The following is a 57218-nucleotide window of genomic DNA, read 5'->3' as shown; positions in this document are numbered from 1 at the left end:
CCAACCCGTAGGGAAGGGCGCCAGGGGGCCGCCGGGCTATGGAGCTAGCTGATCTCCACGGACTTGAGGACATCTTCTGGAAGTCCGCCGAGGAGGCTCTTGAGCCAGTCGACGTCGGAGCTCACTCCGGAGGACCCGACGCCGAAGATGCTCGAAGGCAACACGATCTTGATCGGCAGCGTCACGCCGGCGGGTAGCGAGCCCTCCGGAATCGGCAGCTTCGGAATCGTCAGCGTGAGTGGCTTATCGCCCGAATCGGCGCCTGAGCCGGATCCGCTTTCCTCGGTGCCCGACTCGTCGCTCGTGGTCTCGTCGGTTCCGGTTTCGGAATCGCCGGACTCGGACTCGGACTCCGACTCGCCGGGCGTGTCCCCACCGGACGGCGCCGGGGTGTCCTGGGCGCCGGAACCCACGGATCCGACCATCTTGTCGAGCTCGGACTTCGAACCGTTGAAGACGTTGAGGTCGACCGGGGTCGGGAAGCCGTCGGCCTGGCCGTCGTTGCCGGCGTACTGCCAGAACGTGAACGAGTCCCAGCCGCCGATCTGCGGTGAGGTCGGCTCCTGCTGACGGTATTCGGCGAGCCACAGCGGGTATTCGGAGAACTTCTTCGTATTCGCCATCTGCACCAGCCAGAAGGACTTATAGGTGTACATGATCGGCGTGCGGCCGGTCTTGTCCTCGAGGCGGTCCATGAACTCCTGGACCCACGCCGCGAGCTGCTCGGCGTTCTTGCCCTCGTCGAGCTCGAAGTCGAGCACGGGCGGAAGCTGCTCCCCGCCGACCTCGAGCACCGACTCGGCGAACGCGTCGGCTTGTGCCGTGGCGTCCATCGCGGGCCGCGCCTTGTGATAAAGCCCGATGTGCAAGCCGGCCGCGCGAGCACCCTTGACGTCGCTGTCGAGGTTGTCGTTGCCGGGCTCGGTGCCCTCGGTGGACTTGATGAAGGCGAATTCCTTACCGCCTGCGGCGGCGGCCTTCCAATCGATCGAGTTCGGGCTCGGATGCTGCCATTTGGAGACGTCCACGCCCTGCGGCTTCGAAGCGAGGTCGGAATTGATGTAGTCGCTGGGCTCCGCGACGTTCCGTACCTGCTGACCTTGGGTGGTGACGGCGAGGAACGCGGCCACCAGGACGGCGACGGCGGCGAGAACACCTAGGGACACGAGGGTGAGCGGCCGTCGGCCGTCACGCTGGCGATAAACATACATGCACACCAGTATGCAGTAATTCAATTACGTCACACAAGACACAATTCACAACGTTCTTCACAAACATCCCAATCGAAACAAGCTGGCATTGCATAGCGGAAACCTAGAGAAAATTTAGATTTGGAATGTAAGGTTGGTTTTATCTTGCTCGGAACAATCAGGGAAGGCGCGCCGTCCACAGCTATGTCGAACAGGTCGTATCGCCGCACCGGCCGATGCTGCGCGCATGCGAACCCGCCGTCCGTAGGGTGGGATGCATGACCGAAAACTCACGCACCACCCAGCTCCGTTCCGGGCTCGACCTGGACAATGTTCACGAGTCCGTCCGTCCCCAGGACGATTTCTATAGGCACATCAACGGCCGGTGGCTCGATACCCACACCATTGCCGCGGACCGCGGCCAGGACGGCGCGTTCATCGTGTTGCGCGACCGCGCCGAGGAGCAGGTCCGCGAGATCATCACCGAGGCGCCGGAGGATTCGGCTATCGGTGCCCTGTACCACTCCTTCATGGACACCGACACCGTCGACAAGGTCGGTATCTCCGCGCTGGACGCGGACCTCGAACTCATCGATGCCGCAAAGGACAAGGACGAGCTCGCCGTGGCGTTGGCCGCGCTCGAGCGCTCGGGCGTAGGAGGCCTCGTCGGCTCCTTCATCTCCAACGACGCCGGCGATTCGAGCAAGTACGTCGTCTACATGGTGCAGTTCGGCCTCGGATTGCCCGACGAGTCCTACTATCGCGACCCCGCACACGCGGACACCCTGGCCGGCTACCGCGAGCATGTCGCTCGCATGGTGGGGTTGACGTCGGTGTTCGGCGATCGCGACGCGGCCGCTCGCGCCGAAGCCGTGGTCGATCTCGAAACAAAGATCGCCGCCACCCACTGGGACGTCGTGGAAAGTCGGGACGCGGTCAAGACGTATAACCCGGTCTCCTGGGACGAACTCGAGCAGAAGGCCCCGGGCTTCCCCTGGCAGCGGTGGATCGAAGCTCTCGGCGGTTCGTCCGAGACGTTCTCGACGGTCATCTTGTCGCAGCCCTCCTTCTTCACGTCCGTCGCGCTGTTGTGGGACGAGCTCGAATTGGACCGCTGGAAGGACTGGGCCCGTTGGCGCGTCGTCTCCGAGCGCGTGGCCTGCCTGCCGGAGGAGCTCGTCGAGGCGAACTTCGAGTTCATGGGCAAGGCGATGTCGGGCGCCGAGAGCATGCGCGACCGCTGGAAGCGCGGCGTATCGCTCGTCGAGGGCGCCGTCGGCGAGGAGGTCGGGCGGGTCTACGTCGAACGCCATTTCCCGCCGGAATACAAGGCGCGGATGTCGGCGCTGGTCGATAACCTGCTCGCCGCATACCGTGAATCGATCGAGACTCTCGATTGGATGACCCCCGAGACCCGCGAGCGCGCCCTGGACAAGCTCGCCAAGTTCACCCCGAAGATCGGCTACCCGGACAAGTGGCGCGACTACTCGCAGCTCGAGATGCGCCCGGGCGATCTCATCGGCAACGTGCGCCGCGCCGCCGAGTTTCACCACGACTTCGAACTCGGCAAGCTCGGTGGGCCGGTCGACCGGGACGAGTGGCACATGACCCCGCAGACGGTCAACGCCTACTACAACCCGGTGATGAACGAGATCGTCTTCCCCGCGGCAATCCTGCAGCCGCCGTTCTTCGACGCCGAAGCCGACGATGCGATGAACTACGGTGGCATCGGCGCGGTGATCGGACACGAGATCGGCCACGGCTTCGACGACCAGGGTTCGCTGTATGACGGCGACGGAAACCTCAATAACTGGTGGACCGATGCCGACCGCGAGGAGTTCTCCGCGCAGACCCAGGCGCTCATCGACCAGTACGAGTCACTCACCCCCGAGGGGCTCGACCCGGACAAGCACCACGTCAACGGCGCCTTCACGATCGGTGAGAACATCGGCGACCTCGGTGGGCTCGGCATCGCCGTGCAGGCATACCGGATCAGCCTCGGCGGATCGCTGGACGATGCGCCGGAAATCGATGGACTCACCGGCGCGCAGCGACTGTTCGCGAGCTGGGCGGTGGTGTGGCGCGCCAAGACCCGCAACGCAGAGGCGATCCGTCGCCTGGCAATCGACCCTCACTCGCCGCCGGAATTCCGGTGCAACCAGGTCGTGCGCAACATCGGTGCATTCTACGAAGCCTTCGACGTCACAGCCGAAGACCAGATGTGGCTCGACGAGTCACAACGCGTAAGTATCTGGACGTAATCCGTCCAGCGCAACAAAGGATGGTGGAACACAATGGAAACCCAAATCAGACCGGACTCCGCCGAGGTGGACACGAACTCGGATCTCATCGATTCGTTCCTGCGCGCCTCGCGTCTACTCGTGGCGCTCTCGGCTCGTAGCCTCGACGAAGCCTCGTCGCCGATCACCTTCGCCCAGTTCCGGGCGCTGTTGGTGATTTCCCGTGGTTCCGCCAACAACCAGACCCAGCTCGCCGAGGAGCTGGACGTCGCCCCGAGTTCTGTGACCCGCATGGTCGACCGCCTCGAGTCGGCGTTCCTCGTCGAGCGGACCCGCGCGGGCAGCGGAACGCGCGGCCTGGCCCTTCGGGTCACCGAGAAGGGGCAGCAGGTCGTCCAGGAGGTCACCGATCGTCGCCGCGCGCTCATCGCGGAGGTCGTGGCGAACATGCCCACCGACCGCGTCGACGCACTTGTAGAGGCGCTCGACGCCTTCGCCGATGCCGGCGACGAGCCTAAGCTCTCCGGCGCATCGGTGCCCGGATCGAGCGCCGATTTCGATTCGGGGCTGGAAGTCTAGACCGGGCCCCACCCATCCGACGACGAATCGGGTGCGTCCCCGCTGGGGCGCACCCGATTTCGCTATGTGGCGGGCTCCCGGTGTGCGGTGGGCAGCCTAGTTCTTGACGATGCGCTCGCCGGATTGGGCGTCGAAGAACAGCCGCGAGCCGTGCTCTTCGAGGGGAGCGATACGTACGACGTCATCCAGCGAAGGGGCTTTGGAGCGGACGGTGCGCACGACGAGGTCCTTGCCCTCGAGGGTGGCGGTGCCGTCGGTGGCCTGGCCGTGGACGAAGACCTCGAGGCCGAGCTCCTCGACGAGGGTGACCTTGATATCGAGCCCCGGGGCGTCGCGTCCGACGATCTGCAGGGACTCCGGTCGCACGCCGAGCACGACCTCCTTGCGGGCGCCGACGTTGAACGAGGGTCGGACCGGTTCCCCGCCGAAGGTGGGATCGCCCGCCGAATCCACGGGCACGGTGATGAGGTTCATGCCGGGTGTGCCGATGAACCCGGCGACGAACGTGTTGACCGGGGCGTCGTACATTTCCCGCGGCGTCGCGACCTGTTGGAGGAGTCCGTCCTTGAGCACCGCGACTCGGTGGCCCATCGTCATCGCCTCGGTCTGGTCGTGGGTGACGTAGACGGTCGTGATGCCCAGGCGGCGCTGCAGCCCGGCGATCTCCGAACGCGTCGACACGCGCAGCTTCGCGTCGAGATTGGAAAGCGGCTCATCCATGCAGAAGACCTGAGGTCGGCGCACGATCGCTCGACCCATCGCCACGCGCTGGCGCTGGCCGCCGGAGAGCTGGCCCGGCTTACGGCCGAGGTATTCCTCCAGCTGCAGGATTCGTGCGGCCTCGAGGACGAGTGATTTGGTGTCCTTCTTGGACGTGCCCATGTTGCGCAGTGCGAAGCCCATGTTCTCCTCGACCGTCATGGTCGGGTAGAGGGCATAGCTCTGGAATACCATCGCGACGTCGCGGTCGCGCGCCTGGATTCCGGTGACATCCTCGCCGCCGATGTGGATGCTGCCCGAGGTGACTTCCTCCAGACCGGCGAGCATCCGCAGACTCGTCGACTTCCCGCATCCCGACGGGCCGACGAGGACGAGGAACTCGCCGTCATCAACGTGCAGATCGAGGGAATCGACGGCCGGGCGATCGGCCTTCGGGAACAGGCGTGAGGCCTTGTCGTAGGTGACGGAAGCCATGGGGCGAAATCCTTCTTCACGGGCTGGGAAGCGAACGGGATCAAGCTATCGCCGGGGTGCGGCCGCGATGGGCGGGCGCACCCCGGGGAGTCGATCAATTACCGAGCAACGGCTCGATCTGGGTGTCGATGATGTTCTGCGTTTCGTCCTGCAGCGCCTCCATCGTCGAGGTGATATCGGAGCCGGCAAGGATCTTGTCGAGAGCTCCGCCGATGCGCGTGCCCGGGTTCGGTACGAATACGCGCGCGTAGTCCTGTGGGCGGGTGTGCGGAAGCTGGTCGATAGCGGTCTTGGCCTGTGGAGTCTCTTCCAGGTACGCCTTGACTTCCGCCGACTCGGTCGCGGACTTGCGCACCGGCATGTAGCCCGTGCCCTGCGCGAACTTCGCGGTGTTCTCGGGGTTGGTGAGGAACGCGATGAAGTTCATCGCGTTGGCCTTGCGCTCGTCGGAGATGCCGGCAGGGATAGCGACGCCGGCACCGCCGGTCGGGCAGGAGTCATTCTCCGCGGCACCCGGCAGGAACGCGGTGCCCCACTCGAAGCCCGCCTGCTCCTTGACAGAGGAGATCGAGCCGGTCGACGCCACTGCGCAGGCGGCGATTCCCGCCGAGAACTCGACGATCGAGTCGTCGGAGAGGATGAGGTGGTCGTCGTCGTTGAGCTTGACGAGGTATTCGAGGCCGGAGATCGTCTCGGGCTTGGTGAAGGTGAGATCCCATTCCTCGGAGAAGCCGCCGTCGTTCTCCCACAGCAGGTTCTGGATCGTCCAGTCGAGGTAGTTCGCGCCGTTGTACATCGCGATCGGACGCGCGTCGCCTTCGAGCACATCACGCAGGCGCGGTGCCCATTCGGCGAACTCGTCCCAGGTTTCGGGGCCGCGGTCGGGAAGACCGGCCTGCTCCCACAGTTCCTTGTTGTAGTAGAAGATCACGGTCGAGCGGGCGAACGGGATGCCATAATTGTCGCCGTCGAGCTCGTAGTCGCCGAGCAGCGACTCGACGTAGTCGTCCTTGTCGAACTCCTCGGCGGCGTCCCACAGCTCGTTGACTTTTGCGAACTGCCCGTTGAGGGCGAAGTTGAACCAGTTGACGTCGGAGCCGACGATCACGTCGGGGAGGCCGCCGCCGGACAGAGCCGCATTGAACTTCTGGGCGACCTCTTCGTAGTCTTTGCCCGCGTCGATGAGCTCGACGGTGATGTCCGGTGCTACCTCCTTGTATGCCTCGATGATCTCGAGTTCGAGATCCTTCGAGGTGCCGGGGTGGTTGGACCAGAAGATGACGCGGTTCGCGTCGCCCTCTTCGCCTCCCCCGCCGCCATTACCGCCGCCTCCGGATCCGGCGCATGCAGACAGGCCGACTGCGGCCCCCGTAGCGCCCACGAGGCCGATGAACGAGCGTCGAGTGAACTGACTCATGTGTGATTCCTTTCGGGTGAAACCTGGCGGATCTGGATCGGTCGGACGGGAAATTCTCGAGTGGCGCGCTCAGCCCTTGACGGCGCCGGAAGTCAATCCCTTGATCATGTATCGCTGGAGGAACAGGAAGACCACGAGGATCGGGATGACGGTGAGGACGGTGGCCGCCATCACCAGCGGCCAATCCGTGAAGCCGGAATCTGTGTTGACCAGGCGCGTCAGCCCCACCTGGATCGGCGCGACCGAATCATCGGAAGCGACGAGGAAGGGCCACAGGTATTCGTTCCACTCGTTGACCACCGTGATGAGCGCGAAAGCGACGAGGGTTGGCCAGCTCATCGGCAAGATGATGCGGAACAGCAGGCGCATGTGGCTCGCGCCGTCCATGCGAGCTGCCTCGATGATCTCGTAGGGCAAAGACATGAAGTGGTTCCTCATGAGGAACGTGCCGAAGGCGACGCCGGCCAGCGGGATGATGATGCCCTGAAATGTGTTGATCCAGCCGAGCTGGGACACGAGCGCATAGTTCGAGATCACGGTGATCTGGTTCGGCACCATCAGCGCGGCCAGTACGAGCATGAACACCGCGCCTCTGCCGGGGAACCGCAGGTAGGCGAAGGCGTAGGCGCTGATCACACCGAGCACGATCTTGATCGCCGCGAGGATCGAGGTGATGATGACCGAGTTGAGCATGTACTGCCCGAATGGCGACTCGGAGAACACCCTCGGGTAGTTGCTGGCCGTGAACGATTCCGGCCACCACAGAGGCGGAACGCGGAACACCTGATCGGGCGTCTTGAAGGAGTTCGACAGCACCCAGTACAGAGGAATCCCGACGATGAGCAGGGTGAGAACCATGGCGCCGTAGCCGAGGATCTTCCCGCCGAGGGAGGTCTTCTTCTTCACTTCGTATTCCCCCGATCCATCGAGCGCACCTGCAGCACGGTGATGACCAGCAAGATGAGGAACATGATCGTGGCCACGGTGGCGCCGTAGCCGGCGCGGTAGTTGACGAAGGTCTCCTGGTACACCTGGAACACCATCGTCGTCGTGCCGTTGCCCTGCGGTCCGCCGCGGGTCATCACGTAGATGATGTCGAAGACCTGCAGCGAATTGAGCATCACCGTGATCGACAGAAAGAACGTCGTGGGCCGCAGCATCGGCAGTGTGACCCTACGAAACACCGTCCAGCCACTCGCCCGGTCGATCTCGGCGGCCTCATAGAGCTCGGCAGGCTTGGCCTGCAACGCAGCAAGATAGATGACGAAGGCGTAGCCGAGGTTTTTCCACAAGAACGTCATCGTCACCATGAAAAGCGCCCAGTTCGGATCCTGGTAGAAGTCCGGGGACTTGATACCGAGGGACCCGAGCATTCCCGAGATCAGCCCGAATCGGGGATCGAAGATGAACTGGAAGGCGATGCCGATCGCGGCGCCGGCGATGACATAGGGGGCGAACACCGCGGACCGCACGAGGCCGCGCCCCTTGATCTGCTGGTCGAGGAGCATCGCGAGCGCGAGCCCGAGCACCATCGAGCCGATAACGGTCGTTGCGGTGAAGATGATCGTGTTGGATACGACCGTCCACGAATGCCCACCGTTGACGAGCCCATCGAACCATTCGGTGTAGTTGTCGAACCCGACGAACTTGGGTGGGTTCGGGGACGAGATGTTCCAACTGAAGAACGACAGCCGGATGTTATCCAGCAGGGGACGATAGGTGAAGATGCCCAACAGCACGAGGTTGGGGAGGACGAGCGCGGCGAAGAGTAAATACTCCTGGGTACGTCCTGCTTTTCTGCTGCGCCGGCGACGGGTTGTACCCGGCGCCGTCGAATCCGCCTCGGCGCCCGCCGCGGGAGCGTCCTCGGTTGAACCTGACTTCACGATTCCTATCGAAGTCCATGCGAGTGACCAGCGAGGGCAGTTCGGGAAACTCCGCGATTGCAAAAGGGTTACGAACAGCTGAACTTTTACATGGACGTATCCTTATGTAGCTGCCAGAATTACCGAATTTCCCAGTAAAAAATATAGAAAGAGCCTTACCCCGCGCTGTGGGGTGAGGCTCTTTCTGTGTCTGGGTAGGGCGTAGTGGCTGCCGGCGATGCGCCCCGTCCTAGTAGTTCCAGTCGCCCTGGCCGTCGAACGCCCCGAACTGGCGCCCCACGGAGTTCTTCACGATGAAAGGGTCGCCGTTCTTCGAATTGTTGTAGTACCAGGCCGCGTCCTCCGGGCTGACGTTGATGCAGCCATGGGTCGCGTTACGGACGCCCTGATCCGCGATCGACCACGGGGCGGAATGGATGTAGATGCCGTCGTAGGACAGGCGCACGGCGTCGTTGACGATCGAGTCGTAGCCCCCGTCCTCGACGCGCAGGCCGAAGAGCGCGGAGTTCATGCGCACCGCCCGGCCGCGCTGGCCCGTGTAGTAGATACCGTTGTACGTCGACCAGCGGGGAGCTTCGCCGGATGAGGCGCGCATTTCGCGCACGACCTGTCCGCTCCGCGTTACGGTGACCTTCTTGGTGTGGTCGTCGTAGGTGGCGATGAGGGCATCGCCGGTGCGGAAAGTGTGCTGGCGACCGGCGGCCCATACCGTTACCGCCGAGCGCTCCGGCCAGAAGTTCAATGGACGCCACCGCAGCTCTCGGTCGTTGATCCAGTAGAACTTGCCCGCCACGTTGGGTTCGGTGCGAATGCCAATGGTCTGCTCGGCGAGTCGGCGATCGGTGATGGGGCGGTCGAAGAAGAAATGGATCGGCGAAGCGACGCCGACAACCTCGTTCTCCGACGGGAACACACCCACATTCCCGTAATTGGGCACCGGTCGTGTCGGGCCGAGAACCGGGTACGTGGGCACGAACGGAAGGATTCCCGCTCCCGGGACGGGGGCGGTCTCGACCGAGGGTAGGTTCATCTCGGCGGAGGCCGTGGCGGGGTCGGGCACCTGCAGTTGTGCTGATGCGGCAGGTGCGAGGCCGAGTCCGAGGGCGGACACCGCGACCAGGAGGATGGCGCGGCGCAGGAAGCCGGAACGCGAGGACATTGAACTCCTTGATGGGTAACTAGTAATTCCAGTCGCCTTGACCATCAAAAGAGCCGAGCTGACGGCCTAGCGTGTTCTTGACGATCACGGGATCGCCATTGCGGGTGTTTTCGTAGAACCAGCGCGCATCCTCGGGGCTCAGATTGATGCAGCCATGAGAGACGTTTCGCACGCCTTGGTCGGCAACGGACCACGGTGCGGAATGGACGAAAATGCCGTCGTAGGACAGGCGGACGCCGTCGTTGACCGCCACGTCGTAGCCGCCTGCATCGCGCGCGAGCCCCCACGTGGAGGAATCCATCTGCACCTCGCGCGCACGCCACCCCGTGTAGTACGTGCCGTTGTGAGTAGCGTACTGCGGTTGGCCCGCTGATGCGCGCATCTCTCGAACCACTTCACCATTGCGGGTGGTCGTCATCATCTTGGTGTTGTCGTCATAGGTGGTGACGACGGCGTCGCCAGTTCTGAAGGACTGCTGGCGCCCTCCCGCGTAGACGGTGACGGTGGTGTTCGGTGGGTAGAACTCGAGGGGCCGCCAGCGCACCTCGGTGTCACTGATCCAGTAGAACTTCCCGGCGATCGCCGGGGCGGTCCGCACCCCGAGCGTCGCCTCCGCCTTCGCGCGGTCGGTGATCGGCTTGTCGAAGGTGAACATCACCGGCTGTGCAACGCCAACGGTCTCGCCGTCGGTCGGGAAGATGCCCACCTTGCCGTATTCAGGCGCGGGGCGAGCGGGCGCGACGATCGGCACCGTGAAAATCGGCAGGTCGAGCCCTGCAACCTGCGGGGTGGGCAGGGGTGCGGACTCGATGCCGGGCAGGCTCACCGGGGTCGACTCGAGCGAACCGGCGTTGAAACCGGGGAGTTGGGCCGTGCTCTGCGCTCCTGCGATAGGCGCAAGCGCCACCGAGGAAAGAACGGCGGCAACCAGGGTCGCCGAGGTCGTTGCGCGCGCGAATAGGGGACGGCGAAGCATCGCACTCCTAGATGAATTGCTGGGGGCCGAGGGTCGAACTGAACGAAACCTATGCGGAACACAAGCCTCAATAATCACATTCGTCACTTTAGTAACAATAATGCACGGTGTGCGCCGGAAATGCCAGTGCCGAGTCGATACATGCGCGTGCGGAAGAGATGAAGATTCGCCCACGGATCGCCCCGGGTGTGCGTAAGCGGCGCAAATGACGGGCCGGGTGTTGACGCCGAGTCAACGCCCGTGGTTATCGCGCGAGGCAATTCGGGGCCGCGGCTTGCGTAGATCAGTCGACCCGACGTGACGCGAGAAGCGTTTCCTGGGGAAATAAGTGAATGCTGGCCACGAGGGGGGTGGCCAGCATTCGGGGCACGTGCGGAGCGAGAAGGCGGGGGGAGCCGCTCGATCCATCGCTCGACGCCACAAGGGGGATGCAGCGGAGCTAACGTGCTGCGCTCGAGGTTATAGAACAAGCAAAACTAAATCAAGAGGAAATTGTTATTTTCAGATACTAGATTTGTCCCGAATGGGTCCGCCGCGCGCATACCTGCGGCAACGCTTTCTCGAGCTGCTTCCGGTGCGCGGTCGGCACACCTAGGTGGTCACACGTTTTCGGAAATGTACGCGGCGAGCGCGAACAGGCCCTCTGCTTCTTGATCAGTAGTCAGATCGTCCGCATCCTCGTCCGACACGGTCATACTGACCTGCCAGAGTTGAGAATCGGTGACGAAGAACGCCTGAACGTGCGGCACATGACCGGTGGGGTCGTTATCGCAGCGCAGGATCTCCAGGTCCACGGTTTCCTCGGACTCCCGGTCCTCGCGGGCTCTCTCGCCCGCTGCGCCGGCCCCGCGGGACGGGCGCGCTGACGAGGTCGCTGTTGTCGACGCCGTGGATTGGGTGCTCGTTGCGTCGCCGAATTCCGTCGCCATCCCGTATCCGCTCACTGGCCCCAGGGCCGATACGCCGTCGCCTTCACCGGAGGTCTCGAGCGATGCGTATCCGGAGGTGTCGAGTTCGGGAAGTGCGACGTCATGGGTGTCGAGTGCGCACTCGTATATGGGTCCGGCGATCTCGGGAATGGACTCGAGTAGCTCTTCGGGGGAGTCGTCGTCGTGTAACTCTCGCGCCGAGACGAACACGGAGTTTTCGGCTGTCAGCCGATCGTCCTCTTCGTCGGACTCCTCCGTGCCGGCATCGGAGTCGCCGCCATCCGCGGCCGTGGACGTCGCGGTGGCCGAAGTGGTCGCCGACGTGCTCGGTGCGTCCTTATTGCCCTCGAGCGACAGGAACAGCGAGGCCGGGTCGTCCCACGAGCTGCCATAGGCGCACATCTCGGGACGTCCTCCGGGCGGTGCCGGCTCCGAGGAGGGGAGGGACAGTCCCGTGATCTGCGAAACCTCCGCGACCGACAACGCGACCTCGTCGCACACGTTGGGCAGGGGGCCGCGATCGGTCGGGGCGAGTTCGGAGTCGGCGACCGGCGCCGGCTCGATCGACGTGAGCCTCGTGTTCTCCACCGGTTCCTGGGGCGAACCGCTGTCCGTGCGCGGTGCACATGCACCCAACGCCAGCGCCGGGACCAGGGCGAATGCCGCTCCGAGACGCGCGAGGGGCGGCACGCGGCGAGCGGAGGGCGATTCTGTCATGCGCACGATCCTACCGCGCCCCCTCCCGCCCGGGTCCAACCGATAGGCTGGCCGCATGCGTATCCACTCGGGACATCGCCCCGCCCGCTCATTCGCAGTTGCCTCGGTGGCTCTCGTCGCAGGCGCGCTGCTCGCCGGTTGTAATGACGGCGGAGGTGCCGATTCGCAGGCCTCCGACGATGCCGAGTACGGCGAGATCGTTACCGCGGCTCCGGAGGCTCCGGATTCGGAAGAGGGGTTTCGCCAGCCGGCGCCCACCGAGGATGCGGACTGTCCCTACCTGTCGGCGGAGGAAGCCGCGGAGCTCACAGGGGAGATGGTCGACAAGACTCAGATCGACCCTGCCTACGATCCGCCGGCGTGCTTCTTCGGCACGCAAGACGGGGCGGTGTCGCTCATGGTGTCGGTCGAGACCGTCGAATCCGCGGACGAGGCGGTGCGCCTCGTGGACGAGGTCGTGCCCCCGGACTCGACCGAACGCGCCGACGTCGAGGGCGGTTGGACCGGCGGGAAGAACGCCTCGGAAGCCGGGGCGACGCTCGCGGTGTACCGCGAGGATCAGGTCTTCACCGTGCAGGCGACGCAGGGACGTTCGGAGGCCGTGCAGTCCGTCGCCGATACCGTGATTCCGCGCCTGTAGGCGCTCGCGCTGCTCAGCTCACCGAGACGTCGGAGAACGGCATCGCCTGCTCGACGAGCGGGTAGACGACCTCCATCAGCAGGAAGAACAGCGCGACAACGGTGGCGAGAACCACGAGCACGCGCATGGGAGTCGGACCCGGAATGTGCCGCCACAGCCAGCCGTACATCTACCTGCCCTCCAGCGCGGGCGGAGGTCCGCCGTCAGACTTGTCTGTGGTGTCCACCAGCACCGCATGGACGATGAGGCGCTCGGCGGCGGAGAACTGCGGGTGGCAGGTGGTCAGCGTGAGCAGCGGCAGCTGTCGCGATTCCTGCGTTGCCTCGCGGCCGGGGATCGGGTCGAGGACATCGGTGTGCGAGGGGGCGACGATCTGCCGGCCGGGCACGTTCACGTACTCGGTGCTCAGGCGGTCGATGATGTCGCGGGGCATGCACGCGGACGCGGCATCCTTCGCGGCGGCAGGGTCCGGTGCGTCGCCGAACTCCCCGCCGATGGTGGGGAGTACGCGGTAGTCGAGCCAGGTGTCGGCGGTCTCGATGATGATCGCGTCGCACACGGCGAGCCGGCCGAGGGCATTGAACGGTGCCCCGCGTCCGACCCTGTGCCCGGCGAGCGCGAAGTTCCCGGCCTCGCCGGGCCCCTGGGACTCCGGATAGTGGCCCGGCCCGGCGTCGAGATCGGCGTCGGTGACACCGGAGACGACGGCGTAGTCGAAATCGCCGCCGAACTCCGGTATCCGGATACGCACGAAGGGCACGGGCTCGTCGCCGTCATCGGCGAGGGAGACCGCGCGCGGATTCTCGGGTGCTCGCCACGCCTCCTCCAGCCGCTCGGAGGCGGCGGACTGCAGCGTTGCCGAGGCGCGGTTTGTCCAGACGACCTGGTAGAACACGTAACCGGCGAGCACGACGCCGAGCGTGATGAGCACCTCGCCGACGAGGACCAGGCGGCGACCTGGGTGCACTAGTCGACCAATCGGAGGGTCATTTCGGCCATGGCGCGCGCGGTCATCGTCGACGACACGCGGTCGAGCATGCGCGCGGCCGTCACCGCGCCATCGAGCAGCACGACCAGTCGCAGCGCCATCTCCTCGATGTTGTCCGGATCCTGCAGGCCCATGAGCCGCAGCTGCTCGGTGATCGTGTCGAGCACCCATTGACGGTGCGTATCGACGGCGGCGCGGATCGCGCGCTCGCCGGCGGTGGTGGGCTCCGGGAATTCGAGGGCCGCGGCGATGAACGGCGAACCCATGGGGATCGACCCGGAAGCGAGGACGAGATCGAAGAACGCAAGGATGCGGTCGCGCGGCCTGTCCATCGGCGCCGTGCGCTTGGACCAGGCCTCCTCGTCCGCAGTGTGCATGTGCTCGAGGTAGGCGACGACGAGCGCATCCTTGGAGCCGTAGGAATTGTAGAGCGACGCCTTGGCGACACGAGAGTCCTTGAGAATCCGGTCGATCCCCACCGCGCGGATCCCCTGGGTGGTGAACAGCTCCGTGGCAGTGGAGAGCAGCCGCTCGCGCGGGCTGGCTTTTACGGCACCTTGGGAACTCACGGGACCAGATTATCGCTTCGGCGCAAAAAGAATCGGCGATGGGATCACCTAGCGTGTCCCACCGCCGATTCGCGGCCCGAGCGCAGTGGCGCGGGCGTGCGGGGAATTACTGACCCGGCTGGCCACCCTGGCCCGGCTGGCCGCCCTGGCCCGGCTCGCCGCCCTGGCCCGGCTCGCCGCCCTGCGGCTGGCCGCCCTGGTCTCCGCCCTTGTCGCCGAGCGCGCCGTCGACCTTTTCCTTGGCGGCATCGATCTTGTCGGAGTACTTGCCACCGGTCTTGTCGTTGATTGCGTCGCCGGCCTTGTTGACGGCGTCGTTGACCTTGTCGGGGTTGCCCTGAACGAAGTCCTTGGCCTTATCGAAAATGCCCATGGTGTCTATCCTCCATCGATATAGCGTTGTTGTTTACGCCTGACAAAATCGACCCTAACGAAGCTCACCGGTTCCTGCAGGGAAAGGCAGTCTGACGTCGGACTTCAGATGCCTTCGGGGCGAGCGTGTAGCGGCGATAATTCCCCGCTCGACCTGCACACTTGCAGTCTTCCGGAAGGGCGCCTCGGGCCCCGGAATCGACGAGAGCGAAATTCTTTTTCTCAGCTATCTGTGACTGGATCTATGCCCGCAGGTCGGCGTACTCGGGGTTCTTCGTCATGAATGCATCGACGAACGAACAGTGCGGGGCGACCGTGAAACCGGCCGCGCGGGTGTCGTCGAGCGCGAAGCGCACGAGCGTTCCGCCGAGGCCACGTCCTCCGTACGCGGGATCGATGACCGTGTGGGGCATGATCCGTACTCCGCCGTCATCGTGAAAGTCGGCGAAGCCGGCCACGTCCCCATCGACCGTGATCTCGTAGCGGCCCGCCTCGTCGTTGCGCTGCACCTCGATGCGTTCCGCGGTCTGTTCTGGCATATCCGACATAGAAATCCAGCCTACTCACTCGAGCACGCCTGCGGGCGCACGACCATGACCGGGCAATACGAGGCCTGGAGTAGCGAGCGACTGGTCGAGCCGAGCAGCATGCCGGTGAACGTGCCGCGGCCGTGGGAGCCGACGACCACGAGTTGGGCATCGCGCGATTTCTCCACGAGCACGCGGGTCGCGCGATCCTCGGTGACGAGGGTTTCCACCTCGACATCCGGGTACTGCTCGCGCAGGTTCCCGAGGGCGTCGTCGAGCATTGTGCGCTGCTCGCCCGAGAGTCGTTCGAGGTCGTCCTCGGAGAGGATCACTCCCGCGGCAGCGGCCTGGACCTCCGGGTCCATCCAGGTGTGGACCGCGAGAACGGAGGTGCCCCGCGCCTTTGCTGCGGAAAACGCCCATTCGGTGGCGCGGATCGAGTTGTCCGAGCCGTCGACGCCGACTACGACCGGGCCGGACTCGTTGATGTTGGCGACGGTGTCGGCCTTCGTCACGATGACCGGGCAGAACGCGTTGGTCGCGACGTGCGCGGACACGGAGCCGAGTACGACGCCCTTGAGTGCGCCGAGCCCACGGGAGCCGAGCACGATCATCTTCGCCTCGCGTGAGTATTCGATGAAGAGCTGCGCCGGGTTGCCCTCTGCGACGGCGCCGGTGATCTCGAGTTCGGGAGCGGCGTCGCGGGCGATCTGCATCGCTTCCTGCACGGCCGGTTCGGCTTCCTTCTCGAAATGGTCCACGAGCTGCTGCGGCGGGGCCATGCCCTCCGCGAACATGGTCGAAGGGATCGAATAGGCCATCACCACGTGGAGCTTGATCCCCCTGCCCGCGGCGGTCTTCGCGGCGTACGCCACGGCCCCCTTGGACACGTCCGAACCATCGACACCAACAACTGCAGCACCTTGGTATGTACTCATACCCCGAGCTTACTCCCGTTTATGACGTCGGAGAGCCGATTTTCGGGATCGGCGCAGCGCCCCGCCTACCGCTACGCCGCGATGCCTGCGACCTGGCCGACGCCCTCCGGGAATCCCTCGTTCGAGGGGTAGGCGAGATTGAAGCTGCCCTGGATCAGCGGCAGTACCGCCTGGCCGGGACCGGTGAGGAAGAACTGGATGATTCCGTCCACGAGAGACTCCTTGAAATAGCTGGAAATAGCGGGTCGGAGCACCGAGACCGGCGCCCGTAACTGCGTTACAGACGATACCCAATTTAAGAGATGGGGCAAATGAACGTTTAAGTTTCTCGGGAGCTGTGAGTGGCGGTTTAGCATGGTCGGCATGCCCCGACCGAAGCCTCTGCCGCCGCGTGCCGGGATCGACGCGGTCCGGTTTCGGCTGCCCGATCCGCCGGCGCGGGACGCGATCGAGACCGAGCTCATCCGTGCGTTCCCTGAACGCGCCGAGGAGATCCGTCGCGGACTCGCAGCGGGCGAGGTCGTCGATCGCCACGGAAATCCGGTCGGTGAATACGCGCGTCCGGTCAAGGGGGAGGACGTGTGGTTGCACCTCGCGCCTCCCCCGGAACCCGAGGTACCCGGAACGCTGGAGGTGGTCTACCGAGATGGGGATATGGTCGTCGTCGACAAACCGCATTTCCTCGCGACCACCCCTCGCGCCGGGCACATCCGGCAGACGGCGCTCGTGTGGGCGCGCGTGGCGACCGGGGAGGACGAGCTCGTGCCGGCGCATCGCCTGGACCGCGGCACGGCGGGTCTCGTGGTCATGGCTGTGCATCCGCGCGTGCGCGGCGCGCTGGCGGGGCAATTCCAGCGGCGCGCCGTCAACAAGCGGTATTTGGCTGTTACCAAGCTTCCGGAGGGTGCTCCGCGCGCTTTCGAGAGGCGATCGCGGATCTTCAAACAACACGGGATCCTGCAGGGGGCCGAAGTCGCGGGTGAGCCCAACGCGCACACCCGTGGGCGCTTACTCTCCGAGGCCGAGGGGCCGGAGGGGCGGCTCGGGCTGTGGCTGCTCGAGCCGACCACGGGGCAGACACACCAGCTGCGCATCCACCTGCACGCCCTCGGAATGCCCATCGTCGGCGACGACCTCTACCCCTGTATACGAGGCGTAGAGCACGAGGATTTCTCCGCCCCGCTGCAGCTACTCGCAGCGGGCCTGGAGTGCTCGCACCCGGTCGGCGGGCAGCGCATGCGCTTCACCTCCGCACGCCGATTGAGTGCCTGGACCGGTCGCTGGGCCACCGAAGCTGAGATCTGGGTAGGGACGGTCTCAGGGGAGATTTAGGGGTTGACCCCGATGTGTCGGGCGCGGCCGGGCGCAAGAATGACTTCTGTCACCATTTCCGGCCTCGACCGTGCGCCGGTTCGACACGACGAACCACCAAGGACCAGAAGATGAGCCATTCCCTTTCCGAAAAGACGCAGGCCGGCGCCGGCGGAACCCCGGCCGCCAGCGCCCGAGAACTGTACAAGGTATACGGCACAGGCGATACCGAGGTCCGCGCGCTCGACGGCATCAGCGTCGATTTCTCGAGCGGACAGTTCACGGCGATCATGGGGCCCTCCGGGTCCGGAAAATCCACTCTCATGCATTGCCTGGCGGGCCTCGACCGCCCGTCGGCGGGCTCGGTGCGCATCGGCGAGACCGAGCTGACCGGCATGAAGGACAAGAAGCTCACCGAGATCCGTCGCGACGAGATCGGCTTCGTGTTCCAGAGCTTCAATCTCGTCCCGACCCTGACGGCGCGCGAGAACATCACGCTGCCCGCCGGCATCGCCGGCCGCAAGGTCGACCAGCAGTGGTTCGACCAAGTGATCGACCGACTCGGCCTCGCCGGACGTCTCGACCACCGCCCGGCGGAAATGTCCGGTGGGCAGCAGCAGCGCGTCGCCTGTGCCCGCGCGCTCGTCGGCCGCCCTCGCATCCTCTTCGGGGACGAGCCGACCGGCAACCTCGACTCGAACAGCTCGGCCGAGGTGCTCTCGATCCTGCGCTCGGCGGTGGATGATTATTCGCAGACCGTCGTAATCGTCACCCACGACCCTCGCGCGGCCTCCTACGCCGATCGCGTGCTGTTCCTTGCGGACGGCAAGCTTCGCCACGAACTCGCCTCGCCGACGTCCGACGCCATCCTCGACGCGATGCGTGCGCTGGAGGAGATCTAAACCATGGCCTCGACCACGAAATCGAAGGCGACGCCGAAAGGCATGCGGACCGTCGCCACGCGAAATATCTCCGCACACAAACTCCGAATGGTGTTGTCGGTCCTCGCGGTCGTCCTCGGCACCGCGTTCATCTCGGGCTCCTTTACCTTCACCTCGACGCTGCAGAGCTCGTTCGACAACATCCTCGGCTCGCAGGCCGAGGGGCTCGACACCATCGTCGAACCGGCCGAATCCAATGCCTCCGGCGTGCCGCTCAGCGAGGTCGAGAAGATTGAGCAGGTTGACGGCGTCGGGTATGTCCAGCCCGACTTCAATGGCACCCTCGTGCTGCTCAAGCCGGACGGCACGGCCTATCAGACCGGTGGCGCGCCCACGATGGGAGAGGCCTGGCACGATCCCGGCCGAGTGATCGGCGACGACTACTCGCTAGTCGACGGGCGCGCGCCGGAAGCTCCCGGTGAGATCGCGCTCGACTCCGAGATCGTGGACAAGCTCGGGTTCACCGTCGGCGGCCCGGTGCAGGCGTACAGCCCCACCCAGGGCACCGTCGACGCAGCACTCGTCGGCACCTACGAGCGCGAGGGCAATGTCGGTGGCTTCGTCGGCATCTTCTTCTCGCCCGAGCAGGCCGGGCAGCTCTTCTCCGACGGCGAATTCGTTCCGGCGATCCGCGTGGCGGGCGACGGTTCGGTCGACCAGAACACACTCACCGAACGCATCGCGCAGGCGCTGCCCGGGCAGGAGGTGACCTCGGGGGCCGACTGGGCGCAGGAACAGACCGACATGCTCGCCGAGGGCTTTTCGTTCCTCAACTACTTCTTCCTCGCCTTCGGCGGGATCGCCCTCCTGGTGGGCACATTCATCATCTTCAACACGTTCTCGATGCTCGTCGCACAGCGCCTACGCGAGCTCGCTCTGCTCCGCGCGATCGGCGCATCCAAGGGGCAGGTGATCCGATCGGTCATCGTCGAAGCGCTCGTCACCGGCGTCATCGGCTCGGTGCTCGGCGTCGCCGCCGGCTTCGCGCTGGCCTTCGGCTTGTTCGCGCTCCTCGAGGCCCTCGACCTTGGGCTGCCCTCCTCCGGTCTCGAGTTCACCGCCGCCGCGGTCTACGTGCCGCTGATCGTCGGCATCGTCATCACCGTGCTCTCCGCTCTCGTACCCGCATGGCGCGCGGGCAAGGTCCCGCCGGTCGCGGCCATGCGTTCGGGGTTGACGTCGGCGAACAGCAAGGTCATGACGATCCTCTCCGGCGTCGTTGGCGGACTGGGTCTGCTCATCGGCGTGGTGCTCGCCTTCTTCGGCTCCAGACAGGACGAGACCGTGGTCGGCGCCTCGCTCGTGGGGCTCGGCGGACTCCTCATCGTCATCTGCACCTTCCTCGTCATGCCGTTGCTCGCGACGATCATCGCCGGCGGGATCGGGCGCATCATCGGCGCGCCGTTCGGTGCGATTGGCAAGCTCGCCTCGACGAACTCGGGCCGCAACTCGTGGCGGACGGCGGCCACCGCCTTCTCCCTCACGCTCGGTCTCGCGCTCGTGGCGACCTTCGGTACTTTCGGCTCCTCGACGAAGGCGAGCATCGACGACGCCTTCAGCAATGGCATCAACGCGGACCTCGTCGTGCAGGGCGCGGGCGCCGAGAGTGGGATGCCCATGGCGCTGCCCAAGGAGATCTACGCCGACGTCGACGACGTCGAAGGTGTGGGAGCGGCGACCGCGCTGAGCTACGGTTCGGCGATCGGGGAGGACGGGACCCCGTCCTTCATCGCCGGGGTCGAAGGGCCGATCGATACCGCGATTGATGCGTCGGCGGTGGAAGGCGAAGTCCAGCCCGAACCCGGTTCGGCCGTCGTCAACGAGACGATGGCGACCACCCAAGGCTGGTCCGTGGGTGATGAGATCCCGATGCACGACGCACAGGGCAATCTCATCACGATCCCGCTGACCGGCATCTACGAGAACACCGACACGATGCAGGGGCTAGTACTGGGCACGGAGGCTTTCTCGCGAGTGGTTCCCGTGCAGCAGCAGTCGATCCAGATGATCTTCATCGACGCCGCCGAGGGCGAAGACGTCGGTGCGCTGCAGGACACTCTCATCGATGCGGTGTCGGACAACCCGGTGGCCATCGTGCAGACGATGGATGAGATGGTCGAGCAACAGGCCGGGCTCATCGACCAGCTACTCAACATGATCTACGCGCTGCTCGGCCTCGCGCTGATCATCGCGGTGCTCGGCATCGTCAACACGCTGGCGCTGTCGGTCATCGAGCGAAAGACCGAGCTCGGCATGCTGCGGGCCATCGGCACCCAGAGACGGCAGGTGCGCACCGCAATCACCCTCGAGTCGACTCAGATCGCCATCTTCGGCGCACTCATCGGTGCGGTGATGGGCACCTATATCGGCTGGGCGTTCGTGTCCTCGCTGTCGGGTGAGGGGATCTCCCGTGTCGCGATTCCCTGGGGAACGATAGCGGTCGTCCTCATCGCGGCCGCGGTCGTCGGCGTCGTCGCCGCATTGTGGCCCGCCTACCGCGCGGCGAAGACCTCGCCGTTGGAGGCCATCGCCGAGGGCTGACCACACGCCGTTCGACATTCGTCGAGGGTAATGGAAACACGCAGTCCGCCCACCGGAACACCGGTGGGCGGACTGCTCTACGTCTGTCGGGTGCCGGCGCGGGGCGCCGCGGGAGTGGGGTGCTAGCGGCGGAGGCCGAAGAGCCCGCGGCCACCGGAATGGTGGTGCGAGGACAGAACGGACTCGAGTAGGAAGGCATCTGTTCCGCTCTTGGTGGCCCCGAGCTGGCGGCCAGCCGAGTGCTCCCACAGGCAGCCCTCGAGAGCCGCCAGAAGGGCGGGCCCGGTGTCGGAATCGATGCCCGCGGACTTGAGCGGTCCGGCGAGATCCTCCGCGGAGACAAGCGCCTCGCGCAGGAGGTCCGCGTCCGCTCCCTCGGATTGCTCGAGTTCGAGGATCAGCGCGGCGCGCGAACGCAGCTCGCCTTGATAGTCGGCGTAGAGCCCCTCGAGCCAGTCTCGCAGGGTCTTGACCAGCTCTCCGCCGTCATTCGGGGATGCCGAGGCTAGGGCCGTGTGCTCGGTGTAGCCGCGCAGAAGCGATGCGAGTCGCTCGACGGTGAGCGAGACGAGCTGCGCCTTCGACCGCGCGTAATACGACGTGGAACCCGTCGCGAGGTTCGCAGCGGCGTCGACTGCGCGGTGGGTGAGCCCGCGGACGCCGACATCGGCAATCACCGCAATGGCGGTGTCGGCGATCAAAATCCGGCGGTCTTCCATGAAGTCCTCCTCTGGGCGTGCCGGCGGGCGCAGCGCGGGGCCGGGCTGCCGGTGTGGGCACGCGGAATGCGGGTTAGCTCCTTGGGGAAAGACTAGAGTGACTGCGCACCGCGTGTGACGGTTTTACGGTTTAGTAGTGATTTGCTTCATAGTTTTTGTCCAAATCGCCTGCATCGGCATGTGTTCGAGGATAAGTTGTCGGAAGCAATGTCACATTCGAGTAACAACTTGGCGTCTAAATGCGACATACTGAGCAAGTCGCGCGTCAAAAAGTTCGGTTGACGCCAATTGAAAGGGAATCACTGATGAACTCCAACGACATGTTCCTCCAGGCCATGCAGCCCGTCGTCGACATCTTCTGGACTCTCGTGTGGAGCGCCACCGGTTCGACGCTGTCCGTTCCGCGCCCGAGCGCGCCCGAGGCCGTCAACGCAGCCGCCATCTAGGGCACTGGCATAACGGGGGCCTCGCCGGGCCCCGCCCTCGCGTCGGGTTCGCTCCGCCTGGGGCGCCCGCGCAGACACCATTTTCGCCGTCGGTAGAACTTTCGCGATGAGATATCGCGGGGGTGATCCGGCGGCGTTTGTGCATTTTCGCAGCCGAATTGGTGCGGACAGTCGTGCGACGCGTCGGGATGCGACGCTGTGCTGGGGCTTTGTCCGGGCGAAGAATTTCGCGTCGCGCCATCGGTGACCAGCGGTTGGTTGTTCGGGCAAGCGCGAGTGACCAAAAACGGGCATGCTGGGAGGTACGGATATTAGAGATATTTAGCGACATGTAGGAACAGGTGGATGGAGCAGTGCTTGAGCGAACGACGGTATATGTTGATACGTCATATTTACTAGCCAGTTTTTATAACTCGTGGGAAGAGGGCGCGCGCGAGCAGCTCGAGGTCTCGCTGTCGAACGTAGTCCACACCCTCGACCGGATCTCGAAGTCGCAGTCCCGCCAGCCGGTGCATCGCCAGTTCTGGTACGACGGCGTCCCCGATAGTGGTCCCCACCGTTACCAGCGCACCCTTCGGGTTATCGACGGAGTCATCCTGCGCACGGGGCAGCTCATCGAATGGGGTAACCGGCGCTCGCAGAAGGCCGTGGATACCCGGTTGGTCGCGGATATGGTCATCGCGGCGCACCGTCGGCAGTGCACGGACATGGTGCTCGTCTCGGGCGACGCGGACATGATCCCCGGGGTCGAGGCGGCCGTCGAAGCCGGAGTGCGCGTGCACCTCGTCGGCTTCGGCTGGGATTCGGTGTCCTCGGCCCTGCGCAATGCGTGCGACACCTCGCTCATGCTCGATCCGCGCTCGGATTTCGCCGACTCGATGCAAATTCGCGTCCTCGAAGGGCCGCTCCCGCCGCAGGTCAAGCATCCTCGGCCGAACCCCAATGGCGAACCGGGCCACGAGGGCGGCGGCGAAGAGGAATTCAAGGAGTCGGTCGATATCGAGGACGTCGACTTCCAGCCCGAGCGCGCGAGGGACGAATCCGTCGCCGGCGCGCACGGTAAGGGTAAGGCTCCGGCCCCCGAGGACACCGTCCCGGTGGCTCCCGCCGAGGGGACTGGAGGTGCCGGCGCGGCCGAGCCCGATGCCGGCGACGGCGACTCCACAGAGAACCCCGAGGGCGGCTCAGATGGTGAGGGCGCCCGTAGCGCGCCGTCATCGGCTGGGGCGGCTCCGTCTCAGCCCGGGTCCGCGCACTGGACCGGAGGTTCGGAGCGCGATGGTGCCGGCGCGTCCCAGCCCGCACACGACCGGGACAGCGCCCCGGGAGTGCCGGACCGCATCGATGACGCCGACGTGGCCGAGGACGACGATCCCGCCGCCACCGGCTCGGGAGACATCGTCGAGCCCGCCTACGCGGGCGGCCCCTCGGGCGCTTCCGAGCGGCCCGAACGAGTCACCGAGACCGCCGACGCGTCCGAGGTCTCCGACGTCCGGCAGTCCGAATACGCCGGGCAGGACGGTTCCCATCGTGGCCGCACGACCGTCACGGTCACCCGCCGTTCGGTGACCGTGACCGCGCGCGCCGAGCGGGCGCGGATGTCCGCGGACGACGAGCACGACGGAACGGGCGACGAGGATTCGCCGCGCCCCAATCCGGGCATGATGGCGGCCCGCCGCCGCCCGATGCGTTCGCGGTACGTGCCGCTCACCGAGGAGGTGTGGAGCTCATCCGGCGAGGCCTCTCCGTATGACGTCGGACAGCAGTACGCGACGTGGTGGTACCAGCACGCTGCGGACGACGAGCAGCGGCAGAAGGCGCACACGCTCACCGGCGGGGCGCTGCCCCCGGAGATCGACCGCCCGTTGTTGCAGTTCGCGTGCCAGATGCTGCACGAGTTCACGCTCAACGAATTTCAGCGCGTCGCTCTTCGCGACGGCTTCCACGAGGGCATCCGCGGCATCGTCATGCAGCGATAGTCGTCCGGGCACAGCGATGGCCGGCGTCCTTTTCGGGCGCCGGCCATTTTCGGACTCGGAGCCGGGTTTGTTTCCTCGGCGCCGGCCGGGCGGCTACGAGCGGGTGTCCCGAGGGAAGCCCGGGGCATCATCGTCCGACTCGGACGACGGTCCCTCATCCACCGCGGAATCGGTGACATCGATGTCCCCATTGCTGGAAGGGTTCGCGGCCGAAGCTGGAGCGGGGCGGGCCGCACCGCTCCCACCGAGCTCGGCGCGGATCTGTTCCAGTCGCGCCTTGCCCTCGCCCTCGCGCTGCAGAGCCTGGGCGTCGGCGAGCGCGGCGGACTGTCCCGAGCTCGCCTCCGCGAGCTCGGCGTGGCCGACGGCCGTATTGTAGCGGCCCTCGATCTTGTCGCGGATCTGCTCGAACGTCGGGTTGGAGCCGGTCGAGACCTCGCCGGTGATCGAGTTGACCGAGGTCTGCTGCTGCTCGGCCATTTTTGCCTGCTGCGCCTGCAGGAGCAGCTGGTCTTCCTGCGCCAGGGTCTCCTGGAGCCTCGCCTCGCTCTCCCGTACCGCCTGCTTGGCCGACTGCGCGTCGACCTTCGCCTGCTCGGCGAGGGTCCTCGTGTTCTCGAGATCCTGCTCTGAGCTGACGAGCTGCGCGGCGAGCTGCTCGGCGCTCCGCTCCCACTCGGACGCCTTGTCGAGATCGCCGTTCGCGCGGGCATCGTCGGCGAGCTGTACCGACTGGCGGACCTGGCCCTGCAGCTTGTCGAGTTCGCGTTCCTTTGTCGTGATGGACTCCTCGGTGCGCTTGGCATTACCGATGACCGCCGCCGCTTGGTCGGCGATCTGCCGGTGCTGCGCGCGGGCCTGTTCCATCGCCTGGCGGACCTGGACCTTGGGGTCCGCGTTGTCCTCAATCGATTTATCCAGGGAGGCCTTGAGATAGTTCCAGCCCTTGGAGAACGGGTTCGACATGAGTAGTCCCTTGTGTTGTCGGCGCGTGCGAAAAGCTAAAGGCACGAAGACGGGTGGCACGCCTCGTGCCCGCGTACCACCCAAGCCTAATGAAATGTGCGCCGCCGATGGGGTGCGCCCGCGGCAAACCTACTTGCCTCGCAGCGCCATCCCGATCGCCGCCGCGGCGGGAAGCGCACTGCGCGGAATGTAGGGCTGGCGCCACAGTCCGCCCGAGCTCGCGCCGTCGGCCTCGTGTTCCCAGAGGAAATCGCGGGTGGGCTGCTCGGTCGACAGGTCGTGCACGAGCAGCGCGGCGAGCATCGCCTGCGAGGTTTCAGGGTCGAAGATCTCGATTCCGAAGTGGTGCGCGCCCTTGTACACCGCGGCCAGCGCCTTGTTCTTGAGCACCGAATGCGTACGTGTCGCAGGTGCGACGTTGATGGACACTCGGCGTCCCTTCGCCAGTTCCTCGGTGGCGCGCCACCGTTGCACGCGCTTTGCGAGGGTGTAGTTCGGCCCCTGCTGGGTGACGAGCGCATCGTGCACCGCGGGCCCCGAACCGACCGGGTAGTTGCGCGCGAAACCCCTGCCCATGGACAGTCGACCGAGAGCGCCTCGCACCGAGGTCACCTTGCTCGCCTTCTCGAAGGCCTCGTTGGATTCGGCGTGCACATCTCCCGGCACGACGAACGTGTCCATCGGTGTCGCCAGGTACGCGAGGGCGTCGACCGTGCCGTCATCGAACAGTGCCGCGGCGAGCGCATCCGAGGCAGAGGACAACTTCACGTGGGTTCCGCCGTCGGCGTACAGGTACGTCCCGAGCGCGACAGGCGCCTGGGCGGCCGCTCCGATCCAGGCACGGGTCTCCGGAAGCTGGGTCAGGAGATCGATACCCGCCTCGCCGTCATACGTGGGCACGCGCACGGTGCCGGCGATCGTGCCGGCCTGCTCGCGCATCCGCGCCCACACTCTCGACGAGGGCAGGTCGACGGCGAGCACCGTCGCGCCCCAGGAGAGCAGCACGTTGCCCGGGCCCATTTCCGAACCCATGCCGAGCACCGCGACCTCGCGGCCGGGGAGCGAGAGCCACTCGGGATGCTGCTGTACCTCGAGGAGCTTGTCCGCGGTCGACGGTTCGATGACCCCGTCGGCGCGCCACTTCTCGATCTGCCCCGAGAGCGCGGCCCCGCGCAGCACGCTGCCGCGGTAGGGGATCGCCAGCTCGGTGGCGGCTTCGCCGGTGCCCTCGATGGTCTCGGTGTCCGGCACGCCTGCGGCGTCGACTCGAACCTCGGAGAGATAGTCCTTCATCGGGATCTCGCCGCGACCGGTGATGCCCACCATTCGCGACTGCAGTGTGTGCAGCGCGGTCGAGGAGACCGTGCGGTAGGCGGAGTCGTTGTTCACGCCGCACGCCACCATCTCTACAAATGGCGAGACGTAGTCCTTGCGCCAGTTCTTCGAGGCGTCCATACGTCGGCGCGCGCTCGGGTCGATCGACGACAGTGCCTCGGCGACGACGTCTCTCGCGAGCGATCCCGTCGATCGCCTGCCGGAGGCGTCGGCGGGGAACTCCACGCCGCGCGCGGCCGTCGTCGCGTCCGCTTTACCTTGGATGCTCGGTGCTGCCATGATCGTTGCTCCCTTGTGGGGTGGTCTACTTCACGTCAAATATGATGATTCCATCATGTTAGTGAAAAAGTCGCCCGCGTGCGGAGGCTCGCTGCCGAATCGGAACGAAAGATCTCCGTATGACGTCGGACGTGGCATTAGCCTGGAGGTCATGTCCACCCCCGAATTCATCCGTCGCCTGCGGCGACATATCGGCCACGAACCGCTCTGGCTAGCGGGCGCGACCGCGGTGATTCGTGATCGCTCCGCCGGTGCCGTGCTCCTGGTGCGCCGCGCGGATTCGGGTGCCTGGACCCCGGTCACCGGGATTATCGACCCGGGCGAGAAACCTTCGGAGGCTGCGGTGCGCGAGGCCGCGGAGGAGGCGGGTGTCCACATCGAGGTGCGCCGCCTCGCGCAGGTCGGCGTCACGCAGCTCATCACTTACGGCAACGGCGACCAGGCGCAGTACATCGACCACACCTTCGAGTGCGAGTGGATTTCCGGCGAGGCGCACCCGGCGGACGGGGAGAACACCGAGGTGCGGTGGGTGTCGGAGGCCGAACTTTCCACCTTCGAAGGCATTCCGGCGCATATGCAGGACCGTATGGACTCCGCGCTCTCGGGCGAGGAGCGTGCCCGCTTCTAGGCGCGGGCCAGTGAGACCGCCGAGTCGACGATCCACGTACACGAGAGCTCCTGCCACAACGACGGTTGGCGGAACATGAAATGGCCGGCGGACGGCACCGCGAACCATTCGGCATCGAGACCTGCCTCGGCGAGGTGCTCGGTTTGGCGGCGTGAATCCCGCGCGCTCGTGATCGGGTCGACAGATCCGTGGAGGACGCGCAACGTGGGTGCGGCGGCTTTCATGCGCAGGCCGTCGAGGTCCGGCCACCACGGGGCGAGCGCGAAGAATGAGCGCACATTATCGGGTCGCTGTTCGACGAGATGAGCCCCGGCGCGCCCGCCCATCGAGTGTCCGAGGATCGCGATCGGGATGTCCTTGCCGTGGCGCTCGCGGATTTCGTCGACCGCCCACACCGCGTCCTTCGCGCTGTCCCGGCGCGGTTCGTTCCAGCCTCGGTAGCGATACTGCAGGAGCTGCGTGCCGATGCTCAGCCCCCGCGCGCCGGGATGCTCGCGGATGCGATCCCGTATCTCGCGGTCGAACGGCAGCATCCGAAGAAGCGAGGCGTTGGCGAGCGGCAGATAGGTGCGCTCTGACCTGGGCTTTCCGCCGTGCAGAATCAGGACGTATGCGTCGGCCCGCCCTTCGGGTTCGGCGCCGAGGAGGTGGGGTGTGGGCGCGGGGTTGCCGGCGCGAGTGTTCACATCGACAGCGTACGTCTGTAGCGTTGCACCGCGAACATCCTCAGCCCGCCGTCAGCGAGTGCTTACGTTTTCGCCTCGGGAAACGATAAAGCTGTCGAAAAACAATCGTTTGTGTTGCTCTAGATAATTAGAGTGATCTGTGTGATTATTGGGACGCTCATAAAGTGCAGTAATCGCGTGTCTTCAGGAGTCCAGAATGCGCAAGACCGGCCGTAGCCCACGAAACTCGAACGCAACGAACACCACGAACGGCCCGGTCAGGCGCCTCGCCGCCGTTTCCGCCGCAGTCGCCATCGGCGCCACGATGTTCGTGCCCGCCGCGAATGCCCAGAGCGCGGGCATCCCGCCCGAGGTCGCTCAGGCCGCGGTCACCGCGACCGGCTCGGGCGCCAGCGAGCCCCAGCAGAACGCCCCGGAGGGCGGCGCGCGTATGGTCACCCTCGGTGACTCGGTCATGGCCGGAACCACGTTGCCACTGGTCGATGGCGGGCAGGAATGCTTCCGCTCCTCCGACCGCTACGTGTCCCAGGTCGCACGCTCGATCGGCGTGTACAACACCCCAGACTTCCAGGACACCTCGTGCTTCGGCGCGACGCTGGACTCCCCACCGATCCTCACTCTCGTCGACCAGGCCGCACACCACCGCGACCGCGGCTCCTTCGGCCCGCGCACCGAGCACGTGCTCATCCAAGCCGGCCTCAACGACAAGTGGGGCAACCCGGACGTCGACCTGCTCGATACCGCGCTCAACTGCGCGATCAACCTCGTCCAGGGCTGCGACATGAATGCCGTCGGCGAGGGCCGCGCGCAGGACCCGGATGCCGTCACCGCGCAGGCCTACGCCGACCGCGCCCGTGTCGCTGTGGACTACATCAAGCACTACGCGCCGAACGCGAAGGTCTCGTTCGTCGGCTACCCGACCTACGCGACGAACGACCGGACGTGCATCTCCATCGGCGGCCTCCCCGCCGAGCAGCCGCGCGACGAGGCCATCACCCGCCTGTTCAACAACATGCAGGAGGCCCAGCGCGGCGCGGCCGAGCAGCTCGGCGTCAACTTCATCGACCTGAAGACCCCGAGCGCGGCGCACGGCGGCTGCACCGGCGAGCCGTGGGTCTCGGGCATCCTCGACCCAGCCTCGGGGCACCAGGGCGTGCCCGTGCACCTCAACCCCGCCGGCGATCACGCGGTCGCAGGAATCGTCCAGTCCCAGATGTAAGCTCAGGGAAATCGCCCGGCCCGTCTTTCGCGGGTCGGGCTTTTCCACTTTTGTGCCCGGCTCGAGGGCCCGAACTAGGAGGACCAGTTGGCGCAGCCGACGATTCGCCCCGATGCGTTCGACTCCGCGGGGAGACTGCGCGCGCTACCCTCGCTCACCAGCGCCCGCTGGTACGCGGCCCTGCTCGTGTTCGTCATCCACGCGCTGGTGTTCATGCCGGTGTACCCGTTCCAGAAGTCCGAGCTGTTCGAGACCATCCACGGCGTGCTCCCGATGCAGGTCGGTTCGGCCGCCGTCACCTTCTTCTTCCTGTTATCGGGCTTCATCATCTTCTGGTCCAACCACCAGATGCGCGAGCCGGTCTACTACGTGCTGCGCCGCCTGCTCAAGCTGTATCCGACGCACCTGATCACCGCGATCATGTTCGTCGCCGTCGTGTGGCAGTTCCCATGGGAGCGCACCGCGGCGTGGCTGCCGAACTTCCTGCTCATCCACACGTGGGTGCCGGGTTGGTCCCAGCTCGGCGGGCTCAACGTGCCCTCGTGGTCTCTCGCGGCCGAGCTGCTGTTCTACGTCTCGTTCCCCTTCTTCCTTCCGCTGGTGCGCAGGATCCCCACCCATCGCCTCATGGCGTGGATCGGCGCGCTGTTTGCGGCGATCGTCGTGCTCCACCTCGCCTACTACTTGTTCACCCCCGGCTACAAGGGGATCGACAACACCTTCGTCCCGCTGCTATTCGACATGGACGCCTCCCCGCCGTACGACGTCCACGCGGCGCCGGCGTGGTTCCTGCTGCCCGAGCACGGCGTCGACATCGGCTACTACCTCTCCTACACGTTCCCGCTGTCGCGACTGCCGGAGTTCATCCTCGGGGTGCTCGGCGCGCGCGCCGTCATCGAAGGGGTGTGGCGCAATACGAAGACGTGGTGGCCGATGCTCGCGCTGGTCGCCTCTGTCGCGCTCACCTGGGTGTTGCCGGTCAACTTCAAGATGTCCGTGCCCATGCTGCTGCCGGTGCTCGCGGTGGTGTGCACGCTCGCCGTCCGGGACATGGAGGGTCGCTCCGGCCCATTTATGACGTCGAAGGTGACGATTTGGGGCGGCAACACCTCCTTTGCGCTGTATCTCGTGCAATTCCCGGTCATGGCGGCCCTGCAGAAATGGGTCATCGCCGACGGTGAATACGGGTTTGCCGGGTGGCTCGGATTCGCGGTGCTCGCGCTGGTCATCTCGCACGTCATCGCCGACCTGATCTTCCGATTCGTCGACGATCCCGCGATGAAGGCATTCGGTCGCTACCACCGCGCGCGCAGCGGAAAGAAGCGCCTTTCCGCGCCTCGGCCTCGTGTGTAGCGGTTGCCGAAGCGGAAAGAAAACGAAACTTGCCCAGGGCACCGACAGCCCCGACAAGCTCCCACGAGTTCGCGTCGACTTCGCTACGGTAGACGGCGGAACCGGAAAAATGTGTGTTGCGCCACCAATTGCGGTGGGCACAAACTTCGGAACGCGCATGAACTATACGAAGGGTAGTCACATCATGGCGATCAAGAATTCCACCACCACGCGGACGTCCGCGGCGCTCGCCCTGCTGTCCGCAGGCCTCCTCGGGCTTGCAGCCTGCGGCGGTGCGGCCGACGAGACCGACGAGACCACGTCGTCGTCCTCGTCGTCCTCCTCCTCTTCTTCCTCGTCATCGTCCTCCTCTTCGTCGCCGAGCTCCTCGCCCGAGGAAGAGCCGGCGCCGGCAGAAGGCGAAGAAGGTGGCGAGGTAATCGCACCGCCGGCCGAAGGTGGTGGAGAAGCTGTCGCGCCTCCGGTCGAGCAGGCGCCCGCTCCCGCGCCTGCCCCGGCGCCAGCACCCGAGCAGGCCCCCGCACCCGCTCCCGCTCCCGCTCCTGCCCCCGCTCCCGCGCCGGCAGAGGGCGGCGGCGGAGGCGGCGCGCCGGAGCTTCCGGATGGCGCAGGAGGCGGCCAGGCCGGCTACTAAGTCAGGCCGACGCGCCAGGGCCCACGGCCCCGGCAGCGCTCTCGACGAGCGCCCGCAGCGAGCAGGTCATGCCCGCAGCGGGCGCCTTCGTCTATTTCGGGCCGCCGCCTCTTCCGGCCCCGCGAGTGACACGCGCTCAGAGTGCGTCTTCCACGGCGCGTGCGACCGCCTCGTGCCCGGTGGGCGTGGGATGCATGGGGAAGGAGCCCGTGTCCTCGCCGGAGAAGTCGACCCACCGCTCGCTCGCCTCGGCGCACGCGGTGTGCTCGTCGGCGCGCGCCGGCAGGACGAACTCTGCGTCGTGGCGCTGCGCCGCCTCCTCGATGACGTCGTTGAGCGCGTCGATCGTGTCTGCCGCCCACGCGCGGTCCTCGGGGGAGATCGCGCCGATCTGCGTGCAATCGTCGTCCTCGCCGAGCAGCGGAACGTAACCGGTGGCGATGATGCGGGCCTGCGGCGCCCGGTCCGAGATGCCCTCGTACACCGAGTCGAGGGCGCTCGGCAGTCCGGCGAGAGCATCATCGGTCGTGGTCTCGAGCTCCGCGCCGCATTGTGAGGCCACCTGCGTGACCATCGATCGTCCGTAGCAGGCGACGATGCCGCCGAAGTCGATGTCGTTTCCGCCGATCGACAGGGCCACCAGGTCCGTGTCCTGCGTGAGGGAGTCGAGCTGTGCAGGAATCTGCGCCGAGCCCGGGTCCGCGGAATGCGTCTGCCGAGGCGAGAGGAGATGAGGTACCTGGGCGCCTTGGCACGTGACGTCCTCCCCGCCGGATACCCGGTAGCTCTGCAGAAGTAGAGAGGGGTAGTTGTCGCCGGAGCGTTGGCAGAACTCCGGCCCGGAGAACCCGGCGTCGCGGCCGCCGACGGCGGCGTAGGAATCTCCGAGCGCCACGTAGTTGTGGTAATCGCGAGCCGGATCCTCGTCCGCTGCCGCTGCTGCGGCGTCGCCTGCGGTGGAGGCCTGCGGGTCTGTCTCGCCGCCGGTGTCCTCGGCCGTCCCGCACGCGCCCAGCGCCACCGCCGCTGCGACAACGCCGGCGGCCGCGAGGGGTGTGGTGCGGGAGGGCCTCATGTGCTCAGATTGTAGACCTGGGACCTTCGTTCTTGCGGGAAAAGCACGTCCGACGTCATAAATGACGAGCGCAGACGAACGACGCCCCCGCAGGGCCGGGCCGAAATGGCGCGGATCCTTCGGGCGCGGTGGCGAGGTGGCGCGAGGCTAGCTCTGCGGCGCCTTGGGGAGCTTGACGACCTGGCCGGCGTAGGACAGGCCGGCGCCGAAGCCGATCAACAGGGCGGTGTCGCCCTCCTTCGCCTCGCCCTCGCGGAGCATGGTCTCCATCGCCAGCGGGATCGATGCGGCGGAGGTGTTGCCGGTGGCCTCGATGTCGTTGGCGACGGCGACGGTGTCGGGGAGGCCGAGGTGCTTGGCGAGCGCATCGTTGATGCGGCCGTTCGCCTGGTGCGGGATGAAGGCCTGGATGTTCTCCGGGCCGACGTTCGCGGCCTCCAGTGTCTGCTGCGCGACCTTGGCGACGGTGAACGCGGCCCAGCGAAACACCTTGCTGCCGTCCATGACGAGCCAGGGGTGCTCGGCGGACTCGGGGCTCACAGCCTCGTCCATGACCTGGTACCAGTTCTTCGTCTGGCGGATCGCCTGGCCCTTCTCGCCATCCGAGCCCCACACGACGGGTCCGAGCTCGTTCTCGTCTGCGGGGCCGACGACGACGGCCCCGGCGCCGTCGCCGAAAATGAAGGCGGTGCCGCGGTCCTCGGGGTTGATGGCCTCGGAAAGGCGCTCGGAGCCGATGACGAGAACATATCGGGCGGCCCCGCCACGGATGACGTTCGTCGCGACGGCGAGGCCGTAGCCGAATCCGGCACAACCCGCGGTGAGGTCGAAGGCCGCGATGCCGTTGCGACCGATGTTGTTCGCGATGATCGGCGCGCCGTGGGGGATGATCGTCTCGTACGTCGAGGTGCAGAAGATGATCGCATCGACGAGTTCGGGATCGACGCCGGAATTGTCGAGCGCCTTCTGCGCGGCCACCGTGCCCATGTGCACCACGCTCTCCTCGCGGTCGGCGAAGCGGCGGGTCTTGATGCCCGAACGTTCCTGGATCCACTCGTCGCTGGAGTCGATGTGCTGGCAGATCTCTTCGTTGTCGACGACGCGCTCGGGGCGGTAGGCGCCGATACCGTACATCTTCGTGCCGTCGACCCCGGTGCTCACGGCGATCGGTGTTGCGTTCTCTGCCATCTCGAAGGATCCTCCATAGTGTTCTGGTCTTCGCCCGCCGCTCGGTGCGCGCGGCGGGTGTGGTGCGCACACCACGCGTCATCGACGGCGAAGTACGTATCCACTCTAAGCCTTTGTCGCTCGCGAACGGTGGAACGTTAGATTCACATTAGGCGATCGCCCACCCGCCGTTTCACGGGGGCCGTTAATCGTCCGAGGTTGTTCGGCTCTGTGCCGAGCCGTCTCCGAGGACCGCGCTGAGGAATCGCTTCGTGCGTTCGTGCTTCGGTGAGGTGAAGATCGTGTCCGGGTGCCCCTCTTCGACGATGTGGCCCTCGTCGAACATCATCACCTTGTGGGAGACGTCGCGGGCGAAACCCATTTCGTGGGTGACGATGAGCATCGTGACATTGGTGGTGTCGGCGACCTCGCGCAGGATGTTCAGGACATCGCCGACGACCTCGGGGTCGAGCGCGGAAGTGACCTCGTCGAGGAGCAGGATCTCCGGATCCATCGCTAGCGCTCGCGCGATGGCGACGCGCTGTTGCTGTCCTCCAGAAAGAGAGGAGGGGTGCTCGTCGGCCTTATCCGGCAGGCCGACCTGCTCGAGAAGGGAATGTGCCTTGGCAATTGCCTCCTTCTTCGGCAGGCCGAGAACGTGCACGGGCGCCTCGATGATGTTCTCCAACACGGTCATGTTGGGGAACAGGTTGAACTGCTGGAACACCATTCCGATTCGGGTGCGGAGTTTCTTCTGTTGCTTCTTCGGCACCGGCACGCGCTTGCCGTCGCGCTGGGCATGCGTGAGCGGCTCGCCGTCGATGTAGATGTACCCGCCGGAGAGTTCCTCGAGGGTCATCACCAGTCGCAGGATCGTCGTCTTGCCAGAGCCCGAGGGGCCGATGAGGGTGACGCGCTCGCCCTGCTTGACCGTGAAGTTGAGGTCCTTGAGCACGACGTTGTCGCCAAAACGCTTCTCCACATCGACGAACTCGATGGTGTGCGCGCCGGAGTTCTGGGTCGCTTCGGCGACGTGGGTGGACTCAGTTGGCGTAGGCAAGGCGCTTCTCCAGACGGTTGATGAGCACTGCGGTGGGGTAGCTGGCCGCCAGGAAGATGAGCCCGGCGATGGTGATTGCTTCGTTGTAGCGGAAGGTCTCGGAACCGATGGTTTGGGCCACGGTCACCATTTCCGCCGCCGAGATCACGAACAGGAACGGGGTGTCCTTGAACATCGAGATCGCATAGTTGCCGAGCGAAGGGACGGTGGAGCGCAGGGCCTGCGGAATGATGACCTTTCGCCACGTCCGGACGGCGGACATCGACAATGCCGTCGTCGCCTCCCATTGCCCCTTCGGCACCGACTCGATGCCGGCGCGGTACACCTCGGACATGTACGTGGCGTAGTGGATGCCGAAGACGATGATGCCGATCTGGATGGGGTCGAGCCACAAGAATGTCCAGAACAGGAAGATGAGCTGCACGATGATCGGCGTCATCCTGATGAAGTTCGCCGCCCACTTGACGATCCACGCCAGCGGCTTCGGCAGCACCATGATAAGGATCGCGATAACGAGCCCGAGGATCGACGCGATGATGGTGCCCGCGACGGTGACGAGCAGCGTGACCTTGAGGAAGGCCATGAAGATCTCGGGGAAAATGTCGACGGCGAAACCGAAATCGAAGAACGGTCCGGTGTCGGTTACTCGCGTGGGGGAGTCGACCTCGGTCGCCTGCGCGAGGATCAGCGAAGAATTCACGATGCCTTACCTCCCGCGAGAGTGCCGGCCTCGGCTCCGGTCTGGCCGAGCCCCTGTTCCGCGCCGTCGCGCTTCGATCGCCGCCCGCCTAGTTTCGGCGTCGGCGACAGGATCTCCCGCAGCGACGGACCCCGGCCGAGCCGGTGCTTGGCGCGCGCCTCGAGCGCCTGCATGAACAGGGTGAGCACGAGAGCGAGAATGAAGTAGGTGACCAGACCGATAAACGCGTGGGAAAACCAGATGTCGGTCGGCCTGCGCAGATTGTCGAGCTCGAAGGTGAGATCGTTGACGCCGGGCACGATATAGACGATCGCGCTGCCCTTGAGGAGGTGCACCCACAGGTTGGACAGCGACGGGATCATCAGCGCCCATGCCTGCGGGAAAATTACGCGCCGCATCTTGTGCGTCCACGACATCGACAGCGCCGTCGTCGCTTCCCACTGCGCCTTCGGAACGGTTGTCAGCGACGCGCGCACGGCCTCCGCGCCGTACGCGCCATAGTTGAGCCCGAGCGCGGCCACGCCGATCGCGAACGTGTGGTCCTGCGGCGCGGGCAGCGGTATGTGGTACTGGATCCAGAAAATCGGCAGCACGTACAGCAGCCAGAACAGCAGCACAAGCAGCGAGATACCGCGCAGGAATTCGATGAGCACCCGCGCCGGCCCCCGCAGCCACAGGCTCGGACTGCCCGCCGCCAGCCCCAGCGCGATCGCGATGACAAACGCCAGCGCGCCGCCCAGCAGCGTGAGGTAGATGGTGGTGGTCAGCCCTTCGATGATGCGTTCGGAGAAGTTCCCGAGCACCTCGAAGTTAGCTTTCTGCTCGTCAAGCCAGTTCATGTCACGGAGCCGTTCTCCTCACAGGCGGAATAGGGGCATGTATGACGTCGGACGTACCGCTCGTGCCACTCCGCCACGGCGCCCGGGTGCCTTCGAACGAGGCACCCGGGCGGCGCCGGCGGGGGACTATCGGAGTCGATCAGCTGTCGAGGTACTTCTCGTTGAGCTCGTCGATATTGCCCTCGCACAGCTCGGCACTCGTCAGATCTGCCGGCGGCACCTCTTCCTCGGTGAAGCCGAATTCGCTGATGATGTCGAGGAACTCGCCGCTCTCCTTGAGCTCGGCGAGGCGCTCGTTGTACTTGTCGAGCAGCTCCGGATTGTCCTTCGGGAACACGGTCGCGCCCGCCGAGACCTCATGGGCGAACGGGTCGGTGACCTCGTAGCCGTCGATGTCTCCGGCCATCGCCTTGAGTGAGATCGCAGTGAGTGCGAAGACGTCTGCGCGTCCGCCCGTGACGAAGTCGACGCCGTCCTCGGCCGTGCCGACACCGGTCTTCTCGATCCCTAGGTCCTCGGTGTATCCGGCCTCGACGCCTGATGTGAGGGTGACGACGCGGATGTCCTCGCCGGCCTCCTGCTTCTCGGCGATGTCCTCGAAGTTCTCGACGCCCAGCGGGTTGCCCTCTTCGACGAGGAACGCGGTGGTGTACATGATCTCCGGCTCCGAGAACGCCGCCTGCGCGCAACGTTCCGGGGTTACCGACATACCGGCAGAGACGGCGTCCCACTGACCGGCCTCGAGGCCGGGGATCAGGGAGTCCCAATCCGTGAGTTCGGTGTCGACGGAGTAGCCGAGGTCCTCGCCGAGGATCTTCTCGGCGAGCGCGACCGATGCGCCGGTCGCTTCGCCGCTGTCATCCAGATAGGAATAGGGCTCCTCGCCTGCGATCGCCACGGTGACGGACTCTCCGCCGTCACCTCCGGAATCGTCGCCGCTGCTGCAGCCTGCCAGTGCGATCAGGGCGGCGGAGCCGATGGCGCCCGCCTGGAGTGCGATTGACTTTCTGCGAGTCATTTTCCGTTACCTCATCCTGTGGTGGTGCTCAGAAGGCCCGGGACGACGGGACACCGTGATCGTGTGAAACCTCTGGGACTCTTCTTCCCGCGCTGTGCGTATGACACTACGAGAAATATCGATGATTAATCGTGAAATCGTCGTTTTTGTTTACAAAACATTTATTGCTCCACGCCGGTGAAGGGGTGGGTTCTACGCCAGGTATCCAGGGCGCTCGTCCACGCCGGGCGGCCGAAGATGAGATGAAAATAAGTGTAAAGAGCAGCGGAACTGCCTCGGGGGCGCGGCGAAATCGATGTCCGCGTTCCGGTAAAAATGTGAGCCAGGCAACTCGATGTCGAGCCGTCGGGATGCTGAGCGGGGAGGGCAGATCAACGGTCCAGTCGCGAAACCCGGTCCGCGTCCCCCCACGCCGCCGTAAGATCGACGGCAGAACCGCTGCAATTGGAGCCGCGACCAGTGATCTCGCAATGGAGCCGAAACCACCCAGTCGATGACGACATGATCCGAAACGTCCACACGCGCGCGATGCGCGGGGACATCGCCGAGGCCGAGTCGATCCTCGGCGAACTCGCGGGTCCGGCGGACGAGCTGTGGCCGCGGTGGCGGTGGCCGGCGCTATTGCTCGATCGGGGCCTGCAGGTGGGCAGCCGCGGCGGGCACGGATCCGTGCGCTACCGCGTAGTCGAGGTCGAGCCGCGGAGCGTGAGATTCGGTTTCGCCCCGCGCTCCCTCCTGCGAGGGGAACACGAGTTGTCGGTCCGCATCGCCGGGCAGGGAACGTTCCGGCGCCCGCCGGGCGAGGGCGAGGAAACCCGGCCGGGGTGGATGAATCTCGAGTGGCAGCATCGCCTCGACGTCGCCGCGAACCTCCCGGACACCGCGTTCCGCCTAGTGATTCAACTCCACGACGTACTCGCGGAGGACTTGCTGGACCAGGCCGAACGCCTGCTCACCGGGGTGGAGAGGGAGCCGAGGGCAATGGGCGCGCGCCTCGGCATGATCCACCGCATCTACCGCGCCCTCGACCGCGAACGCTAACGCCGCGCTAGTGGGGTGAATACAACCCGGCCCCCTGGAGCAACCGGAGTAGAGAATTCGGATGATCGAGGTCCCTCCACGTGGCCCGGATCGTCTCGTATCCGCGTTCGCGGAGCGCCCGGTCGCGCTCGCGGTCCCGGCGAAGCCGCTCCGCAGGGGTGAGCCCGCCCAAGTGGTCGAGATATTTGCCGGCGCCGTCACACTCGAGAATCTTGCGCCTTTCGCGCCAGGCCATATCCGCGATCGACAGAATCGACCCGTCGGAACGCAAGAACTCCACCTGCTGCTCGGGCTGCTCGATGCGATGATGCCGCAGGAACAGCCGCATCCTGGATTCGAAAACGGACTGCGATTTCGTGCCCGCGAACTCGAAAGCCGCGCGCGCGAGCCCGATGTGCCGGCGCCCGCCGGCCCTATCGAGCTGCTCAGCGAGGTCATCCCTGCTCAGGCGCTGCTCCCAACGAGCAGGCAGAAAGAACAGCGCGCTCTCCATCGAGCACACAGCCTGCGTAAACGAGCCGAGCAGCGAACAGTCGAGCACCGTCCGCGCAAGCGAGGTGCACGCGATTCCGTCGACCGTCACGATGTCCTCGGTCCCCAGCGGACGTTGGTACACGGTTAAATAACGTGGCCGGAGCATTCCCTGTCTCGGCCGGTTCTCGGTAAACGCCATCGTGTTCTGCGAAAAGATGCTGGTCGGTAGCCCCCACAATGCGGCGGCGGTCCAGTGCGAGGCAACCCGTGCGCCACCGAATTTTCGGCTGTACGCCCGAACCAGCCCGCGATGACGCTCCAGATTCGAGAACTCCTTCGGATCGTCGAGCAAATAGACGTTGGACAGTGGCCGCGTCCACCGCCCGGTGCGCACATTCCGCGCGATCGCATTTTGGTGATACCCCATCGCGCGCAGATCGGCGTGTGTGAAATACACCGGCCCCTTCGTCCCCGCCTGCCTCCCCTTAGTCCCCTCGTGCCTCCCCTTCGCCTCGCGCCCGTTCCCGCCCGTGTTTCGAGTAGATTCCATGCCTCGATCGTTCCGCGCCGCCCTCGCCGAGCAGGACCGCGGCGTGCAAGAAAATCAACCGGTGGGGAATTCGCTGGCCCCTGTGGACAACTGCCTTTCAAGGCTTTCACCAGCATCGTTTCATATGACGTCGGGCGCGCTTGGTCACGTGACGGCGCCATTTCGCCGCTTCTTCAAACACGACGCCGACCCCTCCGACATACCGCTATCCGGCACCACAAATCCTCGTGTCAGGACACAGGTGAAAGGTGACTCGCGGTGCGGTCTACGGGAGGAGGCGAGCGCTCGCGGCCGGGACGGAGCGAATTCGGGCTCGGGAAGTCCTCGCGGCGGCCGGGCGCGCGGCGTGCTTTGGCAGGCTGGGGAGAAAGTGCAGGTAGGCGAGTGGCCCCGCGCCCGGGGAGGGGCGGGGCCACGTGGTGGAGTGCCGGGCGAGGTTGTGAGGCCGGGCGGGGTTGCCGCTGGCCGGGACGTTGCGACCCCGGTGGGGTAGGGACCGCGGCGAATGCGGCGGGCTAAAAGGTGGAGGCGTCGATGACGAAGCGGTAGCGGACGTCCGAGCCGACGACTCGTTCGTAGGCGGCGTTGATCTCGGAGGCCGAGATGAGTTCGATCTCCGCCGTCACACCATGCTCGGCGCAGAAGTCGAGCATCTCTTGTGTCTCGGGGATGCCGCCGATGAGCGAGCCGGTGAGCACGCGGCGTGCGTGCGTGAGCGTGAACGCCGAGAGGCTGAGCTTCTCGATGGGCAGGCCGATCTCGACGAAGACGCCGCGGGTGCGAAGCAGGCCGACGTAGGCGTCCATCGGCAGGTTCGCGGACACCGTGTTGATGATGAGGTCGAAGGAACCGCGAAGCGCCTTGAGGTTCTCCTTGCCCTCGTCGCCGCCGGTGGCGTAGTGCTCGGTCGCGCCGAAGCGCAGGGAGTCGGAGCGCTTGGACGTGGTCTGCGACAGGACGGTGACCTCGCAGCCCATCGCCGCGGCGAGCTTGACGCCGACGTGGCCGAGGCCGCCCATGCCGATGATCGCGACCTTCGTGCCGGGGCCCGCGTTCCACTGGCGCAGCGGCGAGTACATCGTGATGCCGGCGCACAGCAGCGGTGCGGCCGCGTCGGCGGGCAGCGCCTCGGGGATGCGCAGCACCATGCGCTCGTCGATGACCGTCGCCGCGCTGTAGCCGCCCTGCGTGATCGAGCCGTCGACGTCGACGCCGCCGTAGGTCATGATCGTGCCGTTGTGGCACTCCTGCTCCTGCCCGTCGGCGCAGGCGGGGCAGTCGTGGCAGGAGTTCGACATGCAGCCGACGCCGACGCGGTCGCCGATGGAGAAATTGGTGACGTCGGAGCCGACGGCATCGACACGGCCGATGATCTCGTGCCCGACGACCAGCGGGTACTTCGCCTCGCTCCACTCGCTGCGCGCGGTGTGGATATCGGAGTGGCAGATGCCGGAGTATTCGATGGCGATGCGCACATCGCGGGGGCCGACGGCGCGGCGCGAGATCGTCTGCGCCTCGAGCGGGGCGTCGGGAGCGACGGCGGCAACGGCGGGTACGGCTTCGAGGCGGTCGAGATTCTCGGCGCCCGGCAGGGTGGAAGCAGTGGTCATATCGGGGGTTCTCCCAGCATGGTTGACGGCGCGGCGGGGTGGCCGCACGGACGATGGATTCGCACCAGCGAGGCTACGCCTCGGGCGCGGCCGGTCGCAGCGGCACAGGGCGACTGAGGGCGCTAGGCAAGTGAGTCGAGCCAGCGCTGCCAGCGGATGGAATCCCAGTCGCTCGGCGCGTCGGCGGGCTCGGCGAAACGAGCGGCGAGCTGCGCGTGCGAGGTCGCCTCGGAAGCCGATTCGCCGGCCGGGAAGCAATAGACGTTGAGCGTGCCCACCCCGGGCGAGGACAGCGCGAGGACCGCGGCACCTTCTGAGGCGTGGAGGACGGTGCCGGCGACGCGGCCGGTGCGCGAGGCGGCGTCGATATGGGTTCCGGGTTCGGTGCCCTCCGGGATCCCGAGCGCCTTGGCCGCCCGCGCCCACAATGCCTCGACGGATCCGGGGCGAACATCGGAGAGGGCCTGGGTGATGCGGGCTCCGCCGTCAGGAAACGCGGTGAGGCGATGGGCGAGGCAGTGCATGGCCTGTGTCCAGCCGGTCTCCGATTCCTCGGCGGAGGTGCGGCCGAGCTGGGAGTCCTGCTCGAAGCCCGAGCGGAGGGTGATGAGCGTGGCGGCGCCGGACTCGTGGCCGGACTCGGCGACCTCGAAGGACGTGATCCACGGGTCGACGGGCATGCCCGGACCCATCCAATCGCGCTCGACGTAGGCGAAGCGGCCGGCGCCGAATGCCGACGGTGCGCGGTACTCGGTGACGGTGCCGCGCGTGGCCATCTCTGCGAAGTCGGGCGAATCCGGGCCGACGGTGGGATCGAGGCCTTGGAGCAACTCGCCGCCGACCTCCGGGTCGAGCGTCGTCGGGGAAAACCACGCCGAGATGCCCTCGGCGGTGGCAACCTCGGTGAACGCGCGAGCTGCCGGGACGTCCACGCGAGCTTCGACGACGAGCCAGACACCGTCCGTCGAGTCGACGTGTGCGTTGATGTCGAACATGGGGCCTCGCTTCGATCGGGGTGGCGGTGTCGGTGGCGGCGGCGGCGATTACCTGCCACGTACGGGCAAATCCTATGATGACACCGTGCCCGAGCACCAGCGTCGCACCCGCGACATCGACCGTCTCGGCCGCCCGGCCCATAGGGCCGCCGGCCTCGCGGTGCCCGGTGCCTTCTTCGCTTTTCTCGCCGCGCTGGCAGGTGTCGGCGCGCATGGGCTCGCGGCCCCATCGTCGCTGGCGCATGCGCCGAGCTTCGACGCCATATTCTTGCTGACGGCGGGCGCCGCCGTTCTCGGTGGCGGTGCCGGCGCTCTCGCCTACTTTGCCGGGCGGCTCGCGGGCACGCTGCCCGGGCAGAGCGGCCGCGCGGTCTCGCTGGCCGCGGGCCCGCGGGTGCTTGGTCTGCTGTTGCCGGTGACGGCCGGGCAATGGTTCGCGCACTCCGTACTCGAGGCCGACCACATGCTCGCCGGCGGTTCGAGTGCAGCCGGCGTCGGTGCCGGGGGCGCGGCTTCCGCGTCACACGGCGGCCACGGCCTCCACACAGGGCACGGCGTGTCGGCTGATTTCGCAGCCGGCGGCGACGCTGTCGCGGCCCCCGGCGCGCTGGCCGGGGGACCGGCGCATGCCGGCGGCTCCGAGATGGTACTGCCGATGCTTGTCGCTCACGCGGTGGGCGTGCTCGTGTGTCTAGCGGTGAGCATCATCGCGCGGCGGGCGCTTCGGCGTCTCGTCGGGCGGGTTACCTCGGCGCTGCTGCGTCCGACGCTTCCGCGGGCGGCCCGGGGGATTCTTGGCTCCGCCGTCACAGGTGGAAGTGTTACCGGTTTCGCTCCCGCCGCGCCGCGAGCGCCGCCGTCCCTTCTCACGCTCGCCGCCTGACAGCATTCGCTGCGCGCGGTGGGCGACAGGCTCACTAAAGCTCCGGCCGAGGCCGGCGTGCATCCGTGCCGCCGTGCGCCCGGAGACCACTTTCTTACCCTGAGCAGGAGATACTCCATGGGACACCACATTTCTTTCCGTAGCGCCATCCTCCCGTTTTCCGTTGCCGCCGCGCTGTCGTTGACGGCTTGCGGCGCCCAAGACGCCCAACAGTCGGCCGACAATTCGGCGACGACGAGCGCCGAAGCGGGCGCCGAAGCAGGCGCCGACCAGGTCGCGGACGGCGGGGTGACGCTCGACGGCGCGTGGGTCAAGGCGACCGACGAGGATATGACCGCGATTTTCGGCACCCTGTCCAATCATTCGGACGCAGACGTGACGCTTGAATCCGCCGAAGTCGATGTCGATGCGGACGCCGAACTACACGAGGTCGTGCAGGAGGCCGGGTCGTCGGTGATGCAGGAGGTCGACGGCGGGCTCGAGATTCCTGCGGGCGGCGAGCTGAACCTCGAGCCGGGCGGGTATCACATCATGCTCGTCGAGCTCGGCGAGCCGATCACGCCCGGCCAGGACCTCGAATTGACGCTGCGTTTCTCCGACGGCTCGGAGACGGTCACGACCGTGCCCGCGCGTGCGTTCGAGGGAGCGCAGGAGGAGTACCACGCCGGCGATGACGAGGGCATGGACCACGGCGACATGGACCACGAGAATATGGACCACGGCGACATGGACCACGGTTCCGAGGGCCATGACCACTGAGCCCCGCCCCGACGAGACTCAACACACCAGCGAACACAGCACCCGAAGCCGCAGCCACACGCGCCGCGCCTTTCTCGGCGGCACCTCGGCCGCCGCGGTTGGCGTTGCCGGCGGCGCCGCGCTGACCGGCTGCGCCCGAGCGGACACCGACGCCGACGCCGCGGCGAAGGCCGCAGAGGCGCTGCCATCGCCGACTGCCATCGGCGAGGCACAGATCCCGTTCCACGGCGAACGCCAGGCCGGGATCGCCACACCGCCACAGGCACACTGCGTGTTTCGCGCGTTCGACCTCGCCGGGGCGCCGGACAATCGCCGCGATTATGCGGCGACTCCGCGTCTGGGCGGGGACGACACGAAGCGGTTCGCCGCCGCGCTCAAGGGTGTGCTTCGCGTGTGGACCGACGACGGCGCGCGCCTCGTGCGCGGCGAGTCGGGCCTCGCCGACATGGATCCCGAGCTCGCCGAGAACCCGGCGCGGCTCACGCTCACCGTCGGCTTCGGCCCACGGCTGTTCGACCTGATCGGGCGGCCGGAACTGCGGCCACGGTGGCTGCGGCAGCTGCCGGCGTTCGAGATCGATGACCTCGACGACCGGTTCAATGGCGGGGATCTGCTGCTCCACATTGCCGCCGACGACCCACTCACCGTCGCGAACGCCTCCCGGCTGCTCTCGGCCGGGGTTCGCGGGCTCGTGGTGTCTCGCTGGACGCAGCAGGGTTTCCGCAAGGCCTCAGGCGCACACCCGAAGGACATGACCCAGCGCAATCTCTTCGGTCAGCTCGACGGTACGGTCCAACCCGACACAGGCGGGGACCTCGTGTTCTGCGGCGCCGACGAGGACCAGGAGTGGATGCGTGGCGGCTCCGGCCTCGTGCTGCGCCGCATCGTGATGAACATGGCGACATGGGAGGAGGTCGACCCGCCGCAGCGGGACCTATCCCTCGGGCGCAGGCAATCGACCGGCGCGCCGCTGACCGGCGAGCATGAGTTCGACCCCGTCGATCTCGACGCGAAGGACAAAGCGGGCCTCGAGGTGATCCCGCCGCAATCCCACGTCGCCCGCGCGCACGCCCGCACACCGGAGGAGCTGTTCCTGCGGCGTCCGTTCAACTTCACCTCTGACGCCGGAGGAGGCGATCCCGAAAGCGGGCTCCTCTTCGCGGCGTACTGCGCGAACGTCGACCGACAGTTCCTGCCGGTCCAGGAGCGACTCGCGGAGGCGGACCTGCTCAACACCTGGACCACACCGACCGGTTCCGCGGTGTTTGCGCTGCCGCCGGGACTCGGCGAATCCCAGGCCGAGGCGGGCGGGTTCCTTGGTGATGGGTTGTTTACCTGACTCCGGCGTCATAACTGGGAAAATGCGATCGGCCGTGCCCGCAGATCCCCGCGAAATGCGGGGCGGGGCGCGGCCGCTTTGCGTTGTCTCGTGTCTCCCGCGTTGCCGGCCGACGCGCGAACGGGGGTAGTGAGGTACCCCCCGGTGGGAAAACTAGTTGGACGGTAGGTCAATTCGGGGAAGTGAATATTTGGCTTAAGTTGCAATGACATAACTACAGATAAACGTCGATTTAGTTAAGTTGCCTAAATTGACATTGATTGATTTGGATTTCCGCACTTCAGTGCTTTTTCCCACATGGTGGTCAGGGCAGGAAATGCGCCCAGCGGTTCAGCGGATTCTTTGTCAGACTTATCCACGAACACTTGTGATGTATTTCACCTGTGACCCTGCGGTTGCGGGTGGGATTGTGCCCCGTCATTAATGGAGTGAACGTGAATTTCTCGACTGATTCTCGAGACCGCGCGATTCGTCGCAGCCGCGTCTTCAAGACCGTTGTGGCCGCAATTGCCACCGCTTCCCTGACGCTCCTCTCCGTCGCGCCCGCGCAAGCGGATCCGAGCGACAAATCCGAGGCGCTGGGCAAGGTCATCGATGCCGACCTCCTCACAGGGGACCTCGCCGATGCTGCCAGTAGCGACTCCGGCAACCCAAGCGACCCGGGTCCTAATGCGAACCCGCTCGACGTGGGGCTTCTGGGCAGCGTCAACCTGAGCCTGGGCACGTTGAACATTCCACTCATCAGCGATCCGGACGAAAGTGGTCTGCTGTATCTCGGTGATGCGGGCGCGCTGTCGAGCTACGCAAGTTCGCCGAACGGCGGAACGTCCACGGCGAGCGCAGGCGTGCTCGGAGACAATGGCGCGATCTCCCTGGATCCAGGCGGGGTCGGCGAGTACGGGAGTGCGCAAGTCAATCTCACCCAGCTATTAGGCCAACTGGGGGTGGACGGACTCACGGATGAGATTATCGACCACCTCACTCTGCAGCTGGGCGCGGTCGGGTCGACGGCGACGGCCACCGGAGACGACGTCGAGTCGGAGTACGTTGTCGCCGATGGAAAGCTCGTTGTCAGTTCTCCGCTGGTGGAGGGGCTCTCGGGCACCTTGACGACTGCGTTGCAGGGAACGGGCACCACGTTGAATACCGCATTGGGGACGTCAGGGGTGCTGGGGTCAATCGTCAGCGGTGTGAGCCGGGACGTGAGTATCGGTCTCGCCAGCGTGAGGCTTTCCGGTGGAACATTGGGCGTTAACGGACTGGACGATGCGTTGGATAACGCCGCGAATATCATTCTCAATGAGCCATTGGAAGACGCCAATAGTCTGGTGGCGATCAATCTTCGCGACGGCACGATCAGCATCGACCTCAAGCAGCTAGGCGGACCGGAGGGGCTCAACGGGCTACCTCCCAATACACAATTGCTGACGTCGCCGAATATCGATCTCATCACGGATGCTGTCCAAGAAGCCCTGGGAACGGTGTCGGCGAAGGCTGGCGATGCGCTCGAGTCTGTTCTCGACGAGATCGCCCTGGACATTCGCATTCCGGCGAGAGTGTCGGTGCTTGGATTAGGGGTGGTCAACGTCTTCGTCACGGTCGATACGACACTCGGGCAGCTCGCCGGCACGTCGACGGATGCACCAATAGTAGATATCGACGGGGACTTGCTGGGGCTAATCGATATTGGAGCGTTGCTAGGTGGATTGGTAGCTCCACTCGAGTCCGTCCTTTTTGCTCCCCTTCGGGCTGCTACGGGAACGTTGGTAACCACGGCGACGACGCAGCTGGAGAGCACTCTCGACGCTGCGGTGGATCCGATTCTCGACACTTTGGACCCGGTGCTTTCAGGGGTGCTTTCCGAGGTCGTTCAGGTGACGATCAATGAGCAGCCGACGCCCGGATATCTGGGGGCGGAGTCGTTTACCGTCAACGCGGTGGCGCTGGAATTGCTGCCCGCTTCTGAGGCAGTCAGGATCGGCCTCGCGTCTTCCACGGTGCGCGCGGATGTTCAGGTTCCAGAGATTTCGCTAGCTCCGGATTCTGTGCGCGATGGCGACACGACGACGGTGACGGGAACCGAATTCCCGCCGAATACCGAAGTTGAAGTCCAGCTTCTTGATGTGAATGGCGATCCGATCGGCGACCCCGTCACGGTGACGACCGATGGCGAGGGGAGCTTTACAACCCAGCTCGAGGTACCTGAGGGGACGCCGGCGGGCACGGAGTACTCCGTCGAGGCAACAGCGACGTCGGGTGAGTCGGCGACGGATGGGCTTGCAGTGACCAATGCTGACCCGACCGACGACAATACGGCGGACAATACAGACGAAAACACTGAGGTTAATACCGAGGTCAACACGGACACGAACACCGCGGAGAACACCGACACGAACACTGCGGAGAACACCGCGGACAACACCGCGGAGAATGATGCCGACAACACCGCGGAGAACACGGCAGACAACGATGCCGACAACACCGCGGACAACACCGACACGAACACTGCGGAGAACACGGCGGACAACGATGCCGACAACACCGCGGACAACACCGACACGAACACTGCGGAGAACACGGCAGACAACGAGGCCGACAACACTGAGGTGAATACGGCCGAGAACACGGCGGATAACGAGGCCGACAACACCGAGGTGAATACGGCCGAGAACACGGCAGACAACGAAGCGGACAACACCGCGGAGAACACGGCGGACAACGATGCCGACAACACCGAGGTGAATACGGCCGAGAACACGGCAGACAACGAGGCCGACAACACCGCGGACAACACGGCAGACAACGAAGCGGACAACACCGACACGAACACTGCGGAGAACACCGCGGACAACACCGACACGAACACTGCGGAGAACACCGCGGACAACGAGGCCGACAACACCGACACGAACACTGCGGAGAACACGGCGGATAACGAGGCCGACAACACCGCGGAGAACACCGACACGAACACTGCGGAGAACACCGCGGACAACACCGCGGAGAATGATGCCGACAACACCGCGGAGAACACCGCGGACAACGAGGCCGACAACACCGAGGTGAATACGGCCGAGAACACGGCAGACAACGAGGCCGACAACACCGAGGTGAATACGGCCGAGAACACGGCGGACAACGAAGCGGACAACACCGCGGAGAACACGGCAGACAACGAGGCCGACAACACCGCGGACAACACGGCAGACAACGAAGCGGACAACACCGACACGAACACTGCGGAGAACACCGCGGACAACGAGGCCGACAACACCGAGGTGAATACGGCCGAGAACACGGCGGATAACGAGGCCGACAACACTGAGGTGAATACGGCCGAGAACACGGCGGATAACGAGGCCGACAACACCGCGGACAACACCGACACGAACACTTCGGAGAACACGGCAGACAACGAGGCCGACAACACCGAGGTGAATACGGCCGAGAACACGGCGGATAACGAGGCCGACAACACCGCGGACAACACCGACACGAACACTTCGGAGAACACGGCAGACAACGAGGCCGACAACACTGAGGTGAATACGGCCGAGAACACGGCGGATAACGAGGCCGACAACACCGAGGTGAATACGGCCGAGAACACGGCTGAAAACACGGCAGACAACACCGCGGTCGCCTCGATTGACCTAACTCCGAATCGAGCAGTTAAGGGTGTCGATAACGTGCTTGTCTATGGAACCGGGTACACACCGGACGGAAAGGCGGACGCATTCCTGAGGGAAGTCGACGGCGAGGTCTTGACTCCTGAGGTCGCTCTCCGTGCTTTGGCCACGCATATTGGCGTAATGGCAATTGCTCCGGCAGATCCGGGCGAATGGATCGGTTCTGTGACTGTCGATTCGGATGGAGAGCTATCGTTCCGAATCAAGTCCGAGGATCTCGAGCTTGGCGACTACATGGTCACGGTTAGGGATCTAACCGCGCCTCGACTATCGGACACGGAGTTGTTCACGCTCATTTCCGAAAGTGATAACACTGCGGACAACACTTCGGCGAATACGACGGACAACACGGCTGAAAACACCGATGCGAATACGTCCGAGAACACGGATGTGAACACAGAAGCCAATACCGAGGTGAATACGGACGCGAACTCTGCGGACAACACGGGAGACAACACCGACCTCAACACTGATGCCAATACCGCAGTGAACACCGCTGCAAACACGTCGGACAACACATCCGGCGGTTCGTCCGAGGGATCCTCCGGATCTTCCGGATCCTCCGGGTCGACTAGCGGGCCACTGCTTGGTCTACTGGCTGTCGGCCTAGGGATCGCTGGAATCGTCGGGCTCATCAACTTTATCGCCCAGAACTTCCCGGAGCAGCAGGGGGCGAGCATCGGCGGATTCCAGCTGCCGCCGTTCGAATTCCCGAACTTCCATATTCCGGATATCAACGCTGCGAGCAGCAACTTCTTCGGGGTATTCGATAACAACAATGGGAATGGCCAGTGCACGTGTCGGGATAACGCGAACACCTATTCCTCGCCGACGGGAGTGGTCTCGGGTTCGCTGATCGAGCCGATCGCGACGGTTGAAGCAACACCCGAGCGTCAATCCTCCTTATTCGGCGCTGCCGCGGCGGGATTGGCAATACTATTGGCGCTGGTCGGTGGGGCGCTGCTCGTGAACCGCCAGCGCGTCTCGGAATAGCTGTACGAGGCTTCAGGGCGCCGTAACCGGGGCCCTGAACCGTGAAAAAATGCGAAGTTGAAGATCGGATCTACACGCATGACCAAGCAACGGATTCGCCGGTTCCCAGCGATTGTCCTGGCCGTAGTTGGGCTGTTCGCCGCAGGCCATATCGGAGCCACCCTTGCCTACACCGGCCCCGACACACCGGTCAAGCAAGCCCTCCAGCCCGGATTGAGTAAGTACTTTCTGGGACCGCTTGACCAGGGGTGGAACCTTTTCGCGCCCGGACCATACTCTCAGGACGAGAACATGCTGGTTCGAGCGTGTATCAGCCCGCACGATGTCTGCGCGGGAGGAGATTCTCGAGGCGCCGAGTTTACTCCGTGGCGAAACGTCACTGCAGAGGAGCTCGAAGCGGTGGACTACAACATTTTTGCCAATCGTGAAACCCGGCAGTCGAAGGTAGTGCACGGACGCTTGTGGCCGGTTGCCGCGAAACTCACGGATGAGCAACGTAAGGCAGTCGAGGCGAACCACATTGAGGGCGAGCCGGTATTCGGAATCGACCTTGACTCCGCACAGGCCGAACAGCAGTACTCGCCAGGCCAACTCCACAATATGCGGAACTACGAGCGACTCGAATCGGTCGCGGTCGGACTAGGAACCCTATATATGCACGAGGAGTATGGCGACGCCGTGTCGCTGGTCGAAGTGCGAATGCGCCGAGATTCCGTGCCCACATTCGATGACCGGCACGAGGCATCGGACGAAAAGGCCGAATCGTGGACAAAGATCGGCTGGAGGGCGGCCACCCAGTTCGACCAGGAGGTGTTCGACGCATGGAGCTGATAAAGCCCCAAGATTCCACACCTATCCGAACCTGGATACGCGGGCAACGGGACTCACCTCGCCGGCTGTTCGACCGCGTTGTCGCGTGGTTTATCTCGGACAGGCACGCCGACTACGGCTTCGCCGTAATGCGTATCGCGTCCGGACTTTTCTTGCTCGGGTGGCTTTTGGCGAACCTGCCGATCGCGTCGAAAATCTGGGGTCCGGGCTCGGCCTACTGGCAGCCCTACCGCGAGGTTCTCGGATACAAGTTCCCGCTGAACGTGCTTCAGGAGGCAGGGCCGGGTCTGTTTTGGGCGTGGTACGTGGTCACGATCGCGCTCGTTATCGCGTTTGTCCTCGGGTGGCGAACTCGATTTATTACGCCACTGCTATTCATTGCGTACACGGCTATTAACGCGCAGAATACGCCGATCGCGGACGGCGGCAATTACTTCATCCGAATTATGCTCATCTACTTGATTTTGGTCGACGTCTCGCGCCGTTGGTCTTTGGACTCTCGTCGCCGCGCAGCGAAGAAGAGCGTCGAGACGCAGGTCGGCTCCGTGCTGCACAACATCGGATTGTGTATGGTCGTCGCCCAGGTCTGCCTCGTCTATCTCGAGGCAGGACTCTACAAGGTCCAGGGAACGCTGTGGCAGAACGGAACTGCTGTCTACTACCCACTGCAGTCCGAGGCGTACGGAGTGTTCCCTCCTCTCGCCGACCTGCTCACGTACTTCGCGCTGCCGGTGTTCATCGTCACCTACGTATCCGTGCTCGCGCAGATCGCGTTCCCGTTCTTGCTGTTCAATAAGATCACGCGACGCGTGGCACTGATCCTCATGCTCGGCATGCATTTGGGAATCGCCCTGCTTATGGGACTTCCGTTCTTCTCCGGGATCATGGCCTCGGCAGACGCGGTTCTGGTGTCCGGAGCGACGTGGGTGGCGATAGTCGGCTGGTTGCAGCTGACGCTGTCCAAGATTCCCTTCGTGCAGAAGTTGATACCCGGATCCTCGGGGAAGGCCGAGCTGGGCGAGTCGTCGGGCGATGACGATTCGGGCGAGAACGACAAAGTGGCCGAGGCCGATTCCAAGAAGAAGGCGGACGAAAAAGAGGATTCCGGCACGCTGGACAAGACACGGTCCTAGCGGGGCCGGCCGCGCAATGCGCGAAGGCTGCGTGGGTGCGCAGATCCGCGGGTGGGGCTAAGGAATCTCCGACGTCATAGGAACGGTTCTTGAGGCTTTGTGGAGCGCGCGGGTGTAAGTCCATGGTGGAATTGGCGCATGTGGTTGGAAGGCTTCGAGCCCTCAGCGAATGCGCCCGAGGCGTGGGCTGAGATCGAGTTCGACGAGGAATTCGGCGCGGTGGGGAAGTTCGTTCCACGGGGATTCGACGCATACGTCCGGGTGCTGCATCCGGTCGACGTTGGCGGAAACGGTGAGACGATGCGGTGGTCCGAGGTGGCCGCGCGATTCGGCACGGTCATTCACCCGGAAGTGCAGTGGCACAGAATCATTGGCAGCGACGACCCCGACGCGCAGTGGGAAGGCGGGAAGTGCCCGCGACGAGGGACCCTCAAACCACACATGTTCGCGAGAGTCCTCGACGCGCTTGCGCGGGGTGGTAAAGCGGACCTGGTGACTGTGGGGTTCTGGCCCGGAACCGGACTCGGCAATCCAGGGCAGACGCCGCTTTCGGAACGCGAACGCGACGAGGCGTACAGCACCCGCGGATGGCGGGAGGCCTACTATTTTCGTGGACCGCTCGACGAGCTTCGGGCGTCCATGCCTGGCGGCGGCGCGACGACGGAGTGGGGATATCTGCCGAACGTCGCCTGGCCGGACAGCCGAGAATGGTTCACGTTCTCCGAGATCGACTACGACTCGACGATCGTCGGCTGTTCGGCGGATGCGGCGCGAAGCTTGTTGGCGGATAAGGAACTCGAGACGGTGGAAGTCGGTCCGGAATCGAATCTGGCGTATTTGGCCGACAAGATCAACTAACCGCTGGCTGGCGGGCAATAAAGAGCCGCGCCCCCTGAACCGAAAAGGAACAGGGAGCGCGGCTTTGACGTAGGCCCGGGCCCACGGCGCGAGGGGCGTTAGAGCGACTCGATGGTGGCCGTGGCGAAGACGTGGCCGAGCTTACGCGGCTTGCGCGCGGTGATCGTCCAGCCGCCCTCGGAGGCCTCGACACCGTCCACCGCATCGGCGGCGACGTTCTCGCGGGCGTAGACCAGCACCTTCGCCGGCAGCACGACGGGCTTGCCGAACTGCACGGTGTAGCGGGCCTGCGCGGGGATGTCGCCCTCGACCGAGCCGAGAAGCGCCGCGGCGGTCCACATGCCGTGGGCGATGGTGTTCGGGAAACCGAACGCCTTCGCGCCCACTGCGGACACGTGGATCGGGTTACGGTCGCCCGAGACCTCGGCGTAGTTCGAGATCTGGCCGCCGTCGACCGACAGCGTCGTCGTCGGGTCGCCGATCTCGTTGGCCGTCGGCGGTTCCGGCTTCTCCGGACGCGGTGCGTCCTTCGGAGGAGTGAGCGAGGTGCGTCGCTTCGACAGGAAGCTAGACACCTGGCGCCACGCCGGATCCGGCTCGTTCGGAGTGTAGACCTCGGAGACGACGTCGACGAGCAGCCCGCTCGGGTGCTCGCGGAGATTCTCGGCCCACACGCGGATGAACAGCTCGTCGCCGACCAGGATCGGGCGGTTCGAGGTGATCTCGTTGCGCAGGTGCACCGCGCCCATCGCGGGGAACGGGAACTCCTTCGAGGTCATCAGCTTCATCGCCACCGGGAAGGTAAGGATGAAGGGGTAGGTGAGCGGCAGCTCACTCGCCAGGCGGAGGCCGGTGACCTCCGTGTACTGGGCGAGCTCATGGGCGCTCACCGAGATGCCGGACACCTCGTAGCCGATGGACGGCATGGAGTCGGCCTTGCGATTGGTGCCCAGGACGGGCACCTGATCCACGGCCGCCTTGCCGTACATGCTCAGCAGGTTCGGCACCTCCGGCAACTTCTCGAAGGTGACGTCGGGGTTCAGCTTGGGAGTGCTCATATCCGGAACTACGCTCCCAGCAGCGACTGGCCGCAGACACGGATCACATTGCCCGTGACGGCGGACGACGCCGGGTTGGCGAAGTAGGCGATGGTCTCGGCGACGTCGACTGTCTGGCCGCCCTGCTGCATCGAGTTGAGGCGGCGTCCGACCTCGCGGGTGGCGAAGGGGATGGCAGCGGTCATCTGGGTCTCGATGAAGCCCGGGGCCACGGCGTTGACCGTGATCTTCTTGTCTGCGAGCTGCTCCGAGGCGCCGTCGACGAAACCGATGACGCCGGCCTTGGTGGCGGCGTAGTTCGTCTGACCGCGGTTACCGGCGATGCCGGCCATCGAGGAAACGCCGATAACGCGGGCGCCCTCGCCGAGGATGCCCTTTTCGGTGAGCTCGGCGGTGATGCGCTCCGGCGCGATGAGGTTCACGGCGAAGGTGGAGTCCCAGCGGCCCGAGTCCATGTTGGCAAGCGTCTTGTCGCGGGTGATGCCGGCGTTGTGGACGATGATGTCGAGCTTGCCGCCATGGCGCTCGGTGACGTGCTTCGCGATGACCTCTGCGGCGTCAGCCGAGGTGACGTCGATGGGCAGCGAGGTGCCGCCGACCTTGTTCGCGGTCTCGGAAAGCCCCTCGCCTGCGGCGGGGATGTCGCAGCAGATGACATGCGCGCCATCGCGCGAGAGGACCTCGGCGATCGTGGCGCCGATGCCGCGGGCCGCGCCGGTGACGACGGCGACCTTGCCCTCGAGCGGGGCATCCCAGTCGGCGGGAGCGGTGGCCGGCTTGTCGTCGACGCGGTAGACCTGGGCGTCGACATAGGCCGACTTGCCCGAGAGGATGAAGCGCAGCGTGGACTCGGCGCCCGCGAGGCCGGTGTCGGCCTTCGCGGAGACATAGACGAGAGACACGGTGGCGCCGCGGCGCATTTCCTTACCGAGGGAACGGGTGAAGCCTTCGAGGGCGCGCTGGGAGATGCGCTCCTCGACCGAACCGGTCTCGTCCGGGGTGGTGCCCAGGACGACAACGCGGCCCGACGGCACGACCTTGCGGATCACGGGCTGCAGGAAGTCGAACATCTCCCGCAGGTCCTCGGGCTTGCGAGCGCCGGTGGCGTCGAAGACGAGAGCGCCGAACTTACCCTCGTAGCCGGCGTCGGCGATCTCGTAGTCGCCCGAGAGCATCTCGCGGATCGGCTCGGCAAGGCGGCCTTCGCCGCCGATGAGGACCGGGCCGGTAAGCGCCGGCTCGCCCTTGGCGTAGCGGCGCAGCGGCTCCGGCTGCGGAAGTCCGACGCGGCCGGCGATAAACGCACCGGGCGCCGAGGAGACGAGCTGGGAGTACAGGTCGTTATTGCCCTGAGCCATGAAGTATTCAGTCCTTTGGTTGGAATGTGCGCCCTGCCGACCTCAGACGACCCGAGGTCGACAAGTAACTTACTCGTGAGTAACAATAACCCCCAGATACTCAATTCTGCTACCTCCACGCCCGACCTCGGTGCTACGCAGAGCGGCGGCAACGCTGCCGAGGAGTGTCGGAGAATTTATTGCTCGCGACCCACATTGGAGATTGAGAAGAACATGGCCAATACTGCGCCTCGCAAGGTCGCCATCATCGGTGGCAACCGCATCCCGTTCGCCCGCTCGAACGGCAAGTACGCCGATGCCTCGAACCAGGACATGCTGACGGCCTCGATCAATGGCCTCGCGTCCCGCTACAACCTGCAGGACGCCAAGCTCGGCATGGTCGTCGCCGGTGCGGTCCTCAAGCACTCCCGCGACTTCAACCTCGTCCGCGAATCGGTCATCGGTTCCGTGCTCGATTCGTCGACCTCCGCGTTCGATCTGCAGCAGGCCTGTGGCACCGGACTCGCCTCGGCGATCCAGGTTGCCGACGCGATCGCTCTCGGCCGTATCGAGAGTGGCATCGCCGGCGGTTCCGACACCACTTCCGACGCGCCGCTCGCCGTGGGTGACGACCTTCGTAAGACCCTCATCAAGGTTTCCGCCGCGAAGACGACCCTCGATCGCGTCAAGCTGCTCGGCGAGATCCGTGCCTCGGGCCTCATCCCGGAGCAGCCGCGCAACGCCGAGCCGCGCACCGGCCTGTCGATGGGCGACCATGCAGCCATCACCGCCCGCGAGATGGGCGTCTCCCGCGAGGACCAGGACGAGCTCGCCGCCACGAGCCACCAGAAGCTCGCCGCTGCTTACGACCGCGGTTTCTTCGACGACCTCGTCACCCCTTTCCTCGGGGTCTCCCGCGACGACAACATGCGTCCGGACTCCAGCGTCGAGAAGCTCGCCAAGCTCAAGCCGGTCTTCGGCAAGAAGGACGCCGAGGCTCACGGCACCGAGGCCACGATGACGGCCGGTAACTCCACCCCGCTCACCGATGGCGCCTCCGCCGTGCTGCTCGGCAGCGAGGAGTGGGCCAAGGAGAACAACCTCCCGGTCCGCGCCTACCTCGTGGACTCCGAAACCGCCGCCGTGGACTTCATCCACGGCCACGACGGCCTCACCCCGGACGGCCTCCTCATGTCCCCGACCTACGCGGTTCCGCGTCTGCTCGAGCGCAACGGCCTCACCCTCCAGGACTTCGACTACTACGAGATCCACGAGGCCTTCGCCTCGCAGGTCCTCGCCACGCTCGCCGCGTGGGAGTCGGCGGACTACTGCAAGGACCGCCTCGGCCTCGACGCCCCGCTCGGCTCGATCGACCGCGAGAAGCTCAACGTCAACGGCTCCTCGCTCGCCGCGGGCCACCCGTTCGCCGCTACCGGTGGGCGTATCCTCGCCTCCGCCGCGAAGCAGCTCGAGGAGAACGGCGGCGGCCGTACCCTCATCTCGATCTGTGCCGCTGGTGGCCAGGGCGTCACCGCGATCATCGAGCGCTAATAGCGCTACGCACTCGGGCGCACCTCGCCCGATGGCTCTCGGGGCCCGCCGCGTTCATTCGCGGTGGGCCCCTTTTGCTTGCGGTCGACTTTCCGGATGTGGCGAGTCGCGCGGACGTGCGCTGGACATTTGGTTAGGATTGTTACAGCTGTTACTAGTGTGGCGAATATTTATGCGTGTTCGTCAGCGATGTCTAAGGATTAGTTCACCTCGCTGGGTAGAATTGCCGGTCGGGGCGTCCGCGAATCGTGCAGTCGGCGACGGGTAGCCGCCGCAGATCGTGCCGCGCAACACAGCGCGGGGCGTGTGATCGATGTTGGAGGTGTGGAACGTGGCAGATGGCCGCGAACCACGGGCCGAGCAGTTCAGGCCCGCTTGGGGTTTGCCGGGGCAGTTCGGCGTGGACGATCCCAAAGCGCAGAAGCCCGCGCTGGGCGGCGTAGGCGCGTCCGGCGATGCGCAAACCACCCAAATACCCTCACCGTATGACGGCGGAGCTGCCGTACCCGCAGGCCGCCCCGGGCCCTCTCGGCAGGGCAACGAGCCGCCGCATGCCTGGTCTCAGTCCTCGGCGGGCGAACCCTCGCGCGGCGGGGTCTACGCGGCCGCCGCAGGCGCGGCGGGTGCCGGCGCGCTAGGTGGCGCCGCAGCAGCCGGCGGCCGCAATGCCGCGGGCACTCGGCAGGGTGCTGGCGGCCCCTACGCGCCCACGGGCGAACGTGCAGAGCCCGCCGCCCTCGAAGGCGTCGAGAATCCCGCTACCGGCGATCAGCGCAGCGCCAACCGCTGGCTCTCGCGCGCCAAATGGACCTATATTGCCGCCGGCGTTTTCATGTTTCTCGCCGTCCTCTACGGCGTCGACCTCGTCACGAGTCTCGGCAAGGTGCCGCGCGGCTCGGA

General features: G+C 65.5%; 52 protein-coding genes (1 of these 52 cut by a window edge). 22 read left to right on the top strand and 30 right to left on the bottom strand.

Annotated features, from left to right (window positions below; all coding sequences use genetic code 11):
* Positions 1 to 44: 44 nt before the first annotated feature.
* On the bottom strand, positions 45 to 1211 hold the full coding sequence (locus BJL86_RS15060; protein ID WP_067474108.1) for a glycoside hydrolase family 25 protein: 1167 nt from the start codon (positions 1209 to 1211) through the stop codon (positions 45 to 47).
* Between the two features lie 257 nt (positions 1212 to 1468).
* Between BJL86_RS15060 and BJL86_RS15055 the strand changes: the two genes are divergently transcribed.
* Both BJL86_RS15055 and BJL86_RS15050 read left to right on the top strand, forming a co-directional pair.
* Positions 1469 to 3451, top strand: coding sequence for a M13 family metallopeptidase (locus BJL86_RS15055; protein WP_067474105.1), 1983 nt, complete (start codon positions 1469 to 1471; stop codon positions 3449 to 3451).
* Positions 3452 to 3484: 33 nt separating this feature from the next.
* A complete protein-coding gene (locus tag BJL86_RS15050) occupies positions 3485 to 4009 on the top strand; it encodes a MarR family winged helix-turn-helix transcriptional regulator (protein WP_067474104.1) in 525 nt (174 codons plus the stop codon).
* A 96-nt stretch (positions 4010 to 4105) separates the two neighbouring features.
* Here BJL86_RS15050 and BJL86_RS15045 read toward each other — a convergent pair whose 3' ends face one another.
* From BJL86_RS15045 to BJL86_RS15015, 7 genes are all read right to left on the bottom strand, one after another.
* A complete protein-coding gene (locus BJL86_RS15045) occupies positions 4106 to 5203 on the bottom strand; it encodes an ABC transporter ATP-binding protein (RefSeq protein ID WP_067474101.1) in 1098 nt (365 codons plus the stop codon).
* A 94-nt stretch (positions 5204 to 5297) separates the two neighbouring features.
* On the bottom strand, positions 5298 to 6620 hold the full coding sequence (locus tag BJL86_RS15040; protein ID WP_067474097.1) for an ABC transporter substrate-binding protein: 1323 nt from the start codon (positions 6618 to 6620) through the stop codon (positions 5298 to 5300).
* Positions 6621 to 6689: 69 nt separating this feature from the next.
* Positions 6690 to 7478 carry a carbohydrate ABC transporter permease gene (locus BJL86_RS15035; protein WP_082908472.1) on the bottom strand — a complete coding sequence of 263 codons (789 nt, stop codon included), beginning with the start codon at positions 7476 to 7478 and terminating at the stop codon, positions 6690 to 6692.
* Between the two features lie 44 nt (positions 7479 to 7522).
* Positions 7523 to 8359, bottom strand: a complete 837-nt coding sequence (locus tag BJL86_RS15030) for a carbohydrate ABC transporter permease (protein WP_067474129.1) — start codon at positions 8357 to 8359, stop codon at positions 7523 to 7525.
* 376 nt (positions 8360 to 8735) lie between these two features.
* Positions 8736 to 9665, bottom strand: a complete 930-nt coding sequence (locus tag BJL86_RS15025) for a L,D-transpeptidase (protein ID WP_067474091.1) — start codon at positions 9663 to 9665, stop codon at positions 8736 to 8738.
* Positions 9666 to 9684: 19 nt separating this feature from the next.
* Entirely contained in the window at positions 9685 to 10641 is a 957-nt protein-coding gene (locus tag BJL86_RS15020; RefSeq protein WP_067474088.1) for a L,D-transpeptidase, read from the bottom strand.
* Between the two features lie 599 nt (positions 10642 to 11240).
* Positions 11241 to 12287: a hypothetical protein gene (locus BJL86_RS15015; protein ID WP_067474085.1), complete on the bottom strand. Its 1047-nt coding sequence runs from the start codon at positions 12285 to 12287 to the stop codon at positions 11241 to 11243.
* Positions 12288 to 12342: 55 nt separating this feature from the next.
* Between BJL86_RS15015 and BJL86_RS15010 the strand changes: the two genes are divergently transcribed.
* Positions 12343 to 12927: a DUF2020 domain-containing protein gene (locus BJL86_RS15010; RefSeq protein ID WP_067474082.1), complete on the top strand. Its 585-nt coding sequence runs from the start codon at positions 12343 to 12345 to the stop codon at positions 12925 to 12927.
* A gap of 13 nt (positions 12928 to 12940) precedes the next feature.
* On the opposite strand, the gene BJL86_RS17455 is transcribed toward BJL86_RS15010, so the two are convergent.
* The 7 genes from BJL86_RS17455 to BJL86_RS14980 form a co-directional block, all read right to left on the bottom strand.
* On the bottom strand, positions 12941 to 13096 hold the full coding sequence (locus tag BJL86_RS17455) for a hypothetical protein (RefSeq protein WP_197487568.1): 156 nt from the start codon (positions 13094 to 13096) through the stop codon (positions 12941 to 12943).
* Positions 13097 to 13894, bottom strand: a complete 798-nt coding sequence (locus BJL86_RS15005; RefSeq protein WP_231887187.1) for a class E sortase — start codon at positions 13892 to 13894, stop codon at positions 13097 to 13099.
* On the bottom strand, positions 13894 to 14484 hold the full coding sequence (locus tag BJL86_RS15000; RefSeq protein WP_067474079.1) for a TetR/AcrR family transcriptional regulator: 591 nt from the start codon (positions 14482 to 14484) through the stop codon (positions 13894 to 13896). Before BJL86_RS15000 ends, BJL86_RS15005 begins: the two co-directional genes overlap by 1 nt.
* 106 nt (positions 14485 to 14590) lie before the next feature.
* Positions 14591 to 14857, bottom strand: coding sequence for an antitoxin (locus tag BJL86_RS17860; protein ID WP_075845074.1), 267 nt, complete (start codon positions 14855 to 14857; stop codon positions 14591 to 14593).
* A gap of 241 nt (positions 14858 to 15098) precedes the next feature.
* Positions 15099 to 15395 (bottom strand): GNAT family N-acetyltransferase, encoded by a 297-nt coding sequence (locus BJL86_RS14990; protein ID WP_067476752.1) that lies wholly within the window; start codon positions 15393 to 15395, stop codon positions 15099 to 15101.
* A gap of 20 nt (positions 15396 to 15415) precedes the next feature.
* Positions 15416 to 16321 (bottom strand): universal stress protein, encoded by a 906-nt coding sequence (locus BJL86_RS14985; RefSeq protein WP_067476738.1) that lies wholly within the window; start codon positions 16319 to 16321, stop codon positions 15416 to 15418.
* 71 nt (positions 16322 to 16392) lie between these two features.
* Entirely contained in the window at positions 16393 to 16533 is a 141-nt protein-coding gene (locus BJL86_RS14980) for a hypothetical protein (RefSeq protein WP_197487631.1), read from the bottom strand.
* A 151-nt stretch (positions 16534 to 16684) separates the two neighbouring features.
* Between BJL86_RS14980 and BJL86_RS14975 the strand changes: the two genes are divergently transcribed.
* The 3 genes from BJL86_RS14975 to BJL86_RS14965 all read left to right on the top strand — a co-directional run bounded on the left by BJL86_RS14975 (position 16685) and on the right by BJL86_RS14965 (position 21114).
* Positions 16685 to 17653 (top strand): pseudouridine synthase, encoded by a 969-nt coding sequence (locus BJL86_RS14975; protein ID WP_067476749.1) that lies wholly within the window; start codon positions 16685 to 16687, stop codon positions 17651 to 17653.
* Positions 17654 to 17763: 110 nt separating this feature from the next.
* Positions 17764 to 18534: an ABC transporter ATP-binding protein gene (locus BJL86_RS14970; RefSeq protein WP_067476734.1), complete on the top strand. Its 771-nt coding sequence runs from the start codon at positions 17764 to 17766 to the stop codon at positions 18532 to 18534.
* A 3-nt stretch (positions 18535 to 18537) separates the two neighbouring features.
* Positions 18538 to 21114 (top strand): ABC transporter permease, encoded by a 2577-nt coding sequence (locus tag BJL86_RS14965; protein WP_067476732.1) that lies wholly within the window; start codon positions 18538 to 18540, stop codon positions 21112 to 21114.
* 122 nt (positions 21115 to 21236) lie between these two features.
* Here BJL86_RS14965 and BJL86_RS14960 read toward each other — a convergent pair whose 3' ends face one another.
* Complete coding sequence (locus BJL86_RS14960) at positions 21237 to 21833, bottom strand: TetR/AcrR family transcriptional regulator (RefSeq protein WP_067476729.1); 597 nt, start codon at positions 21831 to 21833, stop codon at positions 21237 to 21239.
* 305 nt (positions 21834 to 22138) lie between these two features.
* Between BJL86_RS14960 and BJL86_RS17305 the strand changes: the two genes are divergently transcribed.
* Positions 22139 to 22279, top strand: a complete 141-nt coding sequence (locus BJL86_RS17305) for a hypothetical protein (RefSeq protein ID WP_197487630.1) — start codon at positions 22139 to 22141, stop codon at positions 22277 to 22279.
* A 353-nt stretch (positions 22280 to 22632) separates the two neighbouring features.
* Positions 22633 to 24258 (top strand): NYN domain-containing protein, encoded by a 1626-nt coding sequence (locus BJL86_RS14955; protein WP_067476726.1) that lies wholly within the window; start codon positions 22633 to 22635, stop codon positions 24256 to 24258.
* A 93-nt stretch (positions 24259 to 24351) separates the two neighbouring features.
* On the opposite strand, the gene BJL86_RS14950 is transcribed toward BJL86_RS14955, so the two are convergent.
* Positions 24352 to 25224: a PspA/IM30 family protein gene (locus BJL86_RS14950; RefSeq protein WP_067476723.1), complete on the bottom strand. Its 873-nt coding sequence runs from the start codon at positions 25222 to 25224 to the stop codon at positions 24352 to 24354.
* 129 nt (positions 25225 to 25353) lie between these two features.
* A complete protein-coding gene (locus BJL86_RS14945; RefSeq protein WP_067476720.1) occupies positions 25354 to 26838 on the bottom strand; it encodes a hypothetical protein in 1485 nt (494 codons plus the stop codon).
* A gap of 151 nt (positions 26839 to 26989) precedes the next feature.
* Here BJL86_RS14945 and BJL86_RS14940 point away from each other — a divergent pair, with 151 nt between their 5' ends.
* Positions 26990 to 27466, top strand: a complete 477-nt coding sequence (locus BJL86_RS14940; protein WP_067476717.1) for an NUDIX hydrolase — start codon at positions 26990 to 26992, stop codon at positions 27464 to 27466.
* Here BJL86_RS14940 and BJL86_RS14935 read toward each other — a convergent pair.
* Entirely contained in the window at positions 27463 to 28152 is a 690-nt protein-coding gene (locus BJL86_RS14935; protein ID WP_082908639.1) for an alpha/beta hydrolase, read from the bottom strand. The genes BJL86_RS14940 and BJL86_RS14935 overlap by 4 nt on opposite strands.
* Positions 28153 to 28348: 196 nt before the next feature.
* Between BJL86_RS14935 and BJL86_RS14930 the strand changes: the two genes are divergently transcribed.
* The 3 genes from BJL86_RS14930 to BJL86_RS14920 all read left to right on the top strand — a co-directional run bounded on the left by BJL86_RS14930 (position 28349) and on the right by BJL86_RS14920 (position 31358).
* Complete coding sequence (locus BJL86_RS14930; RefSeq protein ID WP_067476714.1) at positions 28349 to 29371, top strand: SGNH/GDSL hydrolase family protein; 1023 nt, start codon at positions 28349 to 28351, stop codon at positions 29369 to 29371.
* 87 nt (positions 29372 to 29458) lie between these two features.
* Positions 29459 to 30724: an acyltransferase family protein gene (locus tag BJL86_RS14925; protein WP_067476711.1), complete on the top strand. Its 1266-nt coding sequence runs from the start codon at positions 29459 to 29461 to the stop codon at positions 30722 to 30724.
* A gap of 184 nt (positions 30725 to 30908) precedes the next feature.
* Positions 30909 to 31358 (top strand): hypothetical protein, encoded by a 450-nt coding sequence (locus tag BJL86_RS14920; RefSeq protein ID WP_075845186.1) that lies wholly within the window; start codon positions 30909 to 30911, stop codon positions 31356 to 31358.
* A 136-nt stretch (positions 31359 to 31494) separates the two neighbouring features.
* Here the strand turns inward: BJL86_RS14920 and BJL86_RS14915 are convergent, their stop codons facing one another.
* The 6 genes from BJL86_RS14915 to BJL86_RS14890 form a co-directional block, all read right to left on the bottom strand.
* Positions 31495 to 32433 carry an SGNH/GDSL hydrolase family protein gene (locus tag BJL86_RS14915; protein ID WP_067471973.1) on the bottom strand — a complete coding sequence of 313 codons (939 nt, stop codon included), beginning with the start codon at positions 32431 to 32433 and terminating at the stop codon, positions 31495 to 31497.
* Positions 32434 to 32580: 147 nt separating this feature from the next.
* Positions 32581 to 33621: a beta-ketoacyl-ACP synthase III gene (locus tag BJL86_RS14910; RefSeq protein ID WP_067471976.1), complete on the bottom strand. Its 1041-nt coding sequence runs from the start codon at positions 33619 to 33621 to the stop codon at positions 32581 to 32583.
* Positions 33622 to 33805: 184 nt separating this feature from the next.
* A complete protein-coding gene (ehuA, locus tag BJL86_RS14905; protein WP_067471997.1) occupies positions 33806 to 34597 on the bottom strand; it encodes an ectoine/hydroxyectoine ABC transporter ATP-binding protein EhuA in 792 nt (263 codons plus the stop codon).
* A 46-nt stretch (positions 34598 to 34643) separates the two neighbouring features.
* Positions 34644 to 35243, bottom strand: a complete 600-nt coding sequence (gene ehuD / locus BJL86_RS14900) for an ectoine/hydroxyectoine ABC transporter permease subunit EhuD (protein WP_067471994.1) — start codon at positions 35241 to 35243, stop codon at positions 34644 to 34646.
* Positions 35244 to 35356: 113 nt separating this feature from the next.
* Entirely contained in the window at positions 35357 to 36199 is an 843-nt protein-coding gene (locus tag BJL86_RS14895; RefSeq protein ID WP_082908340.1) for an amino acid ABC transporter permease, read from the bottom strand.
* Between the two features lie 139 nt (positions 36200 to 36338).
* Entirely contained in the window at positions 36339 to 37217 is an 879-nt protein-coding gene (locus BJL86_RS14890) for a transporter substrate-binding domain-containing protein (RefSeq protein WP_067471979.1), read from the bottom strand.
* Positions 37218 to 37718: 501 nt separating this feature from the next.
* Between BJL86_RS14890 and BJL86_RS14885 the strand changes: the two genes are divergently transcribed.
* Entirely contained in the window at positions 37719 to 38258 is a 540-nt protein-coding gene (locus BJL86_RS14885) for a hypothetical protein (protein WP_075845073.1), read from the top strand.
* A 7-nt stretch (positions 38259 to 38265) separates the two neighbouring features.
* On the opposite strand, the gene BJL86_RS14880 is transcribed toward BJL86_RS14885, so the two are convergent.
* From BJL86_RS14880 to BJL86_RS17650, 3 genes are all read right to left on the bottom strand, one after another.
* Entirely contained in the window at positions 38266 to 39282 is a 1017-nt protein-coding gene (locus BJL86_RS14880; RefSeq protein WP_067471985.1) for a type IV toxin-antitoxin system AbiEi family antitoxin domain-containing protein, read from the bottom strand.
* Between the two features lie 515 nt (positions 39283 to 39797).
* Positions 39798 to 40892 (bottom strand): NAD(P)-dependent alcohol dehydrogenase, encoded by a 1095-nt coding sequence (locus BJL86_RS14875; RefSeq protein ID WP_067471988.1) that lies wholly within the window; start codon positions 40890 to 40892, stop codon positions 39798 to 39800.
* 122 nt (positions 40893 to 41014) lie between these two features.
* Complete coding sequence (locus BJL86_RS17650) at positions 41015 to 41887, bottom strand: SRPBCC family protein (protein ID WP_067471991.1); 873 nt, start codon at positions 41885 to 41887, stop codon at positions 41015 to 41017.
* Between the two features lie 85 nt (positions 41888 to 41972).
* Between BJL86_RS17650 and BJL86_RS14865 the strand changes: the two genes are divergently transcribed.
* The 7 genes from BJL86_RS14865 to BJL86_RS14835 all read left to right on the top strand — a co-directional run bounded on the left by BJL86_RS14865 (position 41973) and on the right by BJL86_RS14835 (position 52372).
* A complete protein-coding gene (locus tag BJL86_RS14865) occupies positions 41973 to 42770 on the top strand; it encodes a hypothetical protein (protein WP_232228999.1) in 798 nt (265 codons plus the stop codon).
* A gap of 117 nt (positions 42771 to 42887) precedes the next feature.
* Positions 42888 to 43529 carry a copper chaperone PCu(A)C gene (locus BJL86_RS14860; protein ID WP_075845071.1) on the top strand — a complete coding sequence of 214 codons (642 nt, stop codon included), beginning with the start codon at positions 42888 to 42890 and terminating at the stop codon, positions 43527 to 43529.
* Positions 43519 to 44868 (top strand): Dyp-type peroxidase, encoded by a 1350-nt coding sequence (locus tag BJL86_RS14855; RefSeq protein ID WP_075845070.1) that lies wholly within the window; start codon positions 43519 to 43521, stop codon positions 44866 to 44868. Before BJL86_RS14860 ends, BJL86_RS14855 begins: the two co-directional genes overlap by 11 nt.
* A gap of 434 nt (positions 44869 to 45302) precedes the next feature.
* On the top strand, positions 45303 to 49550 hold the full coding sequence (locus BJL86_RS14850) for a choice-of-anchor G family protein (RefSeq protein ID WP_156896133.1): 4248 nt from the start codon (positions 45303 to 45305) through the stop codon (positions 49548 to 49550).
* A gap of 78 nt (positions 49551 to 49628) precedes the next feature.
* Positions 49629 to 50381: a DUF5819 family protein gene (locus tag BJL86_RS14845; protein ID WP_067477179.1), complete on the top strand. Its 753-nt coding sequence runs from the start codon at positions 49629 to 49631 to the stop codon at positions 50379 to 50381.
* Positions 50372 to 51514 carry an HTTM domain-containing protein gene (locus tag BJL86_RS14840; RefSeq protein ID WP_067477176.1) on the top strand — a complete coding sequence of 381 codons (1143 nt, stop codon included), beginning with the start codon at positions 50372 to 50374 and terminating at the stop codon, positions 51512 to 51514. Before BJL86_RS14845 ends, BJL86_RS14840 begins: the two co-directional genes overlap by 10 nt.
* A 138-nt stretch (positions 51515 to 51652) precedes the next feature.
* On the top strand, positions 51653 to 52372 hold the full coding sequence (locus BJL86_RS14835; RefSeq protein ID WP_067477173.1) for a hypothetical protein: 720 nt from the start codon (positions 51653 to 51655) through the stop codon (positions 52370 to 52372).
* A 98-nt stretch (positions 52373 to 52470) separates the two neighbouring features.
* On the opposite strand, the gene BJL86_RS14830 is transcribed toward BJL86_RS14835, so the two are convergent.
* Together BJL86_RS14830 and BJL86_RS14825 are read right to left on the bottom strand one after the other, a co-directional pair.
* On the bottom strand, positions 52471 to 53430 hold the full coding sequence (locus BJL86_RS14830; RefSeq protein ID WP_067477170.1) for a MaoC family dehydratase: 960 nt from the start codon (positions 53428 to 53430) through the stop codon (positions 52471 to 52473).
* Positions 53431 to 53438: 8 nt separating this feature from the next.
* A complete protein-coding gene (locus BJL86_RS14825; protein ID WP_067477167.1) occupies positions 53439 to 54788 on the bottom strand; it encodes a 3-oxoacyl-ACP reductase in 1350 nt (449 codons plus the stop codon).
* Between the two features lie 213 nt (positions 54789 to 55001).
* Between BJL86_RS14825 and BJL86_RS14820 the strand changes: the two genes are divergently transcribed.
* On the top strand, positions 55002 to 56318 hold the full coding sequence (locus tag BJL86_RS14820; protein WP_067477182.1) for an acetyl-CoA C-acetyltransferase: 1317 nt from the start codon (positions 55002 to 55004) through the stop codon (positions 56316 to 56318).
* Between the two features lie 331 nt (positions 56319 to 56649).
* Positions 56650 to 57218, top strand: the 5' end (the start) of a protein-coding gene (locus BJL86_RS14815) for a VanW family protein (protein ID WP_232228998.1). 1765 nt of this gene lie beyond the right edge of the window; only the first 569 of its 2334 coding nucleotides appear in the window; it begins with the start codon at positions 56650 to 56652; the stop codon falls past the right edge of the window.

This window comes from Dietzia timorensis (assembly GCF_001659785.1).
GTDB lineage: Bacteria > Actinomycetota > Actinomycetes > Mycobacteriales > Mycobacteriaceae > Dietzia > Dietzia timorensis.
The sequence above is the reverse complement of the archived record's forward strand: the minus strand, read 5'-3'. Positions and strand labels throughout refer to the sequence as shown.

Coding starts and splice junctions, on each gene's coding strand:
- BJL86_RS15060 (WP_067474108.1), bottom strand. CDS start 1,211: ATGTATGTTTATCGCCAGCGTGACGGCCGACGGCCGCTCACCCTCGTG.
- BJL86_RS15055 (WP_067474105.1), top strand. CDS start 1,469: ATGACCGAAAACTCACGCACCACCCAGCTCCGTTCCGGGCTCGACCTG.
- BJL86_RS15050 (WP_067474104.1), top strand. CDS start 3,485: ATGGAAACCCAAATCAGACCGGACTCCGCCGAGGTGGACACGAACTCG.
- BJL86_RS15045 (WP_067474101.1), bottom strand. CDS start 5,203: ATGGCTTCCGTCACCTACGACAAGGCCTCACGCCTGTTCCCGAAGGCC.
- BJL86_RS15040 (WP_067474097.1), bottom strand. CDS start 6,620: ATGAGTCAGTTCACTCGACGCTCGTTCATCGGCCTCGTGGGCGCTACG.
- BJL86_RS15035 (WP_082908472.1), bottom strand. CDS start 7,478: ATGGTTCTCACCCTGCTCATCGTCGGGATTCCTCTGTACTGGGTGCTG.
- BJL86_RS15025 (WP_067474091.1), bottom strand. CDS start 9,665: ATGTCCTCGCGTTCCGGCTTCCTGCGCCGCGCCATCCTCCTGGTCGCG.
- BJL86_RS15020 (WP_067474088.1), bottom strand. CDS start 10,641: ATGCTTCGCCGTCCCCTATTCGCGCGCGCAACGACCTCGGCGACCCTG.
- BJL86_RS15015 (WP_067474085.1), bottom strand. CDS start 12,287: ATGACAGAATCGCCCTCCGCTCGCCGCGTGCCGCCCCTCGCGCGTCTC.
- BJL86_RS15010 (WP_067474082.1), top strand. CDS start 12,343: ATGCGTATCCACTCGGGACATCGCCCCGCCCGCTCATTCGCAGTTGCC.
- BJL86_RS17455 (WP_197487568.1), bottom strand. CDS start 13,096: ATGTACGGCTGGCTGTGGCGGCACATTCCGGGTCCGACTCCCATGCGC.
- BJL86_RS17860 (WP_075845074.1), bottom strand. CDS start 14,857: ATGGGCATTTTCGATAAGGCCAAGGACTTCGTTCAGGGCAACCCCGAC.
- BJL86_RS14990 (WP_067476752.1), bottom strand. CDS start 15,395: ATGCCAGAACAGACCGCGGAACGCATCGAGGTGCAGCGCAACGACGAG.
- BJL86_RS14985 (WP_067476738.1), bottom strand. CDS start 16,321: ATGAGTACATACCAAGGTGCTGCAGTTGTTGGTGTCGATGGTTCGGAC.
- BJL86_RS14975 (WP_067476749.1), top strand. CDS start 16,685: ATGCCCCGACCGAAGCCTCTGCCGCCGCGTGCCGGGATCGACGCGGTC.
- BJL86_RS14970 (WP_067476734.1), top strand. CDS start 17,764: ATGAGCCATTCCCTTTCCGAAAAGACGCAGGCCGGCGCCGGCGGAACC.
- BJL86_RS14965 (WP_067476732.1), top strand. CDS start 18,538: ATGGCCTCGACCACGAAATCGAAGGCGACGCCGAAAGGCATGCGGACC.
- BJL86_RS14960 (WP_067476729.1), bottom strand. CDS start 21,833: ATGGAAGACCGCCGGATTTTGATCGCCGACACCGCCATTGCGGTGATT.
- BJL86_RS17305 (WP_197487630.1), top strand. CDS start 22,139: ATGAACTCCAACGACATGTTCCTCCAGGCCATGCAGCCCGTCGTCGAC.
- BJL86_RS14950 (WP_067476723.1), bottom strand. CDS start 25,224: ATGTCGAACCCGTTCTCCAAGGGCTGGAACTATCTCAAGGCCTCCCTG.
- BJL86_RS14945 (WP_067476720.1), bottom strand. CDS start 26,838: ATGGCAGCACCGAGCATCCAAGGTAAAGCGGACGCGACGACGGCCGCG.
- BJL86_RS14940 (WP_067476717.1), top strand. CDS start 26,990: ATGTCCACCCCCGAATTCATCCGTCGCCTGCGGCGACATATCGGCCAC.
- BJL86_RS14930 (WP_067476714.1), top strand. CDS start 28,349: ATGCGCAAGACCGGCCGTAGCCCACGAAACTCGAACGCAACGAACACC.
- BJL86_RS14920 (WP_075845186.1), top strand. CDS start 30,909: ATGGCGATCAAGAATTCCACCACCACGCGGACGTCCGCGGCGCTCGCC.
- BJL86_RS14915 (WP_067471973.1), bottom strand. CDS start 32,433: ATGAGGCCCTCCCGCACCACACCCCTCGCGGCCGCCGGCGTTGTCGCA.
- BJL86_RS14910 (WP_067471976.1), bottom strand. CDS start 33,621: ATGGCAGAGAACGCAACACCGATCGCCGTGAGCACCGGGGTCGACGGC.
- ehuD (WP_067471994.1), bottom strand. CDS start 35,243: ATGGCCTTCCTCAAGGTCACGCTGCTCGTCACCGTCGCGGGCACCATC.
- BJL86_RS14895 (WP_082908340.1), bottom strand. CDS start 36,199: ATGAACTGGCTTGACGAGCAGAAAGCTAACTTCGAGGTGCTCGGGAAC.
- BJL86_RS14890 (WP_067471979.1), bottom strand. CDS start 37,217: ATGACTCGCAGAAAGTCAATCGCACTCCAGGCGGGCGCCATCGGCTCC.
- BJL86_RS14885 (WP_075845073.1), top strand. CDS start 37,719: ATGATCCGAAACGTCCACACGCGCGCGATGCGCGGGGACATCGCCGAG.
- BJL86_RS14880 (WP_067471985.1), bottom strand. CDS start 39,282: ATGGAATCTACTCGAAACACGGGCGGGAACGGGCGCGAGGCGAAGGGG.
- BJL86_RS14875 (WP_067471988.1), bottom strand. CDS start 40,892: ATGACCACTGCTTCCACCCTGCCGGGCGCCGAGAATCTCGACCGCCTC.
- BJL86_RS17650 (WP_067471991.1), bottom strand. CDS start 41,887: ATGTTCGACATCAACGCACACGTCGACTCGACGGACGGTGTCTGGCTC.
- BJL86_RS14860 (WP_075845071.1), top strand. CDS start 42,888: ATGGGACACCACATTTCTTTCCGTAGCGCCATCCTCCCGTTTTCCGTT.
- BJL86_RS14855 (WP_075845070.1), top strand. CDS start 43,519: ATGACCACTGAGCCCCGCCCCGACGAGACTCAACACACCAGCGAACAC.
- BJL86_RS14845 (WP_067477179.1), top strand. CDS start 49,629: ATGACCAAGCAACGGATTCGCCGGTTCCCAGCGATTGTCCTGGCCGTA.
- BJL86_RS14840 (WP_067477176.1), top strand. CDS start 50,372: ATGGAGCTGATAAAGCCCCAAGATTCCACACCTATCCGAACCTGGATA.
- BJL86_RS14835 (WP_067477173.1), top strand. CDS start 51,653: ATGTGGTTGGAAGGCTTCGAGCCCTCAGCGAATGCGCCCGAGGCGTGG.
- BJL86_RS14830 (WP_067477170.1), bottom strand. CDS start 53,430: ATGAGCACTCCCAAGCTGAACCCCGACGTCACCTTCGAGAAGTTGCCG.
- BJL86_RS14825 (WP_067477167.1), bottom strand. CDS start 54,788: ATGGCTCAGGGCAATAACGACCTGTACTCCCAGCTCGTCTCCTCGGCG.
- BJL86_RS14820 (WP_067477182.1), top strand. CDS start 55,002: ATGGCCAATACTGCGCCTCGCAAGGTCGCCATCATCGGTGGCAACCGC.